At 71.4% G+C, this 49,201-nt stretch carries 49 protein-coding genes and 1 pseudogene; 31 read left to right on the top strand and 19 right to left on the bottom strand.

Translation table 11 applies throughout. The features are described from left to right. On the top strand, positions 1–505 hold a 505-nt coding region (locus NCCP_RS15100; RefSeq protein ID WP_216364674.1), incomplete at its 5' end, for an LPXTG cell wall anchor domain-containing protein. 192 nt (positions 506–697) lie between these two features. Here NCCP_RS15100 and NCCP_RS07110 read toward each other — a convergent pair. Both NCCP_RS07110 and NCCP_RS07105 read right to left on the bottom strand, forming a co-directional pair. After that, positions 698–1,282: a DUF2231 domain-containing protein gene (locus NCCP_RS07110; protein WP_149956554.1), complete on the bottom strand. Its 585-nt coding sequence runs from the start codon at positions 1,280–1,282 to the stop codon at positions 698–700. A gap of 111 nt (positions 1,283–1,393) precedes the next feature. Beyond that, positions 1,394–2,077: a DUF6766 family protein gene (locus NCCP_RS07105; protein WP_149956553.1), complete on the bottom strand. Its 684-nt coding sequence runs from the start codon at positions 2,075–2,077 to the stop codon at positions 1,394–1,396. 478 nt (positions 2,078–2,555) lie between these two features. Here NCCP_RS07105 and NCCP_RS07100 point away from each other — a divergent pair, with 478 nt between their 5' ends. Continuing rightward, positions 2,556–3,455, top strand: coding sequence for an endonuclease/exonuclease/phosphatase family protein (locus NCCP_RS07100; protein ID WP_149956552.1), 900 nt, complete (start codon positions 2,556–2,558; stop codon positions 3,453–3,455). Positions 3,456–3,470: 15 nt separating this feature from the next. On the opposite strand, the gene NCCP_RS07095 is transcribed toward NCCP_RS07100, so the two are convergent. Further along, positions 3,471–3,707 (bottom strand): hypothetical protein, encoded by a 237-nt coding sequence (locus NCCP_RS07095; RefSeq protein ID WP_149956551.1) that lies wholly within the window; start codon positions 3,705–3,707, stop codon positions 3,471–3,473. Between the two features lie 180 nt (positions 3,708–3,887). Continuing rightward, positions 3,888–4,139, bottom strand: a pseudogene (locus NCCP_RS07090) (aquaporin); the annotation flags it as partial. A gap of 252 nt (positions 4,140–4,391) precedes the next feature. Between NCCP_RS07090 and NCCP_RS07085 the strand changes: the two are divergent. Beyond that, positions 4,392–5,090: a dienelactone hydrolase family protein gene (locus tag NCCP_RS07085; RefSeq protein WP_149956664.1), complete on the top strand. Its 699-nt coding sequence runs from the start codon at positions 4,392–4,394 to the stop codon at positions 5,088–5,090. A 38-nt stretch (positions 5,091–5,128) separates the two neighbouring features. Beyond that, entirely contained in the window at positions 5,129–5,557 is a 429-nt protein-coding gene (locus NCCP_RS07080; protein ID WP_149956550.1) for a universal stress protein, read from the top strand. Positions 5,558–5,685: 128 nt separating this feature from the next. Here NCCP_RS07080 and NCCP_RS07075 read toward each other — a convergent pair whose 3' ends face one another. Both NCCP_RS07075 and NCCP_RS07070 read right to left on the bottom strand, forming a co-directional pair. Beyond that, positions 5,686–6,891, bottom strand: coding sequence for an MFS transporter (locus NCCP_RS07075; protein WP_149956549.1), 1,206 nt, complete (start codon positions 6,889–6,891; stop codon positions 5,686–5,688). Between the two features lie 85 nt (positions 6,892–6,976). Beyond that, entirely contained in the window at positions 6,977–7,351 is a 375-nt protein-coding gene (locus NCCP_RS07070; RefSeq protein WP_149956548.1) for a DUF5997 family protein, read from the bottom strand. A gap of 65 nt (positions 7,352–7,416) precedes the next feature. Here NCCP_RS07070 and NCCP_RS07065 point away from each other — a divergent pair, with 65 nt between their 5' ends. Then, positions 7,417–8,172, top strand: a complete 756-nt coding sequence (locus tag NCCP_RS07065; protein ID WP_149956547.1) for a substrate-binding domain-containing protein — start codon at positions 7,417–7,419, stop codon at positions 8,170–8,172. A gap of 7 nt (positions 8,173–8,179) precedes the next feature. Here NCCP_RS07065 and NCCP_RS07060 read toward each other — a convergent pair whose 3' ends face one another. Next, entirely contained in the window at positions 8,180–8,626 is a 447-nt protein-coding gene (locus NCCP_RS07060) for an SRPBCC family protein (RefSeq protein WP_172627326.1), read from the bottom strand. 142 nt (positions 8,627–8,768) lie between these two features. Between NCCP_RS07060 and NCCP_RS07055 the strand changes: the two genes are divergently transcribed. The 4 genes from NCCP_RS07055 to NCCP_RS07040 all read left to right on the top strand — a co-directional run bounded on the left by NCCP_RS07055 (position 8,769) and on the right by NCCP_RS07040 (position 12,972). Continuing rightward, positions 8,769–10,094: a carboxylate--amine ligase gene (locus NCCP_RS07055; protein ID WP_149956545.1), complete on the top strand. Its 1,326-nt coding sequence runs from the start codon at positions 8,769–8,771 to the stop codon at positions 10,092–10,094. A 146-nt stretch (positions 10,095–10,240) separates the two neighbouring features. Continuing rightward, positions 10,241–11,044 carry an enoyl-CoA hydratase/isomerase family protein gene (locus NCCP_RS07050; RefSeq protein ID WP_149956544.1) on the top strand — a complete coding sequence of 268 codons (804 nt, stop codon included), beginning with the start codon at positions 10,241–10,243 and terminating at the stop codon, positions 11,042–11,044. 137 nt (positions 11,045–11,181) lie between these two features. Continuing rightward, positions 11,182–12,102: a carbohydrate kinase family protein gene (locus NCCP_RS07045; RefSeq protein WP_149956543.1), complete on the top strand. Its 921-nt coding sequence runs from the start codon at positions 11,182–11,184 to the stop codon at positions 12,100–12,102. 69 nt (positions 12,103–12,171) lie between these two features. Continuing rightward, positions 12,172–12,972, top strand: coding sequence for an HAD family hydrolase (locus tag NCCP_RS07040; RefSeq protein WP_149956542.1), 801 nt, complete (start codon positions 12,172–12,174; stop codon positions 12,970–12,972). 52 nt (positions 12,973–13,024) lie between these two features. On the opposite strand, the gene NCCP_RS07035 is transcribed toward NCCP_RS07040, so the two are convergent. Next, positions 13,025–13,714, bottom strand: coding sequence for a nitrilase-related carbon-nitrogen hydrolase (locus NCCP_RS07035; RefSeq protein WP_149956541.1), 690 nt, complete (start codon positions 13,712–13,714; stop codon positions 13,025–13,027). A 34-nt stretch (positions 13,715–13,748) separates the two neighbouring features. Here NCCP_RS07035 and NCCP_RS07030 point away from each other — a divergent pair, with 34 nt between their 5' ends. Then, complete coding sequence (locus NCCP_RS07030) at positions 13,749–14,570, top strand: glycerophosphodiester phosphodiesterase family protein (protein WP_225873734.1); 822 nt, start codon at positions 13,749–13,751, stop codon at positions 14,568–14,570. 21 nt (positions 14,571–14,591) lie between these two features. On the opposite strand, the gene NCCP_RS07025 is transcribed toward NCCP_RS07030, so the two are convergent. From NCCP_RS07025 to thiM, 5 genes are all read right to left on the bottom strand, one after another. Beyond that, positions 14,592–15,590, bottom strand: a complete 999-nt coding sequence (locus NCCP_RS07025) for a hypothetical protein (protein WP_149956539.1) — start codon at positions 15,588–15,590, stop codon at positions 14,592–14,594. A 43-nt stretch (positions 15,591–15,633) separates the two neighbouring features. Further along, a complete protein-coding gene (locus tag NCCP_RS07020) occupies positions 15,634–16,953 on the bottom strand; it encodes a uracil-xanthine permease family protein (RefSeq protein ID WP_149956538.1) in 1,320 nt (439 codons plus the stop codon). 197 nt (positions 16,954–17,150) lie between these two features. After that, the gene (thiD, locus tag NCCP_RS07015) at positions 17,151–18,734 is read right to left on the bottom strand and encodes a bifunctional hydroxymethylpyrimidine kinase/phosphomethylpyrimidine kinase (protein ID WP_149956537.1); all 1,584 of its coding nucleotides are present in this window, start codon (positions 18,732–18,734) and stop codon (positions 17,151–17,153) included. After that, complete coding sequence (thiE, locus tag NCCP_RS07010) at positions 18,731–19,402, bottom strand: thiamine phosphate synthase (RefSeq protein WP_225873733.1); 672 nt, start codon at positions 19,400–19,402, stop codon at positions 18,731–18,733. The genes thiD and thiE overlap by 4 nt, the downstream gene beginning before the upstream one ends. Continuing rightward, positions 19,399–20,238, bottom strand: coding sequence for a hydroxyethylthiazole kinase (gene thiM / locus NCCP_RS07005; protein WP_149956536.1), 840 nt, complete (start codon positions 20,236–20,238; stop codon positions 19,399–19,401). The genes thiE and thiM overlap by 4 nt, the downstream gene beginning before the upstream one ends. Positions 20,239–20,430: 192 nt before the next feature. Between thiM and NCCP_RS07000 the strand changes: the two genes are divergently transcribed. Continuing rightward, on the top strand, positions 20,431–21,888 hold the full coding sequence (locus tag NCCP_RS07000) for an aldehyde dehydrogenase family protein (RefSeq protein WP_149956535.1): 1,458 nt from the start codon (positions 20,431–20,433) through the stop codon (positions 21,886–21,888). Positions 21,889–22,059: 171 nt separating this feature from the next. Beyond that, positions 22,060–22,614, top strand: a complete 555-nt coding sequence (locus NCCP_RS06995) for an NAD(P)H-dependent oxidoreductase (RefSeq protein ID WP_149956534.1) — start codon at positions 22,060–22,062, stop codon at positions 22,612–22,614. Between the two features lie 260 nt (positions 22,615–22,874). Here NCCP_RS06995 and pgm read toward each other — a convergent pair whose 3' ends face one another. Together pgm and NCCP_RS15250 are read right to left on the bottom strand one after the other, a co-directional pair. Then, a complete protein-coding gene (gene pgm / locus NCCP_RS06990; RefSeq protein WP_149956533.1) occupies positions 22,875–24,515 on the bottom strand; it encodes a phosphoglucomutase (alpha-D-glucose-1,6-bisphosphate-dependent) in 1,641 nt (546 codons plus the stop codon). 113 nt (positions 24,516–24,628) lie between these two features. Next, positions 24,629–26,137 carry a M4 family metallopeptidase gene (locus NCCP_RS15250; protein WP_149956532.1) on the bottom strand — a complete coding sequence of 503 codons (1,509 nt, stop codon included), beginning with the start codon at positions 26,135–26,137 and terminating at the stop codon, positions 24,629–24,631. Positions 26,138–26,445: 308 nt separating this feature from the next. Here NCCP_RS15250 and NCCP_RS06980 point away from each other — a divergent pair, with 308 nt between their 5' ends. Next, the gene (locus NCCP_RS06980; RefSeq protein ID WP_149956531.1) at positions 26,446–27,198 is read left to right on the top strand and encodes a DUF4190 domain-containing protein; all 753 of its coding nucleotides are present in this window, start codon (positions 26,446–26,448) and stop codon (positions 27,196–27,198) included. A 152-nt stretch (positions 27,199–27,350) separates the two neighbouring features. On the opposite strand, the gene NCCP_RS06975 is transcribed toward NCCP_RS06980, so the two are convergent. Then, complete coding sequence (locus NCCP_RS06975; RefSeq protein ID WP_149956530.1) at positions 27,351–28,754, bottom strand: amidase; 1,404 nt, start codon at positions 28,752–28,754, stop codon at positions 27,351–27,353. Positions 28,755–28,895: 141 nt separating this feature from the next. Between NCCP_RS06975 and NCCP_RS06970 the strand changes: the two genes are divergently transcribed. Both NCCP_RS06970 and pheA read left to right on the top strand, forming a co-directional pair. Further along, positions 28,896–29,222, top strand: coding sequence for a rhodanese-like domain-containing protein (locus NCCP_RS06970; RefSeq protein WP_149956529.1), 327 nt, complete (start codon positions 28,896–28,898; stop codon positions 29,220–29,222). Next, on the top strand, positions 29,219–30,154 hold the full coding sequence (pheA, locus tag NCCP_RS06965) for a prephenate dehydratase (protein ID WP_149956528.1): 936 nt from the start codon (positions 29,219–29,221) through the stop codon (positions 30,152–30,154). Before NCCP_RS06970 ends, pheA begins: the two co-directional genes overlap by 4 nt. A gap of 50 nt (positions 30,155–30,204) precedes the next feature. Here the strand turns inward: pheA and NCCP_RS06960 are convergent, their stop codons facing one another. Further along, on the bottom strand, positions 30,205–31,389 hold the full coding sequence (locus NCCP_RS06960) for a diacylglycerol/lipid kinase family protein (RefSeq protein ID WP_172627325.1): 1,185 nt from the start codon (positions 31,387–31,389) through the stop codon (positions 30,205–30,207). A gap of 40 nt (positions 31,390–31,429) precedes the next feature. Here NCCP_RS06960 and serS point away from each other — a divergent pair, with 40 nt between their 5' ends. Continuing rightward, on the top strand, positions 31,430–32,719 hold the full coding sequence (serS, locus tag NCCP_RS06955) for a serine--tRNA ligase (RefSeq protein ID WP_149956526.1): 1,290 nt from the start codon (positions 31,430–31,432) through the stop codon (positions 32,717–32,719). Between the two features lie 149 nt (positions 32,720–32,868). After that, on the top strand, positions 32,869–33,705 hold the full coding sequence (locus NCCP_RS06950) for an HAD family hydrolase (protein ID WP_225873732.1): 837 nt from the start codon (positions 32,869–32,871) through the stop codon (positions 33,703–33,705). A 32-nt stretch (positions 33,706–33,737) separates the two neighbouring features. Here the strand turns inward: NCCP_RS06950 and NCCP_RS06945 are convergent, their stop codons facing one another. Both NCCP_RS06945 and NCCP_RS06940 read right to left on the bottom strand, forming a co-directional pair. Further along, positions 33,738–34,160: a DUF1761 domain-containing protein gene (locus tag NCCP_RS06945; RefSeq protein WP_149956525.1), complete on the bottom strand. Its 423-nt coding sequence runs from the start codon at positions 34,158–34,160 to the stop codon at positions 33,738–33,740. A gap of 274 nt (positions 34,161–34,434) precedes the next feature. Further along, positions 34,435–34,920: an inorganic diphosphatase gene (locus NCCP_RS06940; RefSeq protein ID WP_149956524.1), complete on the bottom strand. Its 486-nt coding sequence runs from the start codon at positions 34,918–34,920 to the stop codon at positions 34,435–34,437. 128 nt (positions 34,921–35,048) lie between these two features. Between NCCP_RS06940 and dacB the strand changes: the two genes are divergently transcribed. The 14 genes from dacB to panC all read left to right on the top strand — a co-directional run bounded on the left by dacB (position 35,049) and on the right by panC (position 48,765). Next, complete coding sequence (dacB, locus tag NCCP_RS06935) at positions 35,049–36,611, top strand: D-alanyl-D-alanine carboxypeptidase/D-alanyl-D-alanine endopeptidase (protein WP_149956523.1); 1,563 nt, start codon at positions 35,049–35,051, stop codon at positions 36,609–36,611. 27 nt (positions 36,612–36,638) lie between these two features. Further along, positions 36,639–37,799, top strand: coding sequence for a zinc-dependent metalloprotease (locus tag NCCP_RS06930; RefSeq protein ID WP_149956522.1), 1,161 nt, complete (start codon positions 36,639–36,641; stop codon positions 37,797–37,799). Between the two features lie 6 nt (positions 37,800–37,805). After that, the gene (gene tilS / locus NCCP_RS06925) at positions 37,806–38,861 is read left to right on the top strand and encodes a tRNA lysidine(34) synthetase TilS (protein ID WP_149956521.1); all 1,056 of its coding nucleotides are present in this window, start codon (positions 37,806–37,808) and stop codon (positions 38,859–38,861) included. Positions 38,862–38,967: 106 nt separating this feature from the next. Beyond that, on the top strand, positions 38,968–39,519 hold the full coding sequence (hpt, locus tag NCCP_RS06920; protein ID WP_149956520.1) for a hypoxanthine phosphoribosyltransferase: 552 nt from the start codon (positions 38,968–38,970) through the stop codon (positions 39,517–39,519). 243 nt (positions 39,520–39,762) lie between these two features. Next, positions 39,763–41,733, top strand: coding sequence for an ATP-dependent zinc metalloprotease FtsH (ftsH, locus tag NCCP_RS06915; RefSeq protein WP_149956519.1), 1,971 nt, complete (start codon positions 39,763–39,765; stop codon positions 41,731–41,733). A gap of 48 nt (positions 41,734–41,781) precedes the next feature. After that, entirely contained in the window at positions 41,782–42,372 is a 591-nt protein-coding gene (gene folE, locus NCCP_RS06910; RefSeq protein WP_149956661.1) for a GTP cyclohydrolase I FolE, read from the top strand. Positions 42,373–42,377: 5 nt separating this feature from the next. Continuing rightward, positions 42,378–43,328, top strand: coding sequence for a dihydropteroate synthase (gene folP, locus NCCP_RS06905; protein WP_149956518.1), 951 nt, complete (start codon positions 42,378–42,380; stop codon positions 43,326–43,328). Between the two features lie 17 nt (positions 43,329–43,345). Then, positions 43,346–43,738: a dihydroneopterin aldolase gene (gene folB, locus NCCP_RS06900; protein ID WP_149956660.1), complete on the top strand. Its 393-nt coding sequence runs from the start codon at positions 43,346–43,348 to the stop codon at positions 43,736–43,738. After that, on the top strand, positions 43,735–44,256 hold the full coding sequence (gene folK / locus NCCP_RS06895) for a 2-amino-4-hydroxy-6-hydroxymethyldihydropteridine diphosphokinase (protein ID WP_149956517.1): 522 nt from the start codon (positions 43,735–43,737) through the stop codon (positions 44,254–44,256). Before folB ends, folK begins: the two co-directional genes overlap by 4 nt. Beyond that, positions 44,253–44,756, top strand: a complete 504-nt coding sequence (locus NCCP_RS06890; protein ID WP_149956516.1) for a DUF3180 domain-containing protein — start codon at positions 44,253–44,255, stop codon at positions 44,754–44,756. Before folK ends, NCCP_RS06890 begins: the two co-directional genes overlap by 4 nt. Further along, positions 44,737–45,249 carry a PH domain-containing protein gene (locus NCCP_RS06885; RefSeq protein WP_149956515.1) on the top strand — a complete coding sequence of 171 codons (513 nt, stop codon included), beginning with the start codon at positions 44,737–44,739 and terminating at the stop codon, positions 45,247–45,249. Before NCCP_RS06890 ends, NCCP_RS06885 begins: the two co-directional genes overlap by 20 nt. After that, positions 45,246–46,946 (top strand): PH domain-containing protein, encoded by a 1,701-nt coding sequence (locus NCCP_RS06880; RefSeq protein ID WP_149956514.1) that lies wholly within the window; start codon positions 45,246–45,248, stop codon positions 46,944–46,946. Before NCCP_RS06885 ends, NCCP_RS06880 begins: the two co-directional genes overlap by 4 nt. Beyond that, positions 46,939–47,814, top strand: a complete 876-nt coding sequence (locus NCCP_RS06875; RefSeq protein WP_149956513.1) for a Rossmann-like and DUF2520 domain-containing protein — start codon at positions 46,939–46,941, stop codon at positions 47,812–47,814. The genes NCCP_RS06880 and NCCP_RS06875 overlap by 8 nt, the downstream gene beginning before the upstream one ends. 9 nt (positions 47,815–47,823) lie before the next feature. Continuing rightward, positions 47,824–48,765: a pantoate--beta-alanine ligase gene (gene panC / locus NCCP_RS06870; RefSeq protein WP_225873731.1), complete on the top strand. Its 942-nt coding sequence runs from the start codon at positions 47,824–47,826 to the stop codon at positions 48,763–48,765. The last annotated feature ends 436 nt before the right edge of the window (positions 48,766–49,201 follow it).

Here is a 49,201-nt window from a genome sequence, read left to right as displayed (position 1 = left end):
CACTGTGAAAGCGGCCCCCGCAGTGACGGTGTCTTCGGGCGAGGTCACCGCCGGTGACGAGGTGACCGTGACCGGTGCCCACTTCACCCCGGACGCCACCGTCCGCATCGAACTGGACGGCACCGCCCTCGGCACCGCCACCGTCGATGACCTCGGCGCGTTCACCTACACCGCGACCATCCCGGTCAGCACCACCGCCGGCGCCCGCACCATCGCCGCCGTCGACACCACTTCCAACCGGACCGTCAACACGCCCCTCACTGTGAAAGCGGCCCCCGTTGTCCTGCCCGAATCCGAGGACAAGTCCGGCGACGACGGCGCGGATGAGGACGCGACCGGCCACGGGGACGGCGATGGCTCCGCCGCTGATGCCCCCGGCGCTGGGGAGTACTCCCTGGCGGCCACCGGCATCAACGCCGGCCCGTGGCTGCTGGCCGGCGGGGTGCTGCTGGCAGCCGCCGGGGTCCTGATTGGGGCCCGACGCATTCGCGGTTCGGCCCAGTAGCATCGCCCTGACTGACAGCGGGTCCGCCGGTTATCCGGCGGACCCGCTGTTTTGTCCTCCGGACAACCGGATGGCGTTCCAGGTTCAACATCCCGGTGCTTTTGAAGGGGAGCCAGCCATGGGGGAGTGGGTTGGGTACCGTGCGCTTCTCCTGGCCGTGCTGCCCTTCGTTATCGGCGGGTCCCTCTGGTTTTAGGAGGTTGTCCGCCCTGGCTGGCGCGCAGGACGAGGGGTTCCTTGGATTGCGGCAGTGGTCCGGCGTGCGGTGCCGCGAACGAGCGCCAGGTGCCCGCCCAGGAATCCTGCCCCTGCCATGATGGCGTTCCCCGCCAGGCCGAGCCCCGCGCCGAGAGAGTGGTGGCCGCGCATCCGCGCGACCAGGGAACCGAGGAAAAGGAAGACGGCGGCATCGGCACCCAGTGCATGCACCGCGCCGATCCGGCGCTCGGCGCCGGTCATTTCCGCCCAGTCGCCGGTGCCCGCGAGGGCGGTCGGCCCCGCCGCAGCCAGTCCGGCCCCGACCAGGAGCATGGCACCGGGACGTGCCGGGGAACCCCCGGCAACGTCGAGGATGGATGCACTGATCCAGCATCCCATCGTCAGGTCGGTGAGGGGAGGATGCAGTGAGTGGCCCAGGACGCCGGCGTGGAACGGACTGCGCCGTGCCCAACCAATTACCGGTCCATAGACGAACTCCTGGGCGGAAGCCACCCGATCGGAGAGGGGGCTCCAGCCTACTGCCTGAACCAGCCGCTGCGGCCGCGGCGCTTCGCTCACAATCGTTGAGGCTACGCCGGCCCGGCGCGGGTGTACAGGGATCGGGCGGGCGCGCCCATCTTGCCACAGCCCTGGATCACATTCCCCGGCGCGCCGGCCTGTGGAACGGGCCTATTCGCTTTCGATCGCGGTGGTGCGGTGGGGAAGGCCCACCGGCTTGGACTCTGCGGAACCGCGCTGGCGCAGGTAGATGGACAGCACCACCATGCTGCCCACGGCGAGGAACTCCGACTGCCAGTTTTGGAGGGTGCGGTTCCAGAAATCGGCTGACATCACATATTCCGTCCAGTCCAGCGCCTGCTGGCCGTGCTCTGCCTGCTCCTCGTTGTACACCACCAGGCCGGCGAGCGACTGGGCCCACCAGGACAGCACGAAGATGGCTCCCATGACCAGCAGCAGGGAGTTGGAGTAGAGGGTGCGGCGCCACCCGCTGGCCCCGGCCCAGCGGGGGGAGTCCGGACGGGCGTGGGGTCCGACCCGTTGTTCCTCGTCCGTTCCGGTCCCCTCGTCACCGGGCTTCTTCGACTCCGGAGACCCTTTTTGGACGAACCAGATGGTCGCAATGATGAACAGGAAGAACTGCAGGTACTCCGACTGCCAGTTCTCGGCCACGTCCACCACAAACGCAGAGGACGTCACGAACTCCCCGTAGGTGGCCGGCGCCTGCCCGTGGGAAATTTGCTCCTCGTTGTAGGCGGCCAGGCCGGCAAAGGACTGTCCGGCCAGCGCCCCTAGGAACAGGGCGGCGAACAGGAGGCTGAGGGCGTGCTGCCGGATCCCGCTTTGGCTCTTCATCGTCCCGCCATCCCGATGGCAATCATGTACACCAGACCCCCTGCGATGAGGGCCATCCAAAGACTGAAGACGACTTTCATGGCCCCAACCTAGACCCTCGTGGCGGGGAACGTAAGGCTCTGCCCGGCGCCCGCCCCGCCGCGACACCCGTGCCGGGGCGGGAGACGACACGCCGCATGCAGTGTAATCTGCATCACATTCTGTGGGGACTTTCCCAAAGTCACACCTCATGGTCGGATGACGATCCCTACCGGTCACCCCCGAAAAGTGGCCTCCGCGGCAGGGCCTTTGCTGCCGCCGCTGCGCCCCCCAAGCGTCCAGAAATGCCCTGTAACGTGGTTCTCCGCCGCCGTTCACCGGGCCACGGCCAGCCGTTCACCGTGTTTTGCCAGGCTGGCACCGGCCGGTCCCGCAGCGGCCAGAAGCGCCCCTCCCATCGCAACCGTCGACCCGGACCGCTGGTCCGGAAAGAGGACCCATGGACAAGAGCCGCCACGCTTTGCTCAGCCGCACGCCCTCCACCACCCCTCTGTCCGATTCCGCCGGCGCGGCCTCCCGGGGCGGAGCCCTCATCGGCCCTGCCAGGGGCCGGGACCTGCACGTCATGAGTTTCAACGTCCGTTGCGTGGTGTCCGGAACGGTGCCCGGGCATCCCGACCACTGGCCGGAGCGGGCCCCCCTGGTACAGGAATTCCTTGGCCTCGAACAGCCCACCCTGCTGGGGATCCAGGAGGCGGACTTTGGGCAGCTGGCGGCCATCCGGCGCGGCCTGCCCGAGGGGTACCGGATGATCGGCTTTGGGCGCGAGGGCCGCAGCGTGGGCGAGTATTCGGCGGTCTTCTACGACTCCCGCCGCCTTGAGGTCCTCGAATGGCAGCAGTGGTGGCTGTCCTCCACCCCGGAGGTCGTCGCATCGCGTAGCTGGGGCAACTCGGTGCCGCGCATCGTTACGTGGGGCCGCTTCGCGGACCGCGCTACCGGCGCGCAGTTTGTCGCCGCGAACACGCACTTCGACCACGAGTCCGAACCCGCCCGGATCAAGAGCGCAGAACTGCTGGTTACGCTGGCGGACCGCTTCGCAGACCTGCCGCTGGTGGTCATGGGCGACTTCAACGACCTGGCCGATGCCTCGGCCTCCTACACCCGGCTTGTCGACGACGGACCGTTCGCCAACGCGTGGGAGACCGCCGGAAAGCGCCTGACCCCGGGTTGGGGAACGTTCACCGACTACGGTCCTCCGGTGGAGGGCGCGAAGGTCATCGACTGGATCCTCACCAGCCCCGACGTCAGCGTCCACCAGGCAGCCATCAACACCTGGAACGATGCCGGCCGCTGGCCTTCCGACCACGCAGCCGTCCAGGCGCTCGTGACTCTGTAGCTCCCGCGGGCCCGGCTACCAAACGATCCCAAAGTGCCCGTGGAACGCCTCAATCACCAGATCGGGCCGGTGCAGGAAAGCCCCGGGGCGGTGGGGCGGGGGCAGGGCGGGGGTCCGGCCGTAGCGCAGCCACATCGCAATGTCGCGCCGGTCGACGCCGAGCTCGGCGCCGGCGTGAAGCAGGGCCCGGCCCAGCGGGGAATCCCAGGTAAACCCCTCGGGCAGCTTGGGCGCATGGGGCGCCTCGGTCATGGGCCCAGCTCCTCGCTAGCGGCGCCCCGTCCGGAGGCAGCCGACGTCGAAACCCCCGGGACGCGTCCCCGCGCCGGTCCCTCCGTACATCATCCCACGCGGAACGCCGCGGGTCAGGGGCCTGGGCCTGGTTGGGCTCCCGCGCCCCGGTTCCACCGTGTCTCCGTGCCGCCGTGCGCCTTAACTTGCGGAGGCAAGCTCCTCCGCGCCGGGCGGCGGGAAGAGTGCCCTGTAGGTGGCACCGGCAATCGCCGCACCGGCCAGCGGCGCCAGGATGAACAGCCACACCTGGCCCAGGGCCTCCGGGCCTGCGAACCAGGCGACGCCCAGCGAGCGCGCCGGGTTTACGGACGTGTTGGTGACCGGAATGGAGATCAGGTGGATCAGGGTCAGGGACAGCCCGATCGCGATTGGAGCGAAGCCGCCTTCGGCCGCCGGCCGAGAAGCGGTGGAGGGGTGTCCATGATGATGCTCCTTTGGCGTGGTGCTGCATGGGGGCGGTGCTGCGTGGATGCGGGGCCGATCCTGCGGTGCAGGCTTCCGGGGCAGGTGTCACCGGTTCCCGGAAGCCATTCCAGGCGTGGTCCGGGCCCCCGCCCGTTCCGGGTGCCCCTAAACTTGCCTACGGAAAACCCGCACGTGACGGAAGCAGATACCGAAGCACCCACCCAGGAGGGCACGACCATGCCGTTGAAGACCCCGCACCAGAACGTCACCTTTCCCTCGGCCCAGGGCGAAGCCCACGGCTACCTGGCCCTGCCCGCATCCGGTTCCGGCCCGGGCGTGATCGTCGTCCAGGAATGGTGGGGGATCGCGGACCACATCCGCGACGTCGCCGACCGCCTGGCCGCGGAGGGATTTGTCGCGCTGGCGCCGGACCTCTACGGCGGCTGGGTGGCCCACGACGGAGCGGAGGCTGCCAGGATGATGGCCCAGCTGCCCGCCGAAGAGGGCGCCCGCCTGCTGGCCGGTGCCGTGGACTACCTGTTGGGGCTGGAGGCCGTCACCAGCGAGCGGCTCGGCGCCATCGGGTTCTGCATGGGGGGAGGCTTCGTGCTGGCGCTCGCCGAGCAGCAGGGGGACAGGATTGCCGCGGCGGTGCCGTTCTACGGCGTCGGGCAGGCCGTTCCCAACTCATTCACCCACGTCAAGGCCGCCATCCAGGGGCACTACGCCGAGCATGACAAGGGCTACCCGGTGGCGGAAGCGCGCAGGCAGGAGCAGCAGATCCGCCGCGAGTCCGGTGCCGAGGTGGAGTACTTCTATTACGACGCCGGGCACGCGTTCCACAACGATGAAAACCCGGCCGGCAACTACAAGCCCGAGGCGGCGAAGCTGGCGTGGGAACGCGCGGTAGCGTTCCTCAAGGACAAGGTCAAGTAACAGCGGACCCGTCCGCACCACCAACACAGGAGGCAACCATGGCAGGAATCGTGCTCGTCGGGGTCGACGGCAGCGACACCGCCCAGAAAGCCGCGCAGCGCGCGGCCAGCATCGCCCAAGGGCTCGGCGTGGGGTTGGCCGTCGTAACCGCCCACGCGACGGACAACACGGAAGTCGTGCGCATCGGCAGGGACACGTGGGTCATGGACGACGCCGAGCAGGCGCTCAAGCTCGCCGAGCACTCCGCGGAGCTGTTGCGCCAGGACTACCCGGGGCTGGAGATCACCCCGGTGGCTGCCCTGGGCAAGCCGCAGGACGCGCTGGTGGAGGAGGCCGAGCGCTCCGGCGCCCAAATGATCGTGGTGGGTAACGTCGGCATGAAGGGCCTGGGCCGCCTGCTCGGCAGCGTCGCCACCTCGGTGGCGCACCATGCCCCCTGCGACGTCCTGATCGCCAAGACCTCCTAGCTGCCTCCCGGCCGCGGCCGGCACGACGACGGCGGGTCCGGTTCCCTGCGGAACCGGACCCGCCGTCGTCGTGTCCCCCGAAGCCAGGGGGCGGGGCGGGTAATCAGGGCCAGGCCAGCAAGCGGAACTCAGGCGGGCCGGGCCGCCCCCGGAAGGTGCCTGCGCGAATTCCGCGCGACGCCGGCCCCGGAGGCCAGGCACAGCAGCAGCGCGGCGCCGACCAGGGACAGCATCGGGAACCACTGCGCGAACAGCGCCACCACCGTCGGGGCCAGGAAGCCCAGGTAGGTCAGGGTGTAGTAGTACCCGGTCAGGGCGCCCAGTTCGGCGGGCGGGGCGAGGCGCTGGGTTTCCAGCAGCCCCGACACCAGCATCAGCCCATACCCCGCCCCCAGCACCAGGGAGGCGAGCAGCCCGAGCCGCGGGTCCAACACCAGCCCGGTCAGCAGCGCCAGCACCAGGCCGGCGGCGGTGGTGGCCAGGGCGGTCAGGACCGCGCGGGCGGAGCCGGGATCGTCGAGGCGCCGGGCGAGCGGCTGGATCAGCACGCCGGCCCCCAGTGTCAGTGCCGCCGCCGCGGTGGTGTAGAGCAGGCGGGCCTCCCCCAGGTTGGTCAGCAGCGCCGGGACCAGCGCGAAGCCGATGGTTCCCGAAGCGAAAGCCCATGGCGCGGCCGGGGCGACCACCCGGCGGAACCGCGGATGCCCGCCCGAGGAGGAGATGAGCCGGGCGCGCAACCCCAGGCGTTCCCCGCGGGCGCGGGTCTCCGGCAGGCGCAGCGCGACCAGCCCCATCGGGACGCACAGGGCCATGTGCAGCAGGTAGGGCAGCGTCGCCGGGGCGGGCGCCCAGTTGGCCAGCAGGCCGGCGGCCACGGGGCCAAGCCAGAAGCCCCCGGCGGAGAACAGCGAGGCGCGCCGGGCCCCCGCCCCGATCTGGGCATGCCCTTCCCACGGAGCCTGCGAGAGTTCCTTGATCCAGCTGGTGGTGGCGGCCATTGCCATGCCCGTGGCAATGCCGGCCAGCAGGCGCCCGGCGAACAGCGGGACGGGGCTGAGGGTGCCGAAGAGCATCGCGGCGCTGGCCACCACGGACAGGGCGATGCCCCCCAGCGCCACCGGCTTGCGTCCGGCGGCGTCGGAGAACGGGCCGCCCAGCAGCAGGGCGGGAACCAAACCCGCCACGTAGATGCCGAGCATGCCGGTCACGGCGAGCTCGGAGAAGCCGTACTCCTGCCGGTACATCGCCAACAGGGAGGCAAACTGGTTGGCTCCCCACCCGACCAGGGTCAGGGACAGGCCGGCGGGCAGCCACAGGCGGCGGTGGTGGGGCATGGCTCACAGTCTGGTCCATGCCCCGGACGGGCAGCGAATTGGCGGGCGCGGTTGTGCTGCGTCCCGCCCCCTGCCCGCAGTTCCGCTACGGCTTGGCCTGCTGTTCCTTGATGCGCTTCTCCTCGGCGCGGACCGCGGCCATGGAGGCGCGCTCGGCCTGGAGCCACTCCGGGCGGTCGGCCATCAGGGCCTCGATCTCCGCGGTGGTCAGCGCCTCGGTGATGCCGGCGCGGGCCAGCCCTGAGATGGAGACATTCAGTTTCTGGGCCACGATGGGGCGCGGGTGCGGGCCGTTTTGGCGCAGGTCCTGCAGCCACTGCGGCGGGTTGGTCATCAGCTCATTGAGGGCCTCCCGGGAGACCGGGTTTTCCTGGAACTCCGCAGGCGCGGCGGGAAGGTAGATGCCGAGCTTCTTGGCGGCCGTCGCCGGCTTCATGGTCTGCGGGGTCTTCTGCGTCATGCCATCAAGCGTACCGGTAGCCGCCTCCGGAGCCGGACCCTCCCGCCGGGTACTAAGCTGGGCCCGTGGCAGGACTCAAGATCGCCTTTGTCCCGGGCGTTACGCCGGGCAAATGGCTGGACCGTTGGCGCGACCGCTATCCGGAGCGCCCTTTGGAGGCCTCCGTGTACGAAGGCGGCGACCCGCTGGGGCTGATCGCCTCCGGGGACGCCGACCTGGTGTTCGTGCGCTTCCCGGACGGGACCTCCCCCGCCAGCGCCGCCACCCACGTGATCCCGCTCTACGAGGAGCTCCCCGTGGTCTGCGCCCCCAAGGACCATGACGTCGAGCTCTACGACGACGCCGTTCCGCTGGATGACCTGTCCGGGGCCAATTTCCTGGACCTGGACGACTACGCGCAGGCCGGCGGAGCGAAGATGGCGCTGGAGGTGGTCGGCACCGGTGCCGGCCTGCTGGTCCTTCCGATGTCGCTGGCCCGTCTGTACCACCGCAAGGACGTGGTCTACCGGGTCCTGGAGGGGGCGCCGAGCACCCGGATCGGCCTGGCGTGGGCCAGGCCGCAGGGAGACGACCCGGAGAACCCGGAGATCGAGGAGTTCATCGGGATCGTCCGCGGGCGTGCAGCCAACTCCTCGCGCCAGCCCTCCGTGCAGGAGCGCCAGCAGACCGATGCCGCGGCCGCCCGGAAAAAGCGCCAGGGGTCCGATCCCAAGGCCGGCCAAAGGTCCCAGAAGCCGGGGGCCAGGGGCGCCGCCCAGGGGTCCCGCGGCAAGCCGGGCAAGCCCGGGAAATCCGGCGGTTCCAAGCGCGGAAAGCGCTGACCGGCCCCTACCTGCCCGCGCCGCCGAACTCCAGCACGATCGCCAGCCGGCGCAGGTCCTTCACTATCTCCCGGCGCAGCGCCCGCCCCTTCGCCGCGGCGGTAAGCCGGGCCAGCCCGCGCGGTTGCCCCGTGGTGCGCAGCACCATCCGGGTCGCCTCAGGGCCCTCGCCCTCCCACAGGTAGGTGGTCTCCAGCGCAAACGGGGTCCCGGTGCGCACCACCAGCCGCCGGCCCGGTTCGTGCGCGATGACCTGGTAGGTGCAGGCGCGCGTCCTGCCCAAAATCCGTCCGCCGACCTCGAAGAGCGACCCCGCCACTATCCGGCCGGGGCTGATGGTGCGGACGGTGGCCAATCCGCTGCGCCAGCGCGGGCCGTTCTCCGGGTCGGCGCAGAAGGCCGCAACTTCCGCCTGCGGCCGCCGCACCACGGTCTCTGCCCTGACGTCGAACATGCGCCTGCCTCCCGGTGCGCCCCGGGCGGGGCGCGTCGTCCACGCCGCATCATCCCCCAGTGCGCGGCCGGGCACAAACCGGAACCGAACGGCACCGCCCCGTGCGTCCGGTGCCGTGCCCAAAACCGGTAATTTGGAGTACATGCGTGTTCCCCAGACCCAACCCTTCGTGCCCGTCATCCTTGGCGGCGACATTGGAACCTACTCGCTGGCGCGGGAGTTCCACGAGGCGTACGGCGCCGTCAGCGTCGCCGTGCCGGCCGCCTCCAACGGCGTGCTGGAGCACTCCGTCGCCATTGACGTGCGTCCCGCCGGCACCATGGTGGACGACGACGCCGTGGTGGCGCACCTGCAGGAAATCGCCCGCGACCTGACCGCCGGCGGCGCCAACCCGCGCCCGCTGCTGCTCTGCGGCTCGCTGGACCTGCAGGTCATGCTGCTCGCCCGCCGCCGCGCGGACCTGGAGCAGTGGTACACGATCCCCTACGTGCCGCTGGAGAAGATGGAGCAGGCGGCGCTGAAGCAGAACTTCTATGACCTGTGTGCGGAACTCGGGGTGCCCCATCCGCGGACGCTGGCCGTGGACATGGCCGCCCACGCGGCAGGGGACTGGCAGGTGCCCGAAGAGCTCCCGTTCCCGCTGATCGGCAAGCCTGCGGACAGCTCCGCCTGGGTGCACGCCAAGTTCCCGGGCAAGCAGAAGGTCCACACCCTCGACGGCCCCGCCGAGCTGGCCGACCTGCTGGAGCGCATCTCCGGCTCCGGCTACCGCGAGGCGTTCATCCTCCAGGAGCTGGTGCCCGGCGGGGACACCAACATGCGCCTGTGCACCTTCTTCAGCGGCGGGGACGGCCTGGTCCGTTTCGCGGCCTACGGCGAGGTGGTCGTGGAGGAGCACGCGCCGCTGGTGCTGGGCAACTCGGCGGGCATCGTCACCGCGGTGGAGCCGGAGGTGATCGCGCAGGGCCGGCGCATCCTGGACCATCTGGGGTGGACCGGGTTCGCGATGTTCGACGCGAAGCTGGACCCGCGCGACGGCATTGTGAAGTTCTTCGAGCTGAACCCCCGGCTGGGCCGCAACCACTACTACCTCACCGCCGCCGGCCGCAACGCGGCCCGGTTCTACGTGCGCGAATACCTCGGCGGGGAGTACGACGCCGGCGCGCGGCCGGGCGGGGAGCCTGACTCCGGCGCGTGGCTGAGCGAGGGCCTGGCCGGGGCTGAAGGGCTTGAGGGAATCGAGGTGCTGCGCACCCAGTGGCTGTACACGGTGCTGCCGCTGCCCCTGCTGCGCCGCCACGCCCGCGGTCCCGTAGGGTCCAAGGCGCTGCGCCTGATGACGGAGAAAAAGGTCTCCAACCCGTTGCTCTACAAAGCCGAACGCCACCCGCGCCGGCTGGTCTACCTGGCCCTGAACGCGCTGAACCAGTTCCGCAAGTTCCGCCAGTTCCCGCCCCGCCAGGCCTGACCGCATCTCTGGGGGCGCCCGCGGCGGCGCCAGCGACAGCGCCAGCCATGGGGACAATCGCGGTGCCCGCCGCGTGCTGCCGTGTCCCAGGACACAGAGGTGGCATGCTGGGGGCGGAAGACCTGCCGAACCGCAAAGGAGCCAACATGGACTGGGGCACGTACAAGACCCTGCGCGTGGAACAGGACGGGGCCGTCCTGCTGGTGACGGTGGACCGGCCGGCCGCCCTGAACGCCCTCGCCGGCCAGGTGGTGGAGGACCTGTGGGAGCTCACCGGGGTGCTTGCCGGGCTGGATGAGGGCTGGCCGGTGCGGGGGGTCGTGCTGACAGGGGCGGGGGAGAAGTCCTTCGTGGCCGGAGCGGACATCGTGGAGATGTCCGCGATGGACCCGGACACGGCCGAGGTCTACGGGCGGCGGATGCAGCAGGTGACCCTGCGGCTGGAGGCGCTTCCGGTGCCGGTCATCGCGGCGGTGAACGGGTTCGCGCTGGGCGGCGGCTGCGAACTGGCCATGGCCTGCGACTTCATCTACGCGTCCGCGAACGCCAGCTTCGGGCAGCCGGAGGTCGCCTTGGGGCTGGTTCCGGGGTTCGGCGGGTCCGTCCGCCTCCAGCGCCGCGTCGGAATCGGCATGGCCCGCGAACTGATCTACACCGGCCGGCGCATCACCGCCGCCGAGGCGCACCGGATCGGCTTGGTCAATGCCGTCTTCGCGGACGTTCCGTCCCTGCTGGAAGGCGCCAGGGCGACTGTGGCAGAGATCGCCGGAAAGGCCCCGACCGCCGTCGCCAACGCCAAGCGGGCCCTGAACGCGATTGCCGACCTGGGCGTGGAGGACGGGCTGGACGAAGAGGTGCGCAGCTTCCGCGAGGCCTTCGGAACCGAGGACAGCGTGGTGGGCCGCAAGGCGTTCGTCGAGAAGCGGGCCCCGGTTTTCCCGGGCCGCTGAACCCCGCCCGGCACCGTCAAAAATCCGCGGCATGCGGCGGGTTTTCCGTGGTGGGAAGGACCTTGGGGCATTGGAGCCCGCCTCCTAGGGGGTATATTTGGCGCAACCGCGTCAATGCCTAGGTAAAGGTTTGTGGAGTGCTGGCAGTCATTGGTGAAGCCCTTGTGGATGTACTCTCGGGCGGCATTTCAGCACCCGAAACCTATGTGGGCGGCAGCCCGATGAATGTGGCCGTGGGCCTGGCCCGGCTGGGCCATCCGGTGACGTTCGTGGGCCGGTACGGCGACGACGAATACGGCCGGATGATCCATGAGTACCTGCGTTCCAACGGCGTCCTTGAGGTTCTGGCCCCGGATGCCTATCCCACGAGCACTGCCCGCGGACACCTCGATCCGGTCGGCGCGGCCACCTACGAGTTCGACATGGTCTGGGACCTGTCCGGGTTTGGCGCCGTGCGCGGGCAGGCCCTCGACGACGCCCAGCTGGTCCACACCGGCTCCATCGCCGCGATCCTCGAACCCGGAGCGAGCACCGTCCTCGACGCCGTGCGACGGGCCCGCCCGCACGCCACCATCGCCTTCGACCCGAACATCCGTCCGGCCTTCATGAGCGACCATGCCGCGGCGGTCGCGCAGGTTGAACGCTTCGTTGAGCTCAGCGACGTGGTGCGCGCCAGCGACAGCGACCTCGAGTGGCTCTACCCGGAGCGAACGGTCGAGGAGACCGCGCGGGCCTGGCTGGCCCTGGGGCCGGCGATGGTCGTGGCAACGTACGGTTCCCGCGGCCCCTGGGGACTGGTGGCCCGCGGCCCCGCCCGGGCCGATGCGCCGGTGGTGGACGTCGTGGACACCGTTGGGGCGGGTGATTCCTTCATGGCCGCGCTGCTCTCGGCGCTGGTGGACCGTGAGCTGGTCGGTGCCGCGCGGCGTGAGGAGCTGCACCGGATGAGCCCGGGCCAACTGGCCGAGCTCCTCGCCCACGCGGCCCGCGCCGCCGCGGTGACTGTTTCCCGCGCCGGGGCCAACCCGCCCTCCCGCCACGAGATCCCCGACCACTAGGAGGCCCCGGCCAGCAACCCTGGCCGGCGACCCCGGCCGGCGTCCGGCGATCGCCCGTACAATTCAGGGGTGCGATTGATTGCGAGCGACCTCGACGGGACCGTCATCCGTGCGGACGGGACGATCTCCGACCGCACGGTGAAGGCCTTCCGGACCGCCCGCGAGGCCGGGATCCACGTGGTCTTCGTCACCGGCCGTCCGTTCCGCTGGCTTGAGTCCGTCCGCGAAGCCTTCGGGCACCTGGGCACCGTGATCTGCTCCAATGGAGCCCTGGTCTACGACCTCGAAGCCGGGCGGATCCTCAAATCAAAGACCGTCGACATCGCCGCGCTTCGGGAAGTCCGGCGGATCATCCTCGGGATCGAGCCCGCAGCCCGCTTCGCCGCCGAAACCCTGCACGGCCTCCACCTCGAGTCCGACTTCGTGCGCGAACCGCTCGGTTCGCTGGTGGACTCGGTGGTTCCCGGGCCGCTGGACCACCGGCTGCTGCACGCCGAGGGCGTGGTGAAGTTTCTGGCCAAGTCCCACATCCTGACCCCGGATGAGTTCTTCCAGCAGGTCACCCCGGCGGTGGGCAGCCTGCTCTCGGTGACGCACTCGACCTACAACGTCTCCCTGGTGGAGATGGCCCATCCGGAGGTCAACAAGTCCGTGGCGCTGGAAGCCTATGCCGCCGAACTGGGCATCGCGGCCGAGGATGTCGCAGCCTTCGGGGACATGCCCAACGACGTCGAGATGCTGGCCTGGGCCGGCCGCGGCTACGCGATGGGATCGGGCCACCCGCTGGCCCAGGCGGCGGCCTTCGCGGTGGCCCGCACCGTGGAGGAGGACGGCGTCGCCCGGGTCATCGAGGAACTGCTGGGCCTCTAGCCGGGCGCCCCGGCCCGGCCGGGGACCTTCTGCCGGGGACCTTCTGCCGCGGTCAGGAGCCGTACGCGCGCGGGGTGCCGGCCGGGCCGTCCTGCGGGGCCTGCCAGCGGGCAAACCGGCGCGGCAACGGGTTCAGCAGGGGCTCGGGGAGGGGGCCGGCCTGGGGGAACGGGACGCCCGTGCGCGTGGGGGCCCATGCCTGCGGGGCCTCAAGGGGTTCCAGGACGGTGGCTCCCGGAAGCAGCCTGAGGACCGCGCGGGCTCCCATCCCGGCCAGGTGCCGGCGCAGCTCCGGAATGCGGGCGTCCTCGCCCAGGGCCAGTGCCCACAGGCCCGCCTCCGGGTGCCGGGCAGGGTGCAGCAGCCCCCTCATGTCCACCGGCGCAGGAGGTCCATCCCAGCCGGTGAATCCGGCGTCCAGTTGCGCGCCGGAGGGGCGTACCTTGCGCACGTGGGCCACGAGGGCCCCCCTGGCGTCCCATATGCTTGCCGAGACATATGTCAGTTCGCCGTCCTGCTCCGGGGTGGACGCGGCCACGGCGATGCGTTCCGTTTTGGCTATGTGGGCCAGCCGGGCCCGCAGCCAGCCGCCGGGCATGGTGCTGGAGGCGGAGCAGAACAGTTCCGGGGTGGCCAGCAGCGTGGACCCGGCCCCCGCCGCCGCGGCCGCCCAGTCCCGGATGGTCGCCAGGTTCTCCCGCGGGTCGGGGGAAGGCAGGCCGCGGGCCAGCACGGGATCCATGGAGGCAGCTCCTCGCAGCGGTAAAATCGGGAAGGTGAACGGCGCGCGCGATCGCGGGGCCGCCTACCTGCACGATCATACCGACGGCACACCGGCCGGCCGGCCGCTGGCCTTCGCCCACCGCGGCTTCGCCCCGGACGGCGACGAAAACACCATGGCAGCGTTCCGCGCCGCCGTCGGCCTCGGGTACCGGTACCTCGAAACCGACGTCCGCACCACCCGGGACGGCGTCCTGGTGGTCTTCCACGACGAGCGCCTGGACCGGGCCACCGACGGCATCGGGCGGGTCGCGGACCATACCTACGCCGAACTGCGCCGGTTGCGCGTTGCCGGACGCGGACGCATCCCCACCTTCGCCGAACTCCTCGGCGAATGGCCGGACATCCGGCTGAACGTGGACGTCAAGGACCAGGCGGGAGCCGCCCTGCTGGCCCGGCACATCGAGGCCGCGGATGCCTATGACCGGGTGCTGGTGAGCTCCTTCTCCGCCCGCCGCCTCGCCAGTGCGCGGCGGGCGCTGGCGAGGCCGGCCGCGCTGGGAGCATCCGTCCCGACAGTGGCCCTGGCGGCGCTGCTGGGGCCGGTGGGGCTCCTGGGCGGGATCGGTCCGCTGCTGCGCGCGGTCGACGCGCTCCAGGTGCCGGTGCGCAAGGGCCCCATACCCGTGGCCACTGCGGGGTTCGTGCGCCGGGCCCACCGGCGCGGGCTGCACGTGCACGTGTGGGTGGTCAATGATCCGGACCGGATGCGCAGGCTGCTGGACCTGGGCGTCGACGGCGTGATGACGGACCGGGCCGACCTGCTGGCCGAAGCCATGGCCGAGCGCGGGCACTGGCCACAGAGGCCACCGCGGTAGGGCCCCTGCTCCGGCCTGCCCCTACTCCAGTCCCGGCCGAACCAGCCCCGCCAGGGGCGCCAGCGCCTCCGGCGCGTAGCGCTCCACGTCGGCGTCGGAGGCCCCGGCCAGGATGCGCATCCAGAGGTCGTGCTCCTGCATCCGTCCCGCGCGCAGGGCCGGTTCCACCAGCGGGCGCAGCTCCTCCACGGTGCCGTAGTCGGACCACTGCTCCAGGTAGGCGGCCACCACCCGGCGCACCCGGGCATCGTCCCCGGTGGTGCGGAACAACCGGCACATTTCCCGCAGCGGCGGGCCCAGCACCGAGAACGGGTGCGCCCAGTAGGCCCCGGACAGGCTCAGGAAGCGCAGCGGATCGTCCGGTGCCGCGGGGATGAAGGTGTGGGCGCGGGTCAGCTCGTGGTGGACCAGGCTCAACGGGACCGGTCCGGCGGCCAGCGCCGCGCACATCTCGCGGGCCGCGCCCAGGCCCCGGTGCAGTTCCTCGGCGTCGCGCTCGGGAAGGTGCAGCGGGTGCTGCGGGGGCATCGAGGCGTGCAGCAGCAGCTGGTCGTCGATGTGAGAGGGCAGCCACGCCGGATCCAGCTGCAGCAGCCCGTGGTCGAAGAGCGTGTCCCCGAACGGCAGCAGGTCGCGCTGGACGCGGGCGAAGTCACGCACCATCCGCGCCCACAGCTGGTAGTCGGTCGCCGGGAGCGTGGCCAGCGTGTCCCCGTAGTCCGGGGACAGCATCCAGCCGCGCACCGGTTCGATCGCCAGCGGCATCACCAGCTGGTCGGGGGCGAGCTTGGCCGCGGTGGCGGTGACGGCGGCCTCGGCGATCTGGCCGGGGTTGTTGGCCTTGAAGTAGAGCCGCCCATGGTCGGTGTTGACGGTGACCCGCGCGGCCCAGAGCCGGGCCCTGCCCGGCTCAAGCGGACCGCGCTGGGCAATCTCGTAGGAGCCGAGGACCATCGAGACCCACTCCTGGACCTCGGCCATCCATTTGTCGGTTGTCCATTCCTGGTTCCACTCCGCCACGCCCCCATCCTAAGGCCCCCGGAGGCGGGCAGGATCCGGAGGGTCAGCCCAGCTTGGAGGGCGCGGCGCCCTCGTCCTCCGGCGCGTCGGTCGGTTCGGTGCCCCGTGCGCGGGCGATCACGCGCATCAGGTGGAAGACGGCCAGCGTGAGCGCGGTCCCCATCGCAATGCCGCCGAACTGCAGGCCGCCAAAGTCCAGCGGTTCAATCAGCGCGATCGCCACGATCAGGCCCGATCCCGCGGTCATCAGGTTGATCGGGTTGGAGAAGTCGACCTTGTTCTGCACCCACAGGCGCGCGCCCATGATGCCGATCATGCCGTACAGCACGATCCCCGCACCGCCGGAGACGCCCATCGGGATGGTGTTGATCACCGCGCCGACCTTCGGGAAGAACGCCAGCAGGATCGCGGCCCCGCCGGCCACCCAGTAGGCGGCGGTGGAGTACACGCGGGAGGAGGCCATGACGCCGATGTTCTCGGCGTAGGTGGTGGTGCCCGAGCCGCCGCCGGCACCGGCGAGGATGGTGGCGGCGCCGTCGGCCATCAGCGCGCGGCCATTGACGTGGTCCAGGTCGCGGCCGGTCATCAGCGCCACGGTCTTGACGTGGCCGATGTTCTCGGCAATCAGCACGAACACCACGGGCAGGAACAGCGGCAGCACGTCCGCGTGGAAGGTCGGGGAGGTGAAGGCCGGGGCGCCCAGCCAACCGGCTTCGGAGACCTTGGAGAAGTCCACCTGGCCCTGCGCCAGCGCCACCAGGTAGCCCACCACGATGCCCACCAGGATGGACAGCCGTCCGAGCATGCCCTTGAACAGCACGGCGGAGACGACGACGGCGGCCACCGTGGCGAAGGTGGTCAGCGGGACCTGGTGCATGGCCGACGCCGTCGCGGAGGCCAGGTTCAGGCCGATCAGCGCGACGATGGTGCCCATCACCACCGGCGGCATCAGCGCGTGGATCCAGCCCACGCCGGACTTCTGCACGATCGCGCCCACCGCGAACAGCGCCACGCCGGCGGCCAGGATGCCGCCGAGCGCACCGGACATGCCATGGGTGGCGGTGGCGGCACCCACCGGGGCCAAAAAGGCGAAGGAGGACCCGAGGTAGCTGGGCACCCGCCCGCCGGTGACCATCAGGAACAGCAGCGTGCCGATGCCGGAGAACAGCAGCGTGGTGGTGGCCGGGAAGCCGGTCAGGGCCGGGACCAGGACGGTGGCGCCAAACATCGCCATCACGTGCTGGACCCCGACGCCGGTGGTCTGCAGCCAGTTCAGCCGCTCGTCGGGGGCCACGACCGTGCCGGGGCGGATCGTCCTGCCATCGCCGTGGATCTTCCAGCCGAAGCCGAGGGGGTTGCTCATGGGGACCTTTCGCGAAAGGGAGGGCGCATCGCCGCGCACGGAACGGAAGGGGCGGCCGTCACATGCGCCCGGCCAGTGCCCGGGGAGCATCCTACTCCGGGCCCCGCCCCCGTGGGGATGCCGGTGGCGGGGCCCACACGCAGCGCCGGTGCCTTCGGCCGCGCTCGGCTGTCCCCGGCGACAGCTCCGCCGGCCCCCTACGAGCCCCTGGCGGCTGTCGCGGGCCCCGGGACCGCGGCGCGGGTGGCCGCCTCCGGGCGCTGGTCGAAGAACTCCAGCTCCCACCGGGAGGACTCGCGGAACGCGGTGCGCATGGCCGCCAGCTCCGCCGGCCGGGCGGTGTTGGCGGCGGCCTGGACCCAGCCGATCGCCTGGCGCGTGGCCTCGTCGAACTCGGGGGAGGAGTACATGGCCAGCCAGTCCGCGTAGGGGTGGTCCGGCCGGTTCCCCGCCGCCAGCCGCGCCCCAATGTCCCGGTAGAGCCAGAAGCACGGCAGCAGGGCGGCGGCCAGCACCGGGTAGGAGCCGGACGCAGCCGCCGCCTGCAGGTGGTTCAGGTACCCGGTGGTCGTGGCGGAGGGGACCACCGCCGGCAGTGCCCCGTCCGCCAGCTCCAGCCGGCCCTGGTGCAGTGTCCGCTCGCTGACCATGCAGCCGTGGGCGCTTTGGGCCCAGAACCGCTGCGCGGCCAGGTCCGGGGCCAGCGCGGACGCCTGGGAGAGCACCCGCCCGTAGGTCTGCAGGTACAGGGCGTCCTGCGCCAGGTAATGCTCGAAGTCCGCCCGGGCCAGGGTCCCCTCCCGCAGCTGGCGGATGAAACCCAGCCCGTCAATGGATTCGCGCAGGTCGGCGATCCCGTTCCACCAAGTGTCCAGGGACGCTTCTTCCCGGGGCACCCCGGCCCCGGACCACAGTGCCGCGAAGTGGTGCACCGGACCGTGTCCGCCGCCGACCTCCAGCTGCCCGGACGCTTCCAGCGCCCCGCGCAGCCAGGCCTTGGCCAGCACCAAAGCGCGCGCCCAGTCCCCGGTGCGCGCGAACAGCGTCGCCAGCGCGCTGGAGAGCGAGCATCCGGTCCCGTGCGTGTTGGGCGTGTCCACGCGCTCGCCGGGAACCTCCAGCAGCACCCCCTCCGGCCCCACCAGCGCGTCCGGGCACTCCTTCCCGGCCAGGTGCCCGCCCTTGGCCAGCACCAGCACGCCGTACCCGGCGGAAAGCTCCCGGGCCTGCTCCAGCGCCCCGGCCCAGTCAGTGGCCACCGGCCGGCCGCACAGCGCGGCCAGCTCAGGCAGGTTCGGGGTGGCCAGGTCCACCAGCGGCAGCAGCCGGCGCAGCGCCGCCACGGACCCGGACCCGGAGAGCCGGTCCCCGCTGGTGGCCACCAGCACCGGATCCAGCACGATCGCCGGCGGCCGCGCGCCGCCGTCCCCGCACCCGGCCGCGGAAGCCTGCGCGCGCAGCCCCTCCAGCCAGGCGCCCACCGCGCGGATGACCTCCACGTTGGCCAGCATGCCGATCTTCACCGCGTCCAGGCGCACGTCGGCCGCGACGGACTCCAGCTGTTCGGTCAGGAACGCCGCCGGCGGGGTGTGCACGCCGGTGACACCGCGGGTGTTCTGGGCGGTCAGCGCGGTGATCGCGGCCATCCCGTAGCCGCCGCAGGCGGCGATCGACTTCAGGTCGGCCTGGATGCCGGCGCCGCCGGAGGGGTCGGATCCGGCGATGCTGAGCACATTCGGGATGCCGGAAGCCTCCGGACCGGTGCCGGGACGGCCGCTCATGCGCCGGCCTCCGCCCACTCGCGCACCAGCGACCGGGTGGCGGCGGCGGGATTCGCTGCGGCGCAGACCGCGCGCACCACGGCCAGGCCGGCGGCTCCCGAGGCCCGGGCCTCGGCGGCGTCGCCGTGGCCCACCCCGCCGATCGCCACGCACGGCAGCGGTGCCGCGGCGGCGAAGGCGGCGAACCCGGCGAAGCCCAGCGGCTCAGGGTGGTCCTTCTTGGTGGGGGTGGGGCGCACGGCACCGGTGCCGAGGTAGCTGACGGTGCCCTCCGGATGGCGGGCCAGGGCGGCAAGTTCCTCGGGACGGCTGGCGCTGAGCCCCAGGATCGCTTCGGGACCGATCAGCGCCCGCACCATCTCCGCCGGCAGGTCCGACTGCCCGATGTGAACCCCGTCCACGACGGCGCCGGCGGCGCGGGCTGCCAGATACACGTCCACGCGGTCGTTCACCAGCAGCGCCGCGCGGCCCGCGGTGTGCTCGGCGCAGGCAAGCACCTCGGCGAGGAAGTCCCGGGCGGGAACGTCCTTGCAGCGCACCTGGACCGTGGTGGCCCCGCCCTCGACGGCAGCGGCCACGACCTGCGGCAGGGGGCGTCCGGCCGTGCTGCCCGAGTCTGCGACCAGGTAGACGGAGAGGTCCATGTTCCCGTGCCCGAACCGGTTCACCGCAGCACCGCCTTCTTTGCGAGGTCCTCCGGGGTGGTGGAGGCCAGGGCGTCCAGGAACGCGGGCGCGAAGGTGCCCGGGCCGGAGCAGCGTTCCGCGGCCGCCTCCGAGGCCACCGCGTACATGGCGTGGGCGGCTACGGCCCCGGCAAACGGGTCCCCCGCCGCCGCGGCGAACGCCGCGGTGACGGCGCCCAGGGAGCAGCCCCCGCCGGTGACCCTGGTGAGCAGGGCGCTGCCGCCGTGCACGCGCACGGCGCGTCCGGCGTCGAGCACCAGGTCCACGGGTCCGGACACGGCCACTGTTCCGCCGGTGCGCGCCGCCAGCGCCAGGGCCGCGCCCCGGGCCGACTCGACGCCGTCGGTCGCGTCCACGCCCCGTCCGCCCGCGCCGGTGCCGGCCAGCGCGATCACCTCGGAGGCGTTGGCGCGCACGACGGCGGGGCGCAGCTCCATGGCCTTTCCGGCGAACGCGGTGCGCACGCTGAGCGCGCCGACGGCGACCGGGTCCAGGACCCAGGGGGTACCCACGGCGTTGGCGGCACGCGCGGCCTCGAGCATCCCCGCACGCTGCTCGCCGTGGGGCGTGCCCAGGTTGACCAGGACGCCGGAGGCGATGCGGGCGAACTCATCGGCTTCCACCGGCACGTCAACCATGGCCGGCGCGGCCCCGAGGGCCAGCAGGGCGTTGGCCGTGAAGTTGGTGACCACCGTGTTGGTCAGGCATTGGACCAGGGGCTGCGCGGCGCGCAGCCGGGTCAGGATTTCGCCCAGGTCTTCCGCGGAAACGGGGCCGGAAACGGGCATGGACAGGTGTGAAGGCGCAATGGAATCCATCAGCGACATCCCTCCGCTAGTGCTAGCTAGATCAGGTGCGTACGGGTGTGATCTCAGTCCGGGCCGGATGGCCGGGACACCCCGTGTCACTGCCGGCGAGCCTACCCCGGCGCCCCGGGGCGCCCCAACTCGGCGCGCCCCGACAGGGCCCGCCGTGACAGCCGCCGCGCGCTCCCAGTAGGGTCTCAACCCATGAGCATCTTCCCGCCCGGCACCGCTTCCAACGACCCCGAATGGCTCCCCGCCGCGGGGGTCGAGACCGGCGGGCCGCTGACGGCCGAGAAGCACATCGCGGAGGTCGTGGCCCACCTGCGCGACGGCGCCGACTCCCGGCTGGCCCACACCCGCCGGTTCCGCGCCTCCCAGCTGAAGGCGCTGGAGCGGATGGTGGACTCCCACCGGCAGGATTTCCTCGACGCGCTGGCCGCCGATCTGGGCAAGTCCGCCCTGGAGGCAGGCCTGACGGAACTGGACCTGGTCCGCAGCGAGATCGACCACGCGCAGCTGTACCTGAGCGAATGGATGGAAGCCAAGCACGTGCGGGTGCCGCTGGCCCTGCAGCCCGCGGTCGCCAAGGTCGAACCGCAGCCGCTGGGACTGGTGCTCATCATCGGGCCGTGGAACTACCCGGTGCTGCTCCTGCTGGCGCCGCTGGTCGCCGCCATTGCCTCCGGCAACTGCGCCGTGCTCAAGCCCTCCGAACTGGCTCCGGCCTGCTCCGGCCTGCTGGCCAGGCTGCTGCCGCTGTTCCTGGACCAGCGCGCCTACGCCCTGGTCGAAGGCGGCCTGGAAACTTCCCAGGCGCTGCTGGAACAGCGCTGGGACCACATCTTCTACACCGGCGGGGAGCGCGGCGGCCGCGCCGTGGCCGAGGCCGCCGCGCGCCAGCTGATCCCCACCACCCTGGAGTTGGGCGGGAAGTCCCCGGCGGTCGTCGTCGACGGGAACCACGCCTCGGTGGCCCGGCGCATCGCCTACGGCAAGTTCATGAACGCCGGACAGACCTGCACCGCGCCCGACTACCTGCTGGCGGTCGGCTCCTCCGGGGAGGCCGTGCTCAAGCACCTCGCCAAGGCCATCACCTCCTTCTACGGCAAGGACGCCGCGAAGAGCCGTGACTACGGCCGGATCGTGGACCGGAACCACTTCGACCGGCTCGTCTCCTACCTGGACGAGGGCACCGTGGCGCACGGCGGGGCCTTCGACCCCGCAGCCCGGTTCATCGAACCGACCCTCCTCGTGGACGTCGCCCCGGAGAGCCTGGTGATGCGGGAGGAGATCTTCGGTCCCATCCTGCCGGTCATCAAGGTCAACAGCTTCGACGAGGCGGTGCGCTTCATCAATGCCCGGCCCACTCCGCTGGCCGCCTACCTGTTCAGCGAGAACCCGCGCCTGCAGTCCGCCTTCGAGGACCAGGTGCGCGCGGGCGGGATCGGGCACAACATCTGCAACGCCCACGTGGCGGTTCCGGGGCTGCCGTTTGGCGGCGTCGGGGCCTCCGGCATGGGCTCCTACCACGGCCGGCACGGCTTCGAGCGGCTCAGCCAGATGCGCCCGGTGCTCTCCAAGACGGCGGTGATCGACACCCTGCAGGCGGTCTACCCGCCCTACAACTGGGCCAAGACCAAGCTCATCGGGCGCCTGATGTAGCCGCAGGGGCAGCCCCGCGCCGGCCTTGCGGACGCGGGCGGCACGCCCTGTGTCCAGCCTCACAGCGGAGGGGGGAACACTCCGGGGATGTATGCAGTTGTATCAATTGAAAGATCAACCGGAGTCGCCCGCGGCACTGGTTGAACCCCGATTGCACCCCAAGGAGCACTCATGGCTACGAACGTCCTCACCCTCGTCGGATCCCTCCGCAGCGGTTCCACCAACAAGCAGCTGGCCGAGGCTGCCGTCGCCAACGCCCCCGAGGGCGTCGACGTGAACGTCTACGAGGGCCTCGAGAACCTCCCGTTCTACAACGAGGACATCGACGTCGAGGGCCAGGTTCCGGCCGCCGCCGCCGAGCTGCGCGCCGCCGCCGGTGCCGCCGACGCCCTGCTGCTGGTTTCCCCGGAGTACAACGGCACCATGCCGGCCGTGCTCAAGAACGCCATCGACTGGCTGTCCCGCCCGTACGGCGCCGGCGCCACTTCCAACAAGCCGGCCGCCGTCATCGGCACCGCCTTCGGCCAGTTCGGCGGCGTGTGGGCCCAGGACGAGGCCCGCAAGGCCCTCGAGATCGCCGGCGCCAAGCTGGTCGAGGATGCCAAGCTGTCCATCCCGAACTCCGTGGTCCGCTTCGCCGAGACCCACGCGAAGGACGACGCCGAGGTCGCCGGCCAGGTTGCCGGCGTCCTGAAGTCGATCCAGGTTGCCGCCGAGGCCAACTAGGTTTAGCGGCCACCAGGAACACGCCGCCTGCGGGCGGCGTCGCCGGTCCGGAGCCGGCCGCACGCCGGCTCCGGACCACCAGCGCCGAGGGACCCCGCCGTTCCGGGGCCCCTCGGCCTTTTAATGCCCCGGCCTAATGCTCGGGCCCGGCCGAGCCTCCCGGCGCGCTGCCGCACGGACCCCACTTTTCGGGGCCGTGCGTTTGGCTGCGCCGTGCGTTTGGCTGCGCCGTGCATTTAGCTGCGCGAAGACGCGTTTGGCTATGCGATGACCGAATCCACCAGTTCCCTGGCCTCGGCCTGCACCTGGGCCAGGTGGTCCGGCCCCTTGAAGGACTCGGCGTAGATCTTGTACACGTCCTCGGTGCCGGACGGGCGCGCCGCGAACCAGGCGTTCTCGGTGGTCACTTTCAGTCCGCCGATCGGGGCCCCGTTGCCCGGGGCCGTGGTGAGCTTGGCGGTGATCGGCTCGCCGGCGAGCGAGGTGGCGGTCACGTCGGCGGCGGAGAGCTTCGCCAGCGCGGCCTTCTGCTCCCGGGTGGCCGCGGCGTCAATGCGGGCGTACGACGGCGCCCCGTACTTCGCGGTCAGCCCGGCGTAGAGCGTGCTGGGGGAGGACCCGGTGACGGCCTGGATCTCCGAGGCCAGCAGCGCCAGCAGGATTCCGTCCTTGTCCGTGGACCACGGGCTGCCGTCGAGGCGCACGAAGCTGGCGCCGGCGGATTCCTCCCCGCCGAAGACCCCGCTGCCGTCGAGCAGGCCCGGCACGAACCATTTGAACCCGACCGGGACTTCCACCAGCTTGCGGCCCAGGCCCGCCGCGACGCGGTCGATCATCGACGAGCTGACCAGGGTCTTGCCGACCCCGGCACCGGCCGGCCATCCCGGCCGGTGGCGGTAGAGGTAGTCGATCGCCACGGAGAGGTAGTGGTTGGGGTTCATCAGCCCGGCATCCGGGGTGACGATGCCGTGGCGGTCCGCGTCGGCGTCGTTGCCGGTAGCGATGTCGAACTTCTCGCGCTGGGCGATCAGCGAGGCCATGGCCGCGGGGGAGGAGCAGTCCATGCGGATCTTGCCGTCCCAGTCCAGGGTCATGAAGGCCCAGCGCGGGTCCACGCTGGAATTCACCACGGTCAGGTCCAGCCCGTGGACCTCGCCGATGCGGCCCCAGTAATCCACCGAGGCCCCGCCCATCGGGTCGGCGCCAATGCGCACGCCGGCGTTGCGGATGGCCGCGATGTTCAGCACGGAGGGCAGGTCCTCGACGTAGGGGGTCATGAAGTCGTAGGACTGGACCGTTTCGGCCGCCTTCGCCCGCTCCAGCGGCAGGCGGCGGACGCCGCTCAGCCCGGCCTCCAGCAGCTCGTTGGCGCGGGCGGCGATCCAGCCGGTGGCGTCCGAGTCCGCCGGTCCGCCATGCGGGGGGTTGTACTTGAAGCCGCCGTCGGCGGGCGGGTTGTGGCTGGGGGTGACCACGATGCCGTCCGCCTGCGGCTCGCCGCGGGTTTCGGTGTTGTGGCTGAGGATGGCGTAGGAGACGGCCGGAGTGGGGGTGTAGGCGCCGCCGGCCTCCCAGAGCACCGTCACCCCGTTGGCTGCCAGCACCTCAAGGGCGGTGTCCTGGGCGGGTCCGGAGAGCAGGTGGGTGTCCTTGCCCAGGAACAGCGGCCCGGTAATGCCCTGTCCGGCCCGGTACTCCACGATCGCCTGCGTGATCGCCGCGATGTGGTTCTCGTTAAAAGAGCCCTTCAGCGAGGTGCCGCGGTGGCCCGACGTCCCGAACGCGACCCGCTGGGAGGGGTCGGACGGATCCGGGATGGTGTCGAAGTACGCGCCTCGCACCGCGTCGATGTCGATCAGGTCCTGGGGAAGGGCAACGGTGCCCGCACGGTTATCGGCCATGGGGACAGCTTGGCATGCCCGGCCAATGCGCGGTGTGATGTGTGTAAACATTTCGCGGCGCGTCCGCCCGCAGCGGAAGCGCCCGCCCTGGCTGCCCTCCCCGGGAGGGCGGGTTACAGGGCGGCCCCCGCCCGGGCGGGTCCGGCGCCGGTCCGGGTCCCCGCCGGGACGCCGACGGCGGCCCAGGCCGCGCGTACGGCGGACTGTTCGGTCGACTTGGCCCCGAACAGCCGTCCGGCCTCGTGCACGGTCCGCCGGGCGAACAGGGCGAAGCCGGCATCCGCGGGCAGCGGTCGGGACAGGGCCGCGGCGAGCCAGATGGCGCCGGCGCGTTCCCAGGCGTACCCGCCCAGCGCGGTCGCGGCCAGATGGAAGGCCCGGTTGGGGATGCCGGCGTTCAGGTGGGCGCCGTGCCCGGCGACGGCTTCGAGGTAGCCGTCCATGTGGTCCGGCTGGAGGTCCCGGCCCATCAGCGGGTCGTTGTAGGCGGTGCCGGGTGCGGCCAGGGACCGCAGGGCCCGCGCCCCGACGCGGTCGGTGAACAGGCCCTCGCCCAGCAGCCACGAGGCCTGGTCCGCGGTGTGCCCGGCAGCGTGCTGCTCCACCAGCACCCCCACCACGTCCGCGAAGGAGACGCGCAGCGCGCCCGGCTGGCCGCCGTCGTGCCCGACGCCGGAACCATATGCCGTGCCGGATTCACCTCCCGTGCCGGATCCGTGCCCGGTGCCGACTTCGTGGCGGGCACCGCCGTATGGAGGCCCCGCTTCAGCAGTGCCGGCATGGCGCAGCAGTCCGTGCGCCAGGGCGTGCCCCACCACGCCGGGGGAGGCGGCCAGGCATCCGAACACCAATCCGTCGCCCTCGCCGAGCACGACGGCGGTGCCCGCCCGGAAGGCGTTCTGGTAGCCGTTGCCGAAGCGGACCGTCGCCTGCAGGGGCAGCCGGCCCACGGCCCGCTCGAGTGCCTTTTCGCCGATAGGGGACACTTCGCCGCCCGGGAAAGGGGAGGCGGCCCATGGACCGGCAACCGCCCACGGATCCGCAACCGCCCACGGATCCACGGTGGCCCCCGGCCCGGCCGCGGCCGGGCCGGCCGAAAAAGTTTTGAGTGCCTCGAGTCCGTCCACGATCCGGGCCATGTCTGAGAGGCAGTCCCGGGCGGCCCCGAGGGCCTCGAAGGCCCGCTCCGCCGCCTCCGGGCAGGCCTCGCTGAGCGAAAGGCCGGCATGCTCCTCTTCCGGGGACCGTCCGGCCCCGGTGCGGACCGTGGTGCCGGGCAGGAACTCGGAATGCGCCGCATCCGACACCACCCGGACGGGACCGTGGGCGCCGCCGGGAAGCGGGGGCTCTGTGGTCTCCACGGGAGTCTCCAGAGGGCCGTGGCGCAGTGCCCGGTCCAGCAGCAGCGTGCGCCGCGCGGCCTCGGCGATCCGGCTGCGCTCCGCTGGGGTGAACTGCCCTGCCGGACCCGGGCGGGCCGGTTCGGGCAGGTCCGTTTCCGGCAGGCCCCGTTCCGGCAGGTTCGGGGACAGCCGCGTGGGAGCCGGACCGAGGCTGTCGCAGGCGGCCAGGTGCTCCAACAGATGGATGGGGACAACCTGGCGGTGGGGGAGCGGTTCCATGGCTTCTACCCAACCAGCCGTTCCTGAACATTGGGTGGGAGCCTGCCGAACACCTTCCCCCGCCCTGCTGCGCTCGGCCGGGGCCCCTCGGCGCCTAGCGTCGTCGGCCCCTCCCCAACCTCGCTGCGCTCGGCCGGGGCCCCTCGGCGCCTAGCGTCGTCGGCCCCTCCCCAACCTCGCTGCGCCCGGCCGGGGCCCCTCGGCGCCTAGCGTCGTCGGCCCCTCCCCAACCTCGCTGCGCCCGGCCGGGGCCCCTCGGCGCCTAGACTGGCATATACAGGAGGCACGGATCCGATGAGGGAGTGGCGATGACGCAGGAAAACGGCCAGTCGGCCAACGAACCGGAAACCAGGCGTATCCCGGAGGCCACTCCCGAAACGGCTGCCGCGCCGGCCCCGGACAACCTGCCGCCCGCCCCGCCCGTCCGCCCGCAGGGTGGGGACACCTTTGCCTCCCCGGCGGAGAGGAGTTTCGCCGCCCCGGGCCAGCAGGAGCCTGGACACCAGCACGCCGCAGGCCGGGACAGTGCCGGCGGCGACGGCGCGCAGGCGCATCCCGCCCACCCGGGCCAGGGTATGCCCTACCAGGGTGCGCAGTATCCCGGTGCACAGTATCCCGGGGCGCAGTATCCCGGGGCGCAGTATCCGGGCCCCCAATACCAAAGCCCGCAGAACCAGCCTCCGGCGTACCCGGGCACCGCGGCCACCGGCCAGCAGTATCTGGGTGCGGGAGCGCCGTACCCGGGAGGCTACGGCGCGCCCGGGGCCGGCTACGGCTACCAGGCCCCCCCGGCCAGGACGCTGAGCCTGATCTCCATGGTGTTGGGCATCGTGTCCATCGCGACACTCGGCGCCACTTTCTTCACCCAGATCGCGGCCGTGGTCCTGGGGCACATCGCGCTGAAGCGGGAGCCGGCCGGGCGCGGCATGGCCCTGGCCGGACTGATCATGGGCTATGTGACGATCGGCCTGGGAATCCTGCTGGTCATCCTGGCGATCATCCTTTTCGCCGGGGCGGTCCCGTACTTCTCCACGACCTCCGGGGCCGAATTCTCGGTCTAGCGTTCCCGGTTTAGCGTTGCCGGTCCAGCCGTCCCGCCCCGGCTCCGCTTCCCCTGCTTCACGCCGACCGCCAGGCGCCGGAGTCCCGCGCGCCCGCCAGCGCTTCCAGGTACAGCGCGCGGGGGACGCCGGAACCGGGCCGGCCAGCTGCTTTAGTTGCCGGCGAGTTCGAGTTCCGCTGCCAGGCCCAGCAGCTCCGCCTCCGCGCCGCGGCGTCCAATCAGCTGCACTCCCATGGACAGCCCCGCCGCCGTCCTGTGCGTGGGAACGGTGACCGCCGGCACGCCCGCCACATTCACCATCGAGGTGTACGGGGTGAACTGGCACTGCCGCCGGTAGTCCTCCTCGGGGTCGAATGCCGTGAAGTACCCCAGCGGGCGGGGCGTCTGGGCCAGGGCGGGCGTGAGCACGGCGTCGTACTGCGCCCACTGGATGCGGCAGTCCCCGGCGATCTTCGCCAGCAGCCGGGCGGCCCCCAGCCGCTGCCCCTTCGGGCGGGCCAGGGCGCGGGCCCGGAAGTGCCGGGCGAAGGGCCCCAGGCGCTCCTCCGCGCCCGGGGGCAACTCCAGGTCCGCCAGCGCGGAGGTCCACACCGTGCGGAAGGCCGGATGGTAGCGGTTGTCGTAGCGCAGGTCCGTCTCCTCGACGCGGTGGCCGGCGCGCTCCAGCAGCACGACGGCGGCGTCCAGCGCCGCGCGCGCTTCCGGATCCAGCTCGATCGGCAGGTGCGCCTCGAACGGCGAGCGCACGCTCAGGCCAATGCGCAGCGTTCGCCCACCGGCCGGTGTCGCGGCACTGGCCGCGTCCAGGTGCGGTTCCGTGCCGGGGGCGGCCCCGGAGAGGGCATCCATCAGCAGGGCGGCGTCCGCGGCGGTGCGGGCCAGCGGTCCGGACACCACCAGCCGGGGTGCCCCGTAGGCGTCCTCGGTTCCCCTGGACAGGTCCGAGGGGACGGCCCCCAGCCCGGGCTTGAGCCCCACCAGCCCGCACGCCGCCGCGGGGATGCGGATCGAGCCCCCGCCGTCGGAACCGGGGGCGAACGGGAGCAGGCCGGCGGCCACCGCGGCGGCGCTGCCGCCGGAGGATCCGCCCGGGGAAAGCGAGGGATCGAGGGGGTTGCGGGCGGCCGGGGCCACCAGGTTCTCCGAATGGCAGGTCAGGCCGAACTCGGGCACCTGCGTCTTGCCCAGTCCCACCGCCCCCTGCGCCCGGACGGAAGCGACCAGGGGATCATCGGCCGCGGCGGGCACGGAGGCGAGGGCCGCCGAACCCCAGGTGGTGGGCACCCCGGCGACGTCCAGGAGATCCTTCCAGGCCAGCGGGAGACCGTGCAGCCGGGGCAGGGGGTGATCCGCATGGCGGGCCCGGACGAACGCCTGGTCCACGGCGGCGGCCTCCTCAAGCGCCCGCTCCGCCGTGACCGTCACGAAGCTGCCCAGCCGGGGGTTCCGTTCCGCGATGCGGTCCAGGTAGTGCCGGGCGAGCTCACGGGCGGAAAGGTCCCCGGCGGCGAGCAGGTCCCGCAGGGCAACGGCCCCGGCCTCGTGCAGTTCCATGCCCTGTGCCTCCTGCCCGGACAGCGCGCCGTCGTACCCTGCCGCGCCGACCCGCAAAAGATCGTCCCATAAAATGGGACCGGTTCGGCTGCGGTTCCCACTCTATCGGCGGGACGGCCGGCCCCCACCGAAAGGATGACGATGAGCGTGTTTGAGACCGTCGAGGTCACCGAGGTTCCGGCCGGCGCGAAGGTGCTGGATGTGCGCGAGGACTACGAGTGGGTCGAGGGCCACGTCACCGGCGCACTCCACATCCCCATGAACGAGGTCCCCGAGCGCCTGGCCGAACTCGACCCGGACGAGGACACCTACGTCATCTGCCGCTCGGGGGGACGCTCGGCGCAGGTTGCCGCGTGGCTGTCCGCCCAGGGGTACACCGTCTTCAACATCGCCGGCGGTTCCGGCGCCTGGCTTGAGGCGGGCCTGCCCATGGCCAGCGAAAACGGGCTGGAGCCCAACGTCCGATGACCTACACCTACCTGGGGCCGGCGGGAACCTTCACCGAGGCGGCCCTGATGCAGGTTCCCGGCGTCGAGGCCGCCGAACGCGTGCCCTCGACGTCCGTGAACACCGCGCTGGATAAGGTGCGCTCGGGGGCCGCGGACTTTGCGATGGTCCCCATCGAGAACTCAGTGGAGGGCGGGGTCTCCGCGACGCTGGACGCCATTGCCACGGGCGAGTCCCTGCAGATCGTGCGCGAGGTCCTGGTCCCGATCACCTTCGTGCTCGTCGCGCGGGAGGGGATCACGTCGCTTGAGCAGGTCCGCACCGTGTCCACCCACGGACACGCCTACGCCCAGACCCGCCACTGGTGCGAGGCCAACCTGCCCGGCCACGACTTCCTGCCGGCATCCTCCACCGCCGCCGGCGCCCTGGGCCTGCTGGACCCGGAGAACCACTACGACGCCGCCATCTGCGCGCCGCTGGTGGCCGAGCGCAACCACCTGAACATCCTGCGCCGCGGCATCGAGGACACCGCCGGGGCCGTGACGCGCTTCGTGCTGGTGTCCAAGCCCGGCAGGATCCCCGCGCCCACCGGCAACGACAAGACCACCGTGGTGGTCCCGCTGCCGGAGGACCACCCCGGAGCCCTGATGGACCTGCTGGACCAGTTCGCCGCCCGTGGGGTGAACCTCAGCCGCATCGAGTCCCGGCCCACCGGTGAAGCGCTCGGGTCCTACTTCTTCTCCGTCGACGCCGAAGGGCACATCAACGAGGCCCGCATGGCGGACGCGCTCGCCGGCCTGCACCGGATCAGCCCCGGGGTGCGTTTCCTGGGCTCGTACCCGTCCGTGGGCAGGTCCCCCAACGCGGGGGCCTCGGTGGCCCGGCACAACACGGACGAGGCGTTCGCGCAGGCCGCGGCCTGGGTGGCCCAGCTCAAGGCCCACCTCGGCTGACCCGCTGCCCCGGTTGATCCGCCACTCCGGCGGGACCCGGCCTGCGTGGCTCAACCGGGGACGCGCACGCGCAATGCCCGGGGCAGGACCCAGACCGTCAGGGCCCGGATCTCCCCCACCGGATCGCCATCCAGCTGCGCGCTGATCGGCTCCGGCACGGACAGGCGGACCTTGCGCGCCTGATAGTACTCGATCACCGGGATCGATCCGCGGTGCCGGAACGCCGTCTTCGCCGCAATCCACACCCAGCCGCCGATCGAGCCCGGACTCATCACCACGATGTCCAGCAGGCCGTCGTCGATCCGCGCATCCGGGACGAACTCCAGCCCCGCCTGGAGTTTCCCGCAGTTGGCGAACACCACCGAGCGGACCCTGCGGCGCTGGACCGGGCCGTCGTCGAGGGACATGTCGACGCTGCGGCGCTGGCCGGAGAGGTGCCGCAGCCCGGCCTCGATGTATGCGACCGGCCCGGCCAGGGACTTTAGCCTGAGGCGGGTGTCGCTCATGACATCGGCATCCATGCCGATGCCCGCCATTACCAGGAACACGTTCCCGTCGCGGCGGCCGTCGGCGCGCTCCAGGGCGAACGCGGCCGCATCCACGGCCCGGGTGGCCCCGTAGAGGGCCGTATGCACGGCGGCGTCGATGTCGTCCACCCCAATGTCCAGGTTCCGTGCCAGCAGGTTTCCGGTGCCCAGCGGCAGGACCGCCAGCGTCGCGGCCTCCCGCGCGGAAGGGGTTCGGGGCGTTGGCGGCTGCCCGGCCCCACCGCCCGGCCCGCCCTCATGCCGCAGGCCCTCCGCGGCGGCCGCCGGCACGGCCGCGGGGCGGGTGGACCAAAGGTCCGGACCGGCGGAATCCCCGGCCAGGACCTCGGCGACCTCGCGCACCGTGCCGTCCCCGCCCGCCGCCACCAGCAGGGTGCATCCGGCCGCCAGGGCCTCCAGCGCCATGGACCGGCCCGGATCCTCCACCGTCGTGGGGAAGACCAGGGGAGGTGCGTAGCCGGCGGCGGCGCAGCCGGCGCGCAGCGCCGCCTCGGCCCGCCCGGCATGGTGCTTGGAGGGGTTCAGGATCAGGCCCACGCGGGGCGGCGGACCTTCGGGGATGCGCTCCGCCGGAGCCGCTTCCAGCAGGGCCAGGGGCGCCTCGAGCCGGCGCACGGACCACCAGCCCGCCGCGGCGACCACCACGGCGACGAAGACCAGGACCACCACGAAGGTATCGATCGGCATGATGCCTTTTACCCTAGTGGCCATTCGGTAGGCTTGGGGCGTGATCGACGTTAAAGAACTCGCAGAGAATCCCGAGCTGTTCCGCGCCTCGCAACGGGACCGTGGGGCCGACGAATCCCTGATCGACCAGATCCTGGCCGCGGATGCCGCCCGTCGCGAGTCGATTGCCAGCTTCGAGGCCCTGCGCGCCGAGCAGAAGGCCTTCGGCAAGAAGGTCGCGCAGGCCAAGGGCGAGGAGAAGCAGGCCCTTCTGGCCGAGGTGCAGGAACTGGCCGCGCAGGTCAAGGCCGCCGACGCGGCCTCAAGTGCCGCCCAGGCCGAACTCGAGCGGCTGCAGCGGCTGATCCCCAACCTCATCCAGGAGGGGACCCCGGCCGGCGGCGAAGAGGACTTCGTCGTCGTCAAGACCGTCGGCACCCCGCGCGACTTCTCCACGGCCGGCTTCGAGCCGCGCGACCACCTGGAAATCGGCGAGCTGCTCGGCGCGATCGACATGGAGCGCGGCGCCAAGGTCTCCGGTTCGCGCTTCTACTTCCTCAAGGGCGTCGGGGCGCGGCTTGAGATTGCGCTAATGAACATGGCGCTGGACCAGGCCGTGGCCAACGGCTTCATCCCGGTGATCACCCCGACGCTGGTGCGCCCGGAAACCATGCAGGGGACCGGCTTCGACGTCGCCCACGACGACGAGATCTACCGGCTCGAGCGCGACAACCTGTACCTGGTGGGCACCTCCGAGGTGGCCCTGGCCGGCTACCACGCGGACGAAATCCTTGACCTGTCCGGCGGCCCGACCCGCTACGCCGGCTGGAGCTCCTGCTACCGCCGCGAGGCCGGTTCCGCCGGCAAGGACACCCGCGGCATTATCCGCGTGCACCAGTTCAACAAGCTGGAGATGTTCATCTACTGCTCCGTCGAGGACGCCGCCGCCGAGCACCAGCGCCTGCTGGCCTGGGAGGAGGAGATGCTGGCAAAGGTGGAGCTGCCGTACCGCGTCATCGACACCGCCGCCGGCGACTTGGGCATGAGCGCGGCGCGCAAGTTCGACTGCGAGGCGTGGGTCCCGACCCAGGGGGCCTACCGCGAGTTGACCTCCACCTCCAACTGCACCACCTTCCAGGCCCGCCGCCTGAACATCCGCGAGCGCGTGCCCGGGGAGGACGGCAAGCCGGGCAAGGGCACCCGCGCCGTGGCCACGCTCAACGGCACGCTGGCGACCACCCGCTGGATTGTCGCGATCCTTGAGCACCACCAGAACGCCGACGGCTCGGTGAACGTTCCTGCCGCGCTGCGTCCGTACCTGGGTGGGCTTGAAGTACTTCCCGTCCTCTGACAGGGAGAAACACCTTCGGACCAGGCGGTCCGGAGGGCGCCCGGCGCGCCCTCCGGGCCGCTTTGCGTCCCGGCAACATTCACGCCGATTTCATTCCCCGGAAAATTTTCCCCATGACCAATATGGGGCTGTAGTGGTTCACTAGGTGGATGACACTCGCAATGAGCGCCGGCATCGAAGACCGGCAAGAGAACCCGAACCCTCTGATGGTGTGCCTGGACGTGGACGGCACACTCGTGAACCACGACGGGCACATGTCCCCGACGGTCATGGAAGCCGCCCGCGCGGTGGTCGCCGCCGGCCACGAGGTGGTTATCTCCACCGGACGCTCGCTGGGCGCCACGCTCCCGGTGGTGGAACTGCTTGGCATCGAGCGTGGCTACGCGGTGTGCTGCAACGGTGGTGTGACGCTGCGCGTGGATTCTTCCCTGCCCGACGGATACGAGGTCATCGACCGCCAGACCTTCGATCCGGCCCCCGCGCTGAAGGCGTTGCGCGATGTCCTGCCGACCGCCAAGTACGCCCTGGAGGACGTGGATGGGAACTTCCTCTCCACCGAACGCTTCCAGGACGCCAGCTTTGGGGTGGTTGCCCAGGGTGTCGACTTCGAGCGCCTCATGGAGTCGATCGCGGTGCGCCTGGTGGTCTTCTCCACCGACTCCACCGCGGAGGAGTTCGGCCAGGCCGTGGAGGCGATCGGCCTGCACGGGGTGACCTACTCCGTGGGGTGGACGGCATGGCTGGACATCGCCGCCGAGGGCATCTCCAAGGCCAGCGGCGTCGAGGCCCTGCGTGCGCACCTGGAGATCGACCCGGCGAACACCATCGCCGTGGGCGACGGCCGCAACGATATCGAGATGCTGCGCTGGGCGGCCCGCGGCGTCGCCATGGGCCAGGCGCCTGAGGAGGTCAAGGCCGCGGCGGACGAGGTCACGGACCCCGTCGAGGGTGACGGCCTGGCGCACGTGCTGCGCAGCCTCCTCTAGGACGGGCCCGGCGCCCGGGCACTACCCGCCTGCTAGATCCCAAACAGGCCGATCACCAGGCACATGGCCAGCACGGTGACCAGTTCGTGGGCACAGTTCAGCACCGTGAGGCGCACGGGGCGGCCCTCGAACGCGTCATGGGTGATGAAGCGCGCGGCGGTGAAGCCCGTCCAGAGGATGACGCCGGTAACAAACGTGTTGACCAGGAAGTTCCCGCCATAGAAGTGCTGGGCGATCGCTGCCGATCCTGCCAGCACCCACGCGCTGACAAAGCTCGCCACGAACGCCACGAGGATCGGCCCGGCCGCGGCCTTCGCTTCCCCGGACGGGGCGACCTTGGCAGTCCGCCTCCAGTAGTTGCCGAAAACCTGCGGCATGTACCAGACAAAGCCCACCACCATCGCGGACAGCGTGGCCGCCAGGACGGCCCAGAAATTGATCGCAGGAACAAGCATGGCAATCTCCTCAGGCTGGATGACCCCGGCGGGGAGCCGCGGAAACCTGCGGCCCGCTATGGTCTCGGCTGGCTAGAGTTGTGGCTGGCTAGAGTCTAGGGGCACCGGGGAACACCTGTCGTCAGGTGTGCCCCGGTGCCCGCCGGCAGGCTCCGGAGCGATCGGCCTTGGCCGCCCACGCAAAAGGCCCCGCCGTTCGGGGCCCCGCGTGCGAACACGCGCGGGACCGCCGGACGGCGGGGCCGGGCAGGCGCCGCAGCGCCCGGTGAAACCGCTAGCCCTGGGCCGCGAAACGCTCGATGGAGCGCTGCAGCTCAGCCTCGGCGGCCTCGCGGCCCTCCCAGCCCTCGGCCTTGACCCACTTGCCGGGCTCCAGGTCCTTGTAGCGGGTGAAGAAGTGCTCGATCTCCTTGATCAGCCACTGGTCGACGTCTTCGAGCTCCCGGATGTGCTCAAAGCGCTTGTCGGTCGGCACGCACAGCAGCTTGGCGTCTCCACCGCCGTCGTCGGTCATGTTGAACACGCCGATCGGGCGGGACTCGACAATCACGCCCGGGATCAGGTCCACGCCCGGGATCCACACCATCGCGTCCAGCGGGTCGCCGTCCTCGCCGAGGGTGTCGTCGAAGTAGCCGTAGTGGGTCGGGTACTGCATCGGGGTGAACAGCACGCGGTCCAGGCGCAGGCGGTGGGTTTCGTGGTCGATCTCGTACTTGACGCGGGATCCCGACGGAATCTCGATGGTGACGTCGTGGCTCATCTGAGTCTCCTCGACTTTCGTGCCGGACGGCGTGCGGGCGCGGGGCGCGCACGCGCCGTCTAGTCTTAAAGGTGTTGTGCCTAAGCGTATAGGGCGCGGCGTGGCAACGGCGATTTCGGAGGTGGCTGATGAAGCGCGGCACGCGTGCGCTCACTTCCGGGCTCCTGGCGGCCGTCCTCGGCACGCTGGTCCTGCTGGTCATCGTGAACCTTTCCGCCGCCGTGCCGGGGTCGACGGTGGCCGCCCCGGCGCCGGCCCCGCTGCCCGTGCTCCCCTCCGCCTCGGCCAGCATGCTGGCTCCGCTGGGCACCGATGCCACGGATGCCGGCGCGCCAATGCCCGACGCCGCGGTCCTGGCGGAGGCGCTTGACGCGACTTTCGGGAACGGCGCCGCGGACGATGGCGGGGCCATCTTCGGGGCCTCCGTCGCCGACGTCGCCACCGGACAGGAACTGTACTCCCGCCAGGGGGCGGCGCCCGGGGTGCCGGCCTCCAGCCTGAAGGTGTTCACCGCCGCAGCCGCGCTGGCCGAACTGGGTCCCGACCGGCGGCTGCGGACGGTGGTCCGGCGCGGCGCCGGAAACCGGGTGGTGCTGGTCGGCGGCGGCGACGTGCTGCTCGGCACTGCGAAATCCGGCACTGCAGAATCCGGCACCGCGGCGGAAGGGCGGGCCAGCCTGGCCGTGCTGGCCCGGGACACGGCGGCCGCACTGTTGGCCGGCCGTGACGGGCGGACCATTACCGGAAAAGTCGAGGTCCTGCTCGATGACACCCTCTTTGCCGGGGCCACGCTGAGCCCGGCGTGGGACGAATCCCTGGTGAGCAGCGGAAACATCGCCCCCGTACAGCCGCTGGCGCTGCATGGGGCCCGCCAGGACACCGGCAGGGACAGCCCGCGCGTCGCCGATCCGGCCCTCGCCGCCGCCCAGGCGTTCCGTGCCCTGCTGGCCCAGGAACTGAAGCAGCAACAGGCGGCCCGGAAAGCGTCCTCCTCACCGAGCCCGTCCACCTCCACCACCCCGTCCCCGACTCCCGCTTCGTCCCCGGCGAGCGCAACGCCGCCGGAAGCCCCCGCCGTGCCCCTGGGGGTTGCCGGCACCGTGGCGCGGGGGAGCGCGCCGGAAGGCGCCGCGGAACTTGCCGCCGTCGAATCCGCCCCGCTGCGCGAGCAGCTGCGCCACATGGGGGAGGAGTCGGATAACTACGTGGCCGAGGCGGTGGGACGGCTGGTGGCGCTGGAGGCCGGCAAGCCAGCGACGTTCGGCGGCGCGACGGAGGCCGTGAAGGAAGCCGTCGGCCGGCTCGGGGTTGACACGGCCGGACTGGTTCTGGCGGATACTTCCGGCCTGGCCGCCGCCAACCAGGTGTCCCCGGAGCAGCTGGCCGCGACGCTGCGGGCCGCGGCCTCCTCCGAAAAGCCCGCCCTGCGCGAACTGAGCTACCTGCTGCCGGTCGCCGGTGCCACCGGAACCCTGGGCGACCGGCTCACCGGGGCCGCCACGAGCGGCACGGTGCGGGCCAAGACCGGTTCGCTGACGGGCGTGGCCACCCTGACCGGGTATGCGGTGACCTCCGAGGGGCGGGTGCTGGCGTTTTCCTTCTTTGCCCAAGGCGTGCCCGCCCCGTTGGCCCCGGCCCGCGCCACGCTGGACGCCGCCGCCACCGTTCTCTCCGGCTGCGGGTGCCGCTGACCGCCCCCCGTGTGGTGTGATGGGTCCATGGATACCTCGGCCGTGGAGCCCCCCGTCCGCCTGATCAACTGGAAGCTGGCGGCCGATGCCGCGGCGCGGCTGGGCAGCGCCGGGCCGAAGCTGAACACGGCCGACCGGGAGGACGTCGTGGCCGACCTGCGCCGCCATGCCGACGCGTCCGTCGCCCACGTGCACCGCATCACCGGACTGGAGGCGGCCCGCGACCTGCGCGACTCCCAGGTGCTGATCGTCGACCGTGCCAGCTGGGCCCGCGCCAACACGCACAGCTTCGAGGCCCTGCTTGACCCCGCACTGCGCCGCCTGGGCGAGAAAAAGGGCTCCCGGCTGAGTGAACCGACCGTCGCCCTCAGCGGGGTCCTCACCGGGGCGGAGATGGGAGCGGTCCTGGCCTTCCTCTCCTCCAAGGTCCTGGGCCAGTACGACCCCTTCTCCGGCCTGCTCCGCCCCGCCGCGTCCGGTGGCGGCAGGCTGATGCTGGTGGCCCCCAACATCGTCGAGGTGGAGCGCGAACTCGGCGTCGAGCCAGCCGATTTCCGCCTCTGGGTCTGCCTTCACGAACAGACCCACCGGGTGCAGTTCGCCGCGGCACCATGGCTGCGCGACCACCTGCGCGACCAGATTTCCCGCCTCGCCGAGGGCCTGGTCGAGACCACCGACGGCCTCGGCGAGCGGCTCATGGACGTGGCCCGCGAGGCGCTGGGCACCCGTGATGCGGCCGGGGAGGAACGGACGTCCCGTTCCGGGGACGGCCGGAGGCAGGAAGGATCCCCGGGACTGCTCGCGGTGCTGAAGGACCCGGGGGACCAGGCCGTGCTCAGCCACCTGACAGCGGTCATGAGCCTGCTTGAGGGGCACGCCAACGTGGTCATGGACGCGGTGGATGCCTCGATCGTGCCCACCGTGCGCACCATCCGCCAGCGCTTCAACCGGCGCGGGGAGAACCGCAGCGCCCTGGAGAAATGGGTGCGCCGCCTCTTGGGGCTGGATGCCAAGATGCGCCAGTACGCGGACGGGCAGAAGTTCGTCCAACGGGTCGTGGACCGGGTGGGCATGGAGCGTTTCAACGTGATCTGGGAGCGCCCTGAGCACCTGCCCACCGAACGCGAGCTGCACCACCCCGACGAATGGATCGGCCGGATGGGGCTAGCCCCGGCTCCGGCCCGCTAAGGGCCGATGGGGGGACACCTTCCCGCCGCGGTGGCCGCGGCCCGCAACGCGGTGCGGCGTTTGGTTCCGCGCGGGTCCTTCGTCCTGGTCGCCTGCAGCGGGGGAGCGGACTCGCTGGCGCTGGCCGCCGCCGCCGCGTTCCTGGCGGGCAAGGGCGAACTCCGCGCCGGCGCCGTGGTGGTGGACCACGCCCTGCAGGAGGACAGCGCGGCCGTGGCCGCCCAGGCTGCAGGGCAGGTGCGCGCGCTGGGGCTGTCCCCGGTGCTGGTCAAGGCGCCCGGCGTCGAAGGCACCGGTTCCGAGGCGCAGGCCCGCACGGCCCGCTACGCCGCATTCGCGGAGGCGCTGGAGGAAACGGGGGCGGACCACGTGCTGCTCGGGCACACCCTCGACGACCAGGCCGAACAGGTGATTTTGGGCCTGGCCCGCGGTTCCGGAACCCGTTCGCTGGCCGGGATCCCCGCCACGCGCGGGCCCTACCTGCGTCCTTTCCTGGGCCTGCGCCGCGCCCAGACAGAAGCGGTCTGCGCCCATGAGGCACTGGACTACTGGACCGACCCGACCAACCTGGAGCGCGGCCCGCTGCGCAACCGCGTCCGGCTCGACGTGCTGCCGGTCCTTGAGGCCGCGCTCGGCCCCGGAGTCGCCGAGGCGCTCGCCCGCACCGCCCTGCTGGCCCGCGCCGACGCCGACCACCTCGACCGCCTTGCCCAAGACGCGCTGGAGGACCTGCTCCTGCCCGTCGCCGCGCCCGGGTGCCTGGCCCTGGACCTGGCGGGGTTGCGCGCGTTGGGGCCGGCCCTGCGCGGACGGGTGCTGCGCGCCGCCGCCGTCCGACTCGGCGGGGAAAACCCGACCCTGGAACGCATCGCGGCCACCGAACGCCTTGTCGACGGGGCCGGGTCGGCCGGACCCGTCCAGCTGGCCGGGCACGTCGCCGCCTACCGCGAACGCCCGGACGGTCCCCACGGCCCGGCCCGCCGGGCCGTCGTGCTGGAGGGACGGGTGCTGGATGGCAGGGTTCCGGAAGGCCCTGCGGATCACCCGGAGGCGGCAGGCTAGGGGCAGCCCGGTTCCGCACTCGGGGCCGTGCTGTGGCACTCTTGAAGCAGCAGCCCACACTCCCCGCCCGCCCCCGCGGGCATCCGTAGACAGCAGGAGCTCCCCCGTGGATTCGAACGACGTCATCGCCGACATCAAGCACGTCCTCTACACCAAGGAACAGATCCAGGACCGCATCGCCGAACTCGCGGCGCGGATCGACGAGGACTACGCGGACCGCGACCTGCTGGTCGTCGGGGTCCTCAAGGGGGCCGTCATGGTGATGGCCGACCTGGCCCGCGCCCTGCACTCCCACGTGACCATGGATTGGATGGCCGTCTCCTCCTACGGCTCCGGAACGCAGTCCTCCGGCGTCGTGCGCATCCTCAAGGACCTGGACACCGACCTGATGGGCAAGCACGTCCTGATCGTCGAGGACATCATCGACTCCGGGCTGACCCTGTCCTGGCTCAAGGCCAACCTGCAGTCCCGCGGACCGGCCTCGGTGGAAATCTGCACGCTGCTGCGCAAGCCGGAGGCAGCCAAGGTGGAGATCGACGTCAAGTACGTGGGCATGGATATCCCGAACGAATTCGTCGTCGGCTACGGCCTGGACCACGCCGAGCGGTACCGCAACCTGGACTTCATCGGCACCCTCGCCCCGCACGTCTACTCCTAGCGCACGGGCCTGCTCCCAGCGCGGGGGCCGGTGCCGACCCCGGCCATACGGCGCAAAGGGCCCCCGGTTGGGGGGCCCTTTGCGCTCCCTGGGCGGCCCGCGGAAATCCTTACGCCCAAAGGGGAACTGAATGCGCGTCCCGTGCGTCTTGCTTACTGGACGTGTACTTATAGATCAGCGCCACCGGGGCGCCCGGGCGCTCGCGCCCGCAAGCAGGAGGGACGGGGGACGGGACCCCCACGCATGAAAGCCAAGAAGATCCTCAACAGCTGGGCCATCTGGGTTCTGGTCGGCGCCGTTGCGCTGCTCATTTTCCTGCCGACGCTGGCGTCGGGCAACACCGGCCGGGTCGATACGAGCATCGGCCTGCAGATGCTCCAAGAGAACAGGGCCTCCGTGGCCAAGATCTTCGACGCCGACCAGCGCGTGGACCTGACCCTGAAGGAGAACTACGTCGTCGACGGGCAGGACAAGGGCAAGCAGGTGTCCTTCTACTACTCCACGGCCCGGGCGGACGACGTCGTCCAGGCGATCGATACCGCCAACCTCGACTCCTTCACCGACCAGCCGGTGGAGAACAACTGGTTCCTGAGCCTGGTCAGCGTGATTGTCCCGTTCATCCTGATTGCCCTGCTCTTCTGGTTCCTGCTCTCGCGCGCCCAGGGCGGCGGCTCCAAGGTCATGCAGTTCGGCAAGTCCCGGGCCAAGCTGATCACCAAGGACATGCCCCAGGTGACCTTCGCTGACGTCGCCGGCGCCGACGAGGCCGTCGAGGAACTGTACGAGATCAAGGAGTTCCTGCAGGAGCCGGGCAAGTTCCAGGCCGTCGGTGCGAAGATCCCCAAGGGCGTCCTGCTCTACGGCCCTCCCGGAACGGGCAAGACCCTGCTGGCCAAGGCGGTCGCCGGCGAGGCGGGCGTCCCCTTCTACTCGATCTCCGGCTCCGACTTCGTGGAGATGTTCGTCGGCGTGGGCGCCTCCCGCGTGCGCGACCTGTTCGAGCAGGCGAAGAACAATGCCCCGGCGATCATCTTCGTGGACGAGATCGACGCCGTCGGCCGCCACCGCGGCGCCGGCGTCGGCGGCGGCAACGACGAGCGCGAACAGACGCTGAACCAGCTGCTGGTGGAGATGGACGGCTTCGACGCCAACGCCAACGTCATCCTTATCGCCGCGACCAACCGCCCGGACGTGCTGGACCCGGCGCTGCTGCGTCCGGGCCGCTTCGACCGCCAGATCCCGGTGGAGGCCCCCGACCTCGCCGGGCGCGAGCGCATCCTGGGCGTGCACTCCAAGGGCAAGCCGATGGCCCCCAACGTGGACCTGCGCGCGGTCGCCAAGAAGACCCCGGGCTACACCGGTGCCGACCTGGCCAACGTGCTCAATGAGGCCGCGCTGCTCACCGCCCGCTCCAATGCCCAGCTCATCGACGACCGCGCCCTCGACGAGGCGATCGACCGCGTCATGGCCGGCCCGCAGAAGCGCTCGCGCCTGATGAAGGAGCACGAGCGCAAGATCACCGCCTATCACGAGGGCGGGCACGCGCTGGTGGCCGCCGCACTGCGCCATTCGGCGCCGGTCACCAAGATCACGATCCTCCCCCGCGGCCGCGCCCTCGGCTACACCATGGTGGTGCCGGAGGAAGACAAGTATTCCGTCACCCGCAACGAACTGCTCGACCAGCTGGCGTATGCCATGGGCGGACGCGTGGCGGAGGAGATCATCTTCCACGACCCGTCCACCGGCGCCTCCAACGACATCGAGAAGGCCACCGCAACGGCCCGGAAGATGGTCACCCAGTACGGCATGAGCGAGCGCGTTGGCGCCGTGAAGCTCGGCTCCGGCGGGGGCGAGCCGTTCCTGGGCCGCGATGCCGGCCACGACCGCGACTACTCGGACCGCCTGGCCGGGGTGGTGGACGAGGAGGTGCGCAGCCTGATCGATAACGCCCACGACGAGGCGTACGCCATCCTCACCGAGAACCGCCACGTGCTGGACCGCCTGGCCCTGGCGCTGCTGGAGCGCGAGACGCTGAACCAGAAGGAGATCGAGGAGGTCTTCTTCGACATCGTCAAGCGTCCCGAGCGCGAGGTGTGGCTCTCCAAGGAGTCCCGCCCGGTGCACACGGCCCCGCCGGTGCTGTCCCCCGTCGAGCAGCGCCAGCGCGACGAGGCGGCGGCCCGCACGGTGGCGGCCCCGGACGACATCTCCTAGGAGGGGCGGCAGGCTAGGATCGAACCCGTGACGGAAACCGACCAGGAAATGACTGCAATACCGGCTGCCGCAGGCCAGGTGGACCTGCCCCGGATCGAACGCGCCGTGCGCGAGATCCTGGAGGCCATCGGCGAGGACCCGGACCGGGAGGGCTTGGCCGACACGCCCAAGCGGGTCGCCAAGGCCTATGCCGAGTTCTTTTCCGGCCTGCACCAGGACCCGGCCGACCTGCTGTCCACGACCTTCGACATCGGCCACGACGAGCTGGTCCTGGTCAAGGACATCCCGTTCTATTCGACCTGCGAGCACCACCTGGTCCCCTTCCACGGATCCGCGCATATCGGGTACATCCCCGGCCCGTCCGGCAAGGTGACGGGCCTGAGCAAGCTGGCCCGCCTGGTGGAGCTCTACGCGCGCAGGCCCCAGGTCCAGGAGCGCCTGACCACGCAGATCGTGGATGCGCTCGTGAAGTACCTGGAACCGCGCGGGGCAATCGTCGTGATCGAGTGCGAACACATGTGCATGTCCATGCGCGGGGTGCGCAAGCCCGGCGCCCAGACGGTCACCAGCGCCGTCCGCGGCCAGCTGCGCGAACCGGCCACGCGTGCCGAAGCCATGAGCCTCATCCTCGGAAGGTAGGTCCCATGAGCCTTGGAGCCATTCCCGGAACAGGCCCGGCCACCACTCCGCTGCCGGTTCTCCGGCCCCCGCAGGGGGCCCGGACCCTCGCCGGCCTGCCTACCGGCCGCACCCTGGTCATGGGCATCCTGAACGTCACGGAGGACTCCTTCAGCGATGGCGGCCACTACCTGGAGGCCGGCGCCGCCGTCCGCCACGGCCTGGCCCTGATGGCCGCGGGGGCCGACATCATCGACGTGGGTGGCGAATCGACCCGCCCGGGCGCGGACTTCGTCGCCCTCGAGGAGGAGCAGGCCCGCATCATCCCGGTGGTCGCGGCCCTGGCCAAGGCCGGCGCCATCGTCTCCGTGGACACCATGCACACCTCCACCGCGCGCGCGGCGCTTGATGCCGGCGCACACATGGTCAACGATGTCTCCGGGCTCACCCATGAGCCCGACATGCCGGCGCTGATCGCCGAACGCAAGGTCCCCTACGTGCTCATGCACCGCCGCGGCGACCAGAAAACCATGGCCGCCCAAGCGCAGTACACGGATGTCGTGGCCGAGGTCCTCGGCGAACTTGCCGAACTGCGCGACCGCTTTGTCGCCGCCGGCGTCCCGCAGGAGCTGATCGTCATCGATCCGGGCCTGGGCTTCGCCAAGAACCCGGAGCACAACTGGGAGCTGCTCAGGGCCATGGGCCGGGTCCGCGGGCTGGGCCACCGGGTGCTCGTCGGCGCCTCCCGCAAGCGCTTCCTGGGGACCCTGCTGGCGCAGGAGGGCGTCCCCGTCCCGCCGGCCGGGCGCGACGGGGCCACTTCCGCAATCACCGCGCTGTCCGCGGCGGCCGGCGCGTGGTGCGTGCGCGTGCACGACGTCGCCGGATCGGTGGAGGCGGTCAAGGTCGCCCACGCCTGGGCGAACCCGGCCAGCCAGACCGTGCGCGAGGCCGTGCGCCCGGCCGGGCGAGGCTGAGCCCGGTGGACGGGGGCATGCCCGGCGGGGGTCTAAGGAGCGGCGGATGGCCGGACCGCATCACCCTCAGCGGGATCACCGCGACCGGCTACCACGGGGTGTTCGAGCACGAAAAGCGCAACGGACAGCCGTTCGTCGTCGACGTCTGCCTGTACACGGACATCCGTCGGGCGGCCGCCACGGACCGGCTGGCCGACACCACCCATTACGGCGAACTGGCCGAGGTCGTGAAGGCGGAAATCATGTCCGGGCCCTACGACCTCATCGAGACGCTGACGGAGAAGATCGCCGCCGCGGTGCTCGGCGGCTTTGCCGTCCAGGCCGTGGACGTTACGGTCCACAAGCCCAAGGCCCCCATCGAGGTCCCCTTTGGGGACGTGTCCATTTCGATCCACCGGGAGCGGACGTGAGCACGCCGCCGGAACGCCGGGTCCGCGCGGTCCTGGCCCTGGGCAGCAACCTGGGCGAGCGCTCCGACACGCTGGCCAGCGCCGTAGCCGACCTCACCAGGACGGATGCGGTGCGCCTGGTGCGGGCCTCCCCGGTCGTGCAGACCAGGGCCGTGGGCGGGCCCGCCGACCAGCCGGACTACCTGAACATGGTCATCGAGGTGGAGACCGTGCTGGAACCGCTCGCCCTGCTGCGCCACTGCCAGGCCGTGGAGCAGCTCCACCACCGCGTGCGCGAGGTCCGCTGGGGGCCGCGGACGCTGGACGTCGACATCGTTGCCTACGCGGACATGGCGCTGGACACCGCGGAGCTCACGCTGCCGCATCCGCGGGCGGCCGAGCGCGCCTTCGTCCTGCAGCCGTGGGCCTGGATGGACCCCCAGGCCACGCTCGGCGGAGCCCGCGTCTCCGACCTCGCCGCCCGGGCCGCCGACCGCGGCGGGCTGGCGCTGTTTGAGCCGACGGAACGCCGGACGTGAGCGTGCTGCGCCCGGCCTGGCTGCTGGCCATCTGCCTGGGGACCGCCGTCGCGGGCTGGATCGCGCAGCTCTACGCGGCCAGCCATTCCCTGGCCGCCCCGGTGCTGCACTGGACTTCGCTGCTGACCCTGGGTGCCGTCGCCCTGATCACCCTGTCCTTGGGCCTGCGCGTGCTGCGGTACCGCCAAGGCAAGCTCAAGCGCCGACTGGACCCCATCCAGGCGGCCCGTACCCTGGTGCTCGCCCAGTCCAGCGCCTACGCAGGGTCCCTGATCGCCGGCTGGCACCTGGGCATCCTCATCGACCTGCTGCCCGCCGCCGGCATGACCAGTGCCTCCGTCCTGCTGGCCTTCGTCATGACGGCGGCCGGCGTGGTGATGGTTATTGTGGGATGGGTCGTGGAGCAGTTCTGCAAGCTTCCGCCCGAAGATCCCTCGGCGCCGGATGCCGGCGGACACAAACGGGAGGACAACGAAGGGTATGCCGCAGGAACCGGTTGATCCCCAGGGCATTGCGTGGACCCGAGTGTCCCCCAAGTACGCTGCTGTCCGCATGGCCGGCTGGGCGGTGGGCACGGCCGTCACGCTGCTGGTGCTCTCCGTGCCGCTGGTGCTGCGCCTGGCGGGGATCTGGACCTGGCCTCCGCTGTGGCTGGCGTGGGCGGTGCCGCTGGCGGTGCTCGCCCTCGATCTGGTCCGGCTTTCCCTGATCCCGCGCCAGGTCCGCGCCATCGGCTACGCCGAGCGCTCCGAGGACCTGCTGGTCCGCCGCGGCCTCCTTTTCCAGAGGGTCCTGGTGGTCCCCTACGGCCGCATGCAGTACGTGGACGTGGCGGCCGGACCGGTGGCCCGCGCCCTGGGCCTGTGCGAGGTCCGCCTGCACACCGCGGCCGCCGACGCGACCATCGAGATCCCGGGACTGCCCGCAGCCGAGGGCGCCCGGCTGCGGGAAAACCTCACCGCCCGCGGCCAGGCCCGGCTGGCGGGGCTGTGACCGTGCACCGTCCCCAGCCACCGGAGGATCCGGACCTGCCGGAACGCCCCGGGCCGGCCGGCACCCCGCCCCGGATTCCCGAACCGCTTTCCGAACCGCTTTCCGAGCCGCTTTCCCGGGCCGACGAGGCTCCCTGGCGCCGCGTCCACCCGGTCTCCCCGCTGATCCGGGGCTGGATCGGCCTGCTGGCCGTGGCCTGGTTCTGGGGCCAGAACTGGTTCGAGGACATCATCCTTGCCGTCGAGGACCCCGGCGGCCGCGGCGCCCCGCCCATGGAGGGGATACCGTTCCTTGGCGGCGTCGCGTGGCTGCTGCTGGTTGGCGGGGCCGTTCTGGTGCTGGTGGGGCTCTCCTTCTTCCTCTCCTGGCGCTTCACCAAATACCAGGTGACCGACCAGCACGTGAACGTGAACAGCGGAGTCGTCTTCCGCCGCCAGCGGCAGGCACGGATCGACCGCGTCCAGGCCATCGACATCGTCCAGCCGCTGCTGGCGCGCATCTTCGGCCTGGCCGAACTCAAGTTCGAGGTCGCCGACGCGGGGCAGACCGCCATGAGCCTGGCTTTCCTCAGGCTGGGGGAGGCCAAGCGGCTGCGCAACCTGATCCTGGCCCGCGCCGCAGGGCTGCGTTCCGCCCCGGAGGGCACCGGCGCGCCGGGGCCCGGCCTTCCCGGCACCGGCTTTTCCGGCACCGGCGCCGCGGCCCCCGGATCCGGTGTCGGACCTTCCGAGCCGGCAGCAGGCGCCGTGCCTGCCACGGATCCCGCGGCTTCCCCGGATTCCGCTGCTTCCCTGGATCCCGCTGAGGCTCCGGAGCGGGTGGTCGCGGCCGTTCCGGTGGGGAGGCTGGCCGGCTCGCTGGTCTGCCGGCCGCTGACTGTCGCCACCGTGGTCCTGGTCATCGGCGCACTGGTGCTGCAGCCGGTCCTCACGGAGGACGTCAGTCCGCTGGTGGTGCTGCCCTTCCTCCTGGGTGCCGCGGGCGCGCTGTGGAAAGGGTTTTCCAGCGGCTTCAACTTCCAGGCCGCAGCCAGCCCCGACGGGCTGAGGATGGGGTACGGGCTGCTGGACACCCGGCACCAGACCGTCCCGCCGGGACGGGTCCAGGCGGTTCAAATCCGGCGCCCGCTGCTGTGGAGGCCGTTCGGCTGGTACCGGGTCGCCGTGAACGTCGCTGGCTACGGGCCCGGCGGCGACGGCGGCGAGGAACGCTCCACCGTCCTGCCGGTGGGCACCTTCGCGGATGTGCTCGGTGTCCTCTCCGTGGTGCTCCCGGATCCGGGAACCGCCCGGCCGCTGGAACTGATCACCGCCGGCATCGACGGGAGCGGGGACGCTGAGGGTTTCCGCACCACGCCCCGGCGCGCCCGGGGCCTGGCACCGCTGGCCTGGCGCCGGCAGGGCTTTGCGCTCACGGACACCGCGCTGTTCGCCCGGACCGGGGTGCTGGGGCGGGCCTTGGTGATCGTCCCGCACGAGCGCACGCAGGGAATTGCCCTTGAGCAGGGGCCGCTGGCCCGCCGCTTCGGGGTGTGCGACGTCCGCCTGGCCACCACGGCGGGGCCGGTGTCTCCGCGGGTGGTCCAAGCGGATGTGGAGGTGGCCCGGGTACTGTTCCTTGAGCAGGCGGACCGGGCGGCAAGGGCCCGGCACCGCCACGACCGCGACCACTGGTTGGAGGAGAATCCCCATGGCTAAGCCCGGCCGTCTCGGCGTCGGAGTCATCGGCGCCGGCAAAGTGGGCGCCGTGCTGGGCGCTGCGCTGCGTGCCGCGGAGCATGCGGTGGTGGGGGTGCACGCGGTGTCCGAGGAGTCCCGGGAGCGGGCCGAGGCGCTGCTGCCCGGCGTGCCGGTGCTGGAGATCCCGGAAATTGTCCGCCGCTCCGAACTGGTGCTGCTGGCAGTGCCCGACGACGCCTTGGGCCCGCTGGTCCAGGGGTTGGCCGACGGCGGGCACTGGCAGCAGGGCCAGATCGTGGTCCACACAGCCGGCCGCTACGGTACCGGGATCCTGGCTCCGGCACGCGCTGCGGGGGCCATCCCGCTGGCGATCCACCCGGCGATGAGCTTCACCGGCATGAGCCTTGACCTGGCCAGGCTGCAGGACTGCATGTTTGGCATCACCGCCGACCGCATGATGCTGCCGATCGCCCAGGCCCTGGTGGTGGAGATGGGCGCGGAGTCGACGGTGATCGGGGAGGAGGACCGGGCCCGCTACCACGCGGCCCTCGCGCATGCCTCCAACCATCTGGTCACCATCGCCGGACAGGCCGCGCAGCTGCTGGCCTCCGTCGGCGTCGACCGCCCGGACCGGGTGCTGGGACCGCTGATGCGGGCCTCGCTGGAGAACGCCCTTGCCTCGGGCGAAGGTGCGCTGACCGGGCCGGTCGCGCGCGGGGATGTGGGCACCGTGCTGGTCCATCGGGCCGCCCTGGAACACGACGCCGTCACCTTGGACGTGCGGGAGGCCTACCGGGCGTTGTCCCGGGCCACCGCCCAGCGCGCGCTGGCGCGGGGACTGCTCACCGAGGCCCAGGCCGCGGCGATCCTGGACGCGCTGGCCTAGAATTTCCGCGTGAGCAACGCAACTCCCCTTCCCGCCGCGGCAACGACGCCGCTGGTTGTCCAGACCGTCGCCGCACTCAAGGACGCGGTCCGCGGCCGGCTGGAGGAGAGCGCGGTTTCCGGATCCGTCCGGCGGCTGGCGCTGGTCCCCACCATGGGCGCCCTGCATGAGGGGCACGCGCGACTGGTGCGCACCGCCGCGGCGGAGAATGACGTCGTGGTGGTCACCATTTTCGTCAACGAGCTGCAGTTCAACGACCGCGAGGACTTCCTGCGCTACCCGCGCACCCTGGAAGCTGACGTGGAGCTGCTCGCCGGTGCCGGCGCGGACCTGGTCTTCGCCCCCGAAGCCGCGGAGGTGTACCCGGACGGCCCGCCCCTGGTGAAGCTGGACTGCGGCCGGCTGGGCGAGAGGTTCGAGGGCAAGGCCCGGCCCGGGCACTTCGACGGCATGCTGGCCGTGGTTTCCAAGCTGCTCCACTACGGGCAGCCCCCGCTGTCCACCGCCGTGCCCGTGACCTACCGCGCCTACTTCGGGCAAAAGGACGCCCAGCAGCTGGCGATCATTCGCCGGATGGTCGCGGACCTGAATTACGACGTGGATATCCGCTCGGTGCCGATCGTGCGTTCCCCCGAAGGACTGGCCCTGTCCAGCCGCAACCGGTTCCTTTCCGCCGAGGAGGCGGAGGCCGCGCTGGTTCTCAGCCGCGCGCTGTTCCTGCTCAAGCGCCGGGCCGACGCGGGTGAGCCGCTGCATATCGAAGACGCCGAGGCCATGATCGCCAGCCAGCCGCTGGCCAAACTCGACTATTTCGAGGTCGTCGACCCGCGCACCCTGGAGCCCCTCGCCTTCAACTGCCCGGAGACCCCGCTCACCGGGGAGGCGCTGGCACTGGTCGCGGCCCGAGTGGGAGCGGTGCGGCTGATCGACAACATGCCGCTGGGACGGTAGGCGCCTCCGCTCCGAAGGGGTGGGTTGTTCCCGATTTGGTGTGGGGGTGTGGGGGGTGTATTGTTTTCCGAGTCGCCGGGACGGGGACGGCCGGGAACGGCTGGTCCGGAGGGCGGCGAATCCACCCACAACATGTCCTTTCGGGATGGGCGCCTGGTGCGTCCTGGTCCGGGAGGGTGGTGGTTCCGGGCGGGTCGGGTTGCCGTGAAGGCGATTTGACACGAAGGAAACGATGAAATAAATTAGAAATGTCGCCGCGGAACAAAGCGATAAAGATCAAGGATTCTTGGTCGCCGGAACCGCGAGTCGCCTGTTGTTTGAGAACTCAATAGTGTGCCAAGTTTGTTGACACCGATTTTTTATTGGTGAAACGCCTGTGCCTTTTTTGCCCCTGTGTGGGGTGGGGGTGCGGGTTTTTTGCCGGGATTTTTTCTTG

Origin of the sequence: Zafaria cholistanensis (genome assembly GCF_008580665.1) — a bacterium.
In the GTDB taxonomy this organism is placed as follows: Bacteria; Actinomycetota; Actinomycetes; order Actinomycetales; family Micrococcaceae; genus Zafaria; species Zafaria cholistanensis.
The sequence above is the reverse complement of the archived record's forward strand: the minus strand, read 5'-3'. Positions and strand labels throughout refer to the sequence as shown.

What these genes read in the sequence shown, in the direction of transcription:
- NCCP_RS07105 (WP_149956553.1), bottom strand. Translation starts at nt 2,077, where the DNA reads ATGAAGAGCCAAAGCGGGATCCGGCAGCACGCCCTCAGCCTCCTGTTC.
- NCCP_RS07100 (WP_149956552.1), top strand. Translation starts at nt 2,556, where the DNA reads ATGGACAAGAGCCGCCACGCTTTGCTCAGCCGCACGCCCTCCACCACC.
- NCCP_RS07095 (WP_149956551.1), bottom strand. Translation starts at nt 3,707, where the DNA reads ATGACCGAGGCGCCCCATGCGCCCAAGCTGCCCGAGGGGTTTACCTGG.
- NCCP_RS07085 (WP_149956664.1), top strand. Translation starts at nt 4,392, where the DNA reads ATGCCGTTGAAGACCCCGCACCAGAACGTCACCTTTCCCTCGGCCCAG.
- NCCP_RS07080 (WP_149956550.1), top strand. Translation starts at nt 5,129, where the DNA reads ATGGCAGGAATCGTGCTCGTCGGGGTCGACGGCAGCGACACCGCCCAG.
- NCCP_RS07075 (WP_149956549.1), bottom strand. Translation starts at nt 6,891, where the DNA reads ATGCCCCACCACCGCCGCCTGTGGCTGCCCGCCGGCCTGTCCCTGACC.
- NCCP_RS07070 (WP_149956548.1), bottom strand. Translation starts at nt 7,351, where the DNA reads ATGACGCAGAAGACCCCGCAGACCATGAAGCCGGCGACGGCCGCCAAG.
- NCCP_RS07060 (WP_172627326.1), bottom strand. Translation starts at nt 8,626, where the DNA reads ATGTTCGACGTCAGGGCAGAGACCGTGGTGCGGCGGCCGCAGGCGGAA.
- NCCP_RS07055 (WP_149956545.1), top strand. Translation starts at nt 8,769, where the DNA reads ATGCGTGTTCCCCAGACCCAACCCTTCGTGCCCGTCATCCTTGGCGGC.
- NCCP_RS07050 (WP_149956544.1), top strand. Translation starts at nt 10,241, where the DNA reads ATGGACTGGGGCACGTACAAGACCCTGCGCGTGGAACAGGACGGGGCC.
- NCCP_RS07035 (WP_149956541.1), bottom strand. Translation starts at nt 13,714, where the DNA reads ATGGATCCCGTGCTGGCCCGCGGCCTGCCTTCCCCCGACCCGCGGGAG.
- NCCP_RS07020 (WP_149956538.1), bottom strand. Translation starts at nt 16,953, where the DNA reads ATGAGCAACCCCCTCGGCTTCGGCTGGAAGATCCACGGCGATGGCAGG.
- thiD (WP_149956537.1), bottom strand. Translation starts at nt 18,734, where the DNA reads ATGAGCGGCCGTCCCGGCACCGGTCCGGAGGCTTCCGGCATCCCGAAT.
- thiM (WP_149956536.1), bottom strand. Translation starts at nt 20,238, where the DNA reads ATGGATTCCATTGCGCCTTCACACCTGTCCATGCCCGTTTCCGGCCCC.
- NCCP_RS07000 (WP_149956535.1), top strand. Translation starts at nt 20,431, where the DNA reads ATGAGCATCTTCCCGCCCGGCACCGCTTCCAACGACCCCGAATGGCTC.
- NCCP_RS06995 (WP_149956534.1), top strand. Translation starts at nt 22,060, where the DNA reads ATGGCTACGAACGTCCTCACCCTCGTCGGATCCCTCCGCAGCGGTTCC.
- pgm (WP_149956533.1), bottom strand. Translation starts at nt 24,515, where the DNA reads ATGGCCGATAACCGTGCGGGCACCGTTGCCCTTCCCCAGGACCTGATC.
- NCCP_RS15250 (WP_149956532.1), bottom strand. Translation starts at nt 26,137, where the DNA reads ATGGAACCGCTCCCCCACCGCCAGGTTGTCCCCATCCATCTGTTGGAG.
- NCCP_RS06980 (WP_149956531.1), top strand. Translation starts at nt 26,446, where the DNA reads ATGACGCAGGAAAACGGCCAGTCGGCCAACGAACCGGAAACCAGGCGT.
- NCCP_RS06975 (WP_149956530.1), bottom strand. Translation starts at nt 28,754, where the DNA reads ATGGAACTGCACGAGGCCGGGGCCGTTGCCCTGCGGGACCTGCTCGCC.
- NCCP_RS06970 (WP_149956529.1), top strand. Translation starts at nt 28,896, where the DNA reads ATGAGCGTGTTTGAGACCGTCGAGGTCACCGAGGTTCCGGCCGGCGCG.
- pheA (WP_149956528.1), top strand. Translation starts at nt 29,219, where the DNA reads ATGACCTACACCTACCTGGGGCCGGCGGGAACCTTCACCGAGGCGGCC.
- NCCP_RS06960 (WP_172627325.1), bottom strand. Translation starts at nt 31,389, where the DNA reads ATGCCGATCGATACCTTCGTGGTGGTCCTGGTCTTCGTCGCCGTGGTG.
- NCCP_RS06950 (WP_225873732.1), top strand. Translation starts at nt 32,869, where the DNA reads ATGACACTCGCAATGAGCGCCGGCATCGAAGACCGGCAAGAGAACCCG.
- NCCP_RS06945 (WP_149956525.1), bottom strand. Translation starts at nt 34,160, where the DNA reads ATGCTTGTTCCTGCGATCAATTTCTGGGCCGTCCTGGCGGCCACGCTG.
- NCCP_RS06940 (WP_149956524.1), bottom strand. Translation starts at nt 34,920, where the DNA reads ATGAGCCACGACGTCACCATCGAGATTCCGTCGGGATCCCGCGTCAAG.
- dacB (WP_149956523.1), top strand. Translation starts at nt 35,049, where the DNA reads ATGAAGCGCGGCACGCGTGCGCTCACTTCCGGGCTCCTGGCGGCCGTC.
- NCCP_RS06930 (WP_149956522.1), top strand. Translation starts at nt 36,639, where the DNA reads ATGGATACCTCGGCCGTGGAGCCCCCCGTCCGCCTGATCAACTGGAAG.
- tilS (WP_149956521.1), top strand. Translation starts at nt 37,806, where the DNA reads ATGGGGGGACACCTTCCCGCCGCGGTGGCCGCGGCCCGCAACGCGGTG.
- ftsH (WP_149956519.1), top strand. Translation starts at nt 39,763, where the DNA reads ATGAAAGCCAAGAAGATCCTCAACAGCTGGGCCATCTGGGTTCTGGTC.
- folE (WP_149956661.1), top strand. Translation starts at nt 41,782, where the DNA reads ATGACTGCAATACCGGCTGCCGCAGGCCAGGTGGACCTGCCCCGGATC.
- folP (WP_149956518.1), top strand. Translation starts at nt 42,378, where the DNA reads ATGAGCCTTGGAGCCATTCCCGGAACAGGCCCGGCCACCACTCCGCTG.
- folB (WP_149956660.1), top strand. Translation starts at nt 43,346, where the DNA reads ATGCCCGGCGGGGGTCTAAGGAGCGGCGGATGGCCGGACCGCATCACC.
- NCCP_RS06885 (WP_149956515.1), top strand. Translation starts at nt 44,737, where the DNA reads ATGCCGCAGGAACCGGTTGATCCCCAGGGCATTGCGTGGACCCGAGTG.
- NCCP_RS06875 (WP_149956513.1), top strand. Translation starts at nt 46,939, where the DNA reads ATGGCTAAGCCCGGCCGTCTCGGCGTCGGAGTCATCGGCGCCGGCAAA.